Annotated in this window: 45 protein-coding genes and 1 riboswitch (1 of these 46 cut by a window edge); of the genes, 14 read left to right on the top strand and 31 right to left on the bottom strand. The window is 42.1% G+C overall.

The features are described from left to right. Nucleotides 1-413: 413 nt before the first annotated feature. From D4T97_RS08700 to D4T97_RS08690, 3 genes are all read right to left on the bottom strand, one after another. Entirely contained in the window at nucleotides 414-1,277 is an 864-nt protein-coding gene (locus D4T97_RS08700) for an NAD(P)-dependent oxidoreductase (protein WP_126049699.1), read from the bottom strand. 14 nt (nucleotides 1,278-1,291) lie between these two features. Then, nucleotides 1,292-2,077 (bottom strand): SDR family oxidoreductase, encoded by a 786-nt coding sequence (locus D4T97_RS08695; RefSeq protein WP_126050257.1) that lies wholly within the window; start codon nucleotides 2,075-2,077, stop codon nucleotides 1,292-1,294. 386 nt (nucleotides 2,078-2,463) lie between these two features. Next, on the bottom strand, nucleotides 2,464-3,612 hold the full coding sequence (locus D4T97_RS08690) for a YeiH family protein (protein ID WP_126050255.1): 1,149 nt from the start codon (nucleotides 3,610-3,612) through the stop codon (nucleotides 2,464-2,466). 239 nt (nucleotides 3,613-3,851) lie between these two features. Between D4T97_RS08690 and D4T97_RS08685 the strand changes: the two genes are divergently transcribed. From D4T97_RS08685 to D4T97_RS08675, 3 genes are all read left to right on the top strand, one after another. Beyond that, nucleotides 3,852-4,040 (top strand): YkvS family protein, encoded by a 189-nt coding sequence (locus D4T97_RS08685; protein WP_126049697.1) that lies wholly within the window; start codon nucleotides 3,852-3,854, stop codon nucleotides 4,038-4,040. Nucleotides 4,041-4,414: 374 nt separating this feature from the next. Then, a complete protein-coding gene (locus D4T97_RS08680) occupies nucleotides 4,415-5,026 on the top strand; it encodes a CPBP family intramembrane glutamic endopeptidase (RefSeq protein WP_126049695.1) in 612 nt (203 codons plus the stop codon). Between the two features lie 45 nt (nucleotides 5,027-5,071). Beyond that, a complete protein-coding gene (locus D4T97_RS08675; protein WP_126049693.1) occupies nucleotides 5,072-5,761 on the top strand; it encodes a hypothetical protein in 690 nt (229 codons plus the stop codon). A 24-nt stretch (nucleotides 5,762-5,785) separates the two neighbouring features. Here D4T97_RS08675 and D4T97_RS08670 read toward each other — a convergent pair whose 3' ends face one another. Next, nucleotides 5,786-6,823 (bottom strand): YkvI family membrane protein, encoded by a 1,038-nt coding sequence (locus tag D4T97_RS08670; RefSeq protein ID WP_126049691.1) that lies wholly within the window; start codon nucleotides 6,821-6,823, stop codon nucleotides 5,786-5,788. Nucleotides 6,824-7,022: 199 nt separating this feature from the next. Between D4T97_RS08670 and D4T97_RS08665 the strand changes: the two genes are divergently transcribed. Continuing rightward, nucleotides 7,023-9,179, top strand: coding sequence for an ATP-dependent Clp protease ATP-binding subunit (locus tag D4T97_RS08665; RefSeq protein WP_126049689.1), 2,157 nt, complete (start codon nucleotides 7,023-7,025; stop codon nucleotides 9,177-9,179). A 137-nt stretch (nucleotides 9,180-9,316) separates the two neighbouring features. Here the strand turns inward: D4T97_RS08665 and D4T97_RS08660 are convergent, their stop codons facing one another. Both D4T97_RS08660 and D4T97_RS08655 read right to left on the bottom strand, forming a co-directional pair. Continuing rightward, the gene (locus D4T97_RS08660) at nucleotides 9,317-9,637 is read right to left on the bottom strand and encodes an aspartyl-phosphate phosphatase Spo0E family protein (protein ID WP_235872195.1); all 321 of its coding nucleotides are present in this window, start codon (nucleotides 9,635-9,637) and stop codon (nucleotides 9,317-9,319) included. A 65-nt stretch (nucleotides 9,638-9,702) separates the two neighbouring features. Beyond that, on the bottom strand, nucleotides 9,703-10,188 hold the full coding sequence (locus D4T97_RS08655; RefSeq protein ID WP_126049687.1) for a methylated-DNA--[protein]-cysteine S-methyltransferase: 486 nt from the start codon (nucleotides 10,186-10,188) through the stop codon (nucleotides 9,703-9,705). A 120-nt stretch (nucleotides 10,189-10,308) separates the two neighbouring features. Here D4T97_RS08655 and D4T97_RS08650 point away from each other — a divergent pair, with 120 nt between their 5' ends. Further along, nucleotides 10,309-11,331, top strand: coding sequence for an acyltransferase family protein (locus D4T97_RS08650; RefSeq protein WP_126049685.1), 1,023 nt, complete (start codon nucleotides 10,309-10,311; stop codon nucleotides 11,329-11,331). A gap of 163 nt (nucleotides 11,332-11,494) precedes the next feature. Continuing rightward, complete coding sequence (locus D4T97_RS08645) at nucleotides 11,495-13,255, top strand: B12-binding domain-containing radical SAM protein (protein WP_126049683.1); 1,761 nt, start codon at nucleotides 11,495-11,497, stop codon at nucleotides 13,253-13,255. Nucleotides 13,256-13,642: 387 nt separating this feature from the next. On the opposite strand, the gene D4T97_RS08640 is transcribed toward D4T97_RS08645, so the two are convergent. Both D4T97_RS08640 and D4T97_RS08635 read right to left on the bottom strand, forming a co-directional pair. Continuing rightward, a complete protein-coding gene (locus D4T97_RS08640) occupies nucleotides 13,643-14,629 on the bottom strand; it encodes a diaminopimelate dehydrogenase (protein WP_126049680.1) in 987 nt (328 codons plus the stop codon). A 38-nt stretch (nucleotides 14,630-14,667) separates the two neighbouring features. Beyond that, nucleotides 14,668-16,029 (bottom strand): TrkH family potassium uptake protein, encoded by a 1,362-nt coding sequence (locus D4T97_RS08635; protein ID WP_126050251.1) that lies wholly within the window; start codon nucleotides 16,027-16,029, stop codon nucleotides 14,668-14,670. 191 nt (nucleotides 16,030-16,220) lie between these two features. On the opposite strand from D4T97_RS08635, the gene D4T97_RS08630 reads away from it, so the two are divergent. Next, nucleotides 16,221-16,421, top strand: coding sequence for an alpha/beta-type small acid-soluble spore protein (locus tag D4T97_RS08630; protein WP_126049679.1), 201 nt, complete (start codon nucleotides 16,221-16,223; stop codon nucleotides 16,419-16,421). Nucleotides 16,422-16,610: 189 nt separating this feature from the next. Here the strand turns inward: D4T97_RS08630 and D4T97_RS08625 are convergent, their stop codons facing one another. From D4T97_RS08625 to D4T97_RS08585, 9 genes are all read right to left on the bottom strand, one after another. Further along, nucleotides 16,611-17,393 (bottom strand): TerC family protein, encoded by a 783-nt coding sequence (locus D4T97_RS08625; protein ID WP_126049677.1) that lies wholly within the window; start codon nucleotides 17,391-17,393, stop codon nucleotides 16,611-16,613. 97 nt (nucleotides 17,394-17,490) lie between these two features. Continuing rightward, nucleotides 17,491-17,594, bottom strand: a riboswitch (yybP-ykoY riboswitch). 68 nt (nucleotides 17,595-17,662) lie between these two features. Further along, nucleotides 17,663-20,743: an efflux RND transporter permease subunit gene (locus D4T97_RS08620; RefSeq protein WP_126049675.1), complete on the bottom strand. Its 3,081-nt coding sequence runs from the start codon at nucleotides 20,741-20,743 to the stop codon at nucleotides 17,663-17,665. A gap of 528 nt (nucleotides 20,744-21,271) precedes the next feature. Then, the gene (locus D4T97_RS08615; protein WP_126049673.1) at nucleotides 21,272-22,849 is read right to left on the bottom strand and encodes a peptide chain release factor 3; all 1,578 of its coding nucleotides are present in this window, start codon (nucleotides 22,847-22,849) and stop codon (nucleotides 21,272-21,274) included. 797 nt (nucleotides 22,850-23,646) lie between these two features. Beyond that, on the bottom strand, nucleotides 23,647-25,440 hold the full coding sequence (locus D4T97_RS08610) for an L-lactate permease (RefSeq protein ID WP_126049671.1): 1,794 nt from the start codon (nucleotides 25,438-25,440) through the stop codon (nucleotides 23,647-23,649). A gap of 92 nt (nucleotides 25,441-25,532) precedes the next feature. Further along, the gene (locus D4T97_RS08605) at nucleotides 25,533-26,972 is read right to left on the bottom strand and encodes an FAD-binding oxidoreductase (protein WP_206435548.1); all 1,440 of its coding nucleotides are present in this window, start codon (nucleotides 26,970-26,972) and stop codon (nucleotides 25,533-25,535) included. 1 nt (nucleotide 26,973) lies between these two features. After that, the gene (locus tag D4T97_RS08600; RefSeq protein ID WP_126049669.1) at nucleotides 26,974-28,332 is read right to left on the bottom strand and encodes a (Fe-S)-binding protein; all 1,359 of its coding nucleotides are present in this window, start codon (nucleotides 28,330-28,332) and stop codon (nucleotides 26,974-26,976) included. Between the two features lie 2 nt (nucleotides 28,333-28,334). Continuing rightward, nucleotides 28,335-29,654, bottom strand: coding sequence for an FAD-binding oxidoreductase (locus D4T97_RS08595; protein WP_126049667.1), 1,320 nt, complete (start codon nucleotides 29,652-29,654; stop codon nucleotides 28,335-28,337). A 193-nt stretch (nucleotides 29,655-29,847) separates the two neighbouring features. Then, on the bottom strand, nucleotides 29,848-30,702 hold the full coding sequence (locus tag D4T97_RS08590; protein WP_126049665.1) for an MBL fold metallo-hydrolase: 855 nt from the start codon (nucleotides 30,700-30,702) through the stop codon (nucleotides 29,848-29,850). A gap of 489 nt (nucleotides 30,703-31,191) precedes the next feature. Continuing rightward, nucleotides 31,192-32,445 (bottom strand): MFS transporter, encoded by a 1,254-nt coding sequence (locus tag D4T97_RS08585; RefSeq protein WP_126049663.1) that lies wholly within the window; start codon nucleotides 32,443-32,445, stop codon nucleotides 31,192-31,194. Nucleotides 32,446-33,224: 779 nt separating this feature from the next. Between D4T97_RS08585 and D4T97_RS08580 the strand changes: the two genes are divergently transcribed. The 6 genes from D4T97_RS08580 to D4T97_RS08555 all read left to right on the top strand — a co-directional run bounded on the left by D4T97_RS08580 (nucleotide 33,225) and on the right by D4T97_RS08555 (nucleotide 41,114). Then, entirely contained in the window at nucleotides 33,225-34,442 is a 1,218-nt protein-coding gene (locus D4T97_RS08580; RefSeq protein ID WP_126049661.1) for an ROK family protein, read from the top strand. 233 nt (nucleotides 34,443-34,675) lie between these two features. After that, nucleotides 34,676-36,199, top strand: coding sequence for an APC family permease (locus D4T97_RS08575; RefSeq protein WP_126049659.1), 1,524 nt, complete (start codon nucleotides 34,676-34,678; stop codon nucleotides 36,197-36,199). A gap of 428 nt (nucleotides 36,200-36,627) precedes the next feature. Continuing rightward, nucleotides 36,628-37,500, top strand: coding sequence for an ABC transporter permease (locus D4T97_RS08570; protein WP_235872194.1), 873 nt, complete (start codon nucleotides 36,628-36,630; stop codon nucleotides 37,498-37,500). Between the two features lie 19 nt (nucleotides 37,501-37,519). Continuing rightward, nucleotides 37,520-38,545, top strand: coding sequence for a taurine ABC transporter substrate-binding protein (locus D4T97_RS08565; RefSeq protein WP_164525515.1), 1,026 nt, complete (start codon nucleotides 37,520-37,522; stop codon nucleotides 38,543-38,545). A 105-nt stretch (nucleotides 38,546-38,650) separates the two neighbouring features. Continuing rightward, complete coding sequence (locus D4T97_RS08560; RefSeq protein ID WP_206435547.1) at nucleotides 38,651-39,364, top strand: ABC transporter ATP-binding protein; 714 nt, start codon at nucleotides 38,651-38,653, stop codon at nucleotides 39,362-39,364. Between the two features lie 259 nt (nucleotides 39,365-39,623). After that, the gene (locus tag D4T97_RS08555) at nucleotides 39,624-41,114 is read left to right on the top strand and encodes an APC family permease (protein ID WP_126049653.1); all 1,491 of its coding nucleotides are present in this window, start codon (nucleotides 39,624-39,626) and stop codon (nucleotides 41,112-41,114) included. Between the two features lie 83 nt (nucleotides 41,115-41,197). On the opposite strand, the gene D4T97_RS08550 is transcribed toward D4T97_RS08555, so the two are convergent. From D4T97_RS08550 to D4T97_RS08510, 9 genes are all read right to left on the bottom strand, one after another. Then, nucleotides 41,198-42,487, bottom strand: a complete 1,290-nt coding sequence (locus D4T97_RS08550) for an Nramp family divalent metal transporter (RefSeq protein ID WP_126049651.1) — start codon at nucleotides 42,485-42,487, stop codon at nucleotides 41,198-41,200. A gap of 1,219 nt (nucleotides 42,488-43,706) precedes the next feature. After that, on the bottom strand, nucleotides 43,707-45,488 hold the full coding sequence (xsc, locus tag D4T97_RS08545) for a sulfoacetaldehyde acetyltransferase (protein ID WP_126049649.1): 1,782 nt from the start codon (nucleotides 45,486-45,488) through the stop codon (nucleotides 43,707-43,709). A gap of 68 nt (nucleotides 45,489-45,556) precedes the next feature. Beyond that, a complete protein-coding gene (locus D4T97_RS08540; RefSeq protein WP_126049647.1) occupies nucleotides 45,557-46,471 on the bottom strand; it encodes a selenium metabolism-associated LysR family transcriptional regulator in 915 nt (304 codons plus the stop codon). 36 nt (nucleotides 46,472-46,507) lie between these two features. After that, nucleotides 46,508-47,863, bottom strand: coding sequence for an aminotransferase (locus D4T97_RS08535; RefSeq protein WP_126049645.1), 1,356 nt, complete (start codon nucleotides 47,861-47,863; stop codon nucleotides 46,508-46,510). A 197-nt stretch (nucleotides 47,864-48,060) separates the two neighbouring features. After that, nucleotides 48,061-48,783 (bottom strand): GntR family transcriptional regulator, encoded by a 723-nt coding sequence (locus D4T97_RS08530; protein ID WP_164525514.1) that lies wholly within the window; start codon nucleotides 48,781-48,783, stop codon nucleotides 48,061-48,063. Nucleotides 48,784-48,913: 130 nt separating this feature from the next. Then, nucleotides 48,914-49,825, bottom strand: coding sequence for a DMT family transporter (locus tag D4T97_RS08525; RefSeq protein WP_126049641.1), 912 nt, complete (start codon nucleotides 49,823-49,825; stop codon nucleotides 48,914-48,916). A 70-nt stretch (nucleotides 49,826-49,895) separates the two neighbouring features. Then, on the bottom strand, nucleotides 49,896-50,318 hold the full coding sequence (locus D4T97_RS08520; protein ID WP_126049639.1) for an RDD family protein: 423 nt from the start codon (nucleotides 50,316-50,318) through the stop codon (nucleotides 49,896-49,898). 66 nt (nucleotides 50,319-50,384) lie between these two features. Further along, entirely contained in the window at nucleotides 50,385-50,840 is a 456-nt protein-coding gene (locus D4T97_RS20965) for a CBO0543 family protein (protein ID WP_328588766.1), read from the bottom strand. Then, entirely contained in the window at nucleotides 50,782-51,861 is a 1,080-nt protein-coding gene (locus tag D4T97_RS08510; RefSeq protein ID WP_235872193.1) for a DUF2515 family protein, read from the bottom strand. The genes D4T97_RS20965 and D4T97_RS08510 overlap by 59 nt, the downstream gene beginning before the upstream one ends. A 151-nt stretch (nucleotides 51,862-52,012) precedes the next feature. Between D4T97_RS08510 and shc the strand changes: the two genes are divergently transcribed. Further along, nucleotides 52,013-53,893: a squalene--hopene cyclase gene (gene shc, locus D4T97_RS08505; RefSeq protein WP_126049635.1), complete on the top strand. Its 1,881-nt coding sequence runs from the start codon at nucleotides 52,013-52,015 to the stop codon at nucleotides 53,891-53,893. A 66-nt stretch (nucleotides 53,894-53,959) separates the two neighbouring features. Here the strand turns inward: shc and D4T97_RS08500 are convergent, their stop codons facing one another. From D4T97_RS08500 to D4T97_RS08480, 5 genes are all read right to left on the bottom strand, one after another. After that, nucleotides 53,960-54,715, bottom strand: coding sequence for a (S)-benzoin forming benzil reductase (locus tag D4T97_RS08500; protein ID WP_126049633.1), 756 nt, complete (start codon nucleotides 54,713-54,715; stop codon nucleotides 53,960-53,962). A 108-nt stretch (nucleotides 54,716-54,823) separates the two neighbouring features. Further along, nucleotides 54,824-55,336, bottom strand: a complete 513-nt coding sequence (locus D4T97_RS08495; protein ID WP_126049631.1) for a flavin reductase family protein — start codon at nucleotides 55,334-55,336, stop codon at nucleotides 54,824-54,826. A gap of 23 nt (nucleotides 55,337-55,359) precedes the next feature. Further along, nucleotides 55,360-56,430, bottom strand: a complete 1,071-nt coding sequence (locus D4T97_RS08490) for a tartrate dehydrogenase (RefSeq protein ID WP_126049629.1) — start codon at nucleotides 56,428-56,430, stop codon at nucleotides 55,360-55,362. 147 nt (nucleotides 56,431-56,577) lie between these two features. Next, entirely contained in the window at nucleotides 56,578-57,609 is a 1,032-nt protein-coding gene (locus tag D4T97_RS08485; RefSeq protein WP_126049627.1) for a DUF4179 domain-containing protein, read from the bottom strand. Next, nucleotides 57,602-57,671, bottom strand: the end of a protein-coding gene (locus tag D4T97_RS08480; RefSeq protein WP_126050243.1) for a sigma-70 family RNA polymerase sigma factor. The gene runs 470 nt beyond the window's last position; 70 of the gene's 540 nt are visible here — the last part of the coding sequence; its start codon lies beyond the right edge, outside the window — the gene reads right to left on this strand; its stop codon occupies nucleotides 57,602-57,604. The genes D4T97_RS08485 and D4T97_RS08480 overlap by 8 nt, the downstream gene beginning before the upstream one ends.

The raw sequence follows: 57,671 nt of genomic DNA, 5'->3' as shown, positions 1-57,671 counted from the left end.
ATCGTTGCCTGCACTTCATTACGGTAATAGGGGTGGATGCGGTAAAATGGGCACGAATCCGTGACCTTCGCGGAATATACCCCATGATTTCGTCGGTGTCACTCCAGTCTATACGTCGCTTAACGAGCGCTTCCGCTTTTCTTATTGTCCAGCTACAGCGCTCAGCGACTAGTAGACTTCGCGCCTCCTCCTACGATAAGTCAACATCGACTCCTTCGTCGCCGTGTATCCTTTATCTCGTCGAAGTCACTCCAGTCTATACGTCGCTTAACGAGCGCTTCCGCTTTTCTTATTGTCCAGCTGCAGGCGGCAGGAGCTCGAGGTCACTTCGGTTAAGTCAATGAAGTCAAAGGGCGACTTCACTGACTTAACCTCCAGTGCTTGTCGCTCCTAGCAGCCGCCTTCCGCTTTTCTTATTCCCAATATTTTACCAATGCCTGCGTACCGCTGTTTTCCTCGCCCTTTTTTGCCAGTGTTTTGTACATTCGCTCAGCAAGCTCTAGTCCCGGCAGTTCCAATTCCATTCTCTTGGCTTCATCAAGCGCAATTCCCATGTCCTTGATAAAGTGTTTGATAAAAAATCCTGGTGTGTAATCTTCCTTTAAGACCCTTGGGATCAAATTAGACAAAGACCAGCTTCCTGCTGCACCAGTACTGATCGAGGTTAGCATTTTCTCAGGATCAAGCCCCGCCTTTCGGGCATAGACAAGAGCCTCCGTCACTCCGATCATATTAGATGCAATTGCTATTTGATTACACATCTTCGTATGCTGTCCTGCTCCAGCTTCACCTTGGAACACGATGTTGTTTCCAAGCACAGATAATATTGGCTGAACCTTATTAAAATCCTGTTCATTTCCACCGACCATAATCGAGAGAGTTCCATTTTTGGCACCTATATCCCCACCTGATACCGGGGCATCCAAAGCAGCAATTTCAAGCTTTCTCGCTTCCGTAAAGATTTTTTTTGCCAGAGTCGGGGTTGAAGTCGTCATATCAATGACAGTCTTACCTTTGCTCACGCCAGAAAAAATTCCACCCTCGCCAAAATAGACATTCTCTACATCATACGGATATCCTACCATCGTTATAATGATGTCGGCAGATTCCGCTACATCCTTAGGTGAATCTTTCCATCCAGCCCCTTCATTCACCAAATCAGCGGCCTTCTCCTTAGTACGCGTATAAACAACAACGGGAAAACCCTCTTTCATCAAATTGCGGACCATCGATTTCCCCATGACTCCGATTCCAATAAATCCGATCTTTTCCCTCATTTCAGTTCCTCCCCCTAAATGGATCGTAACTTTCCGCCATCTACAACAAACGTACTTCCAGTCATATATGTATTTCCTTCGGAAGCAAGGAAAACAACAATTTTAGCAAACTCTTCAGGCTTGCCGTCCCTTCCAAGCGGTATGCTCTCCGCTGAACGGGCTCTGATCTCTTCTACCGAAATATCCTCTCTTTGTGCCCGCTTTTCATCGAGATGCTCTATTCTTTCGGTGGCAATTCTTCCAGGCCCTACGGTATTAACTAAAATGTTATATTTGGCGAACTCATCGGCAATCGTTTTTGAAAGCCCGACAATTCCTAACCTTAACGTATTTGATAAAATCAATCCCGGAATAGGTTCCCTTATGGAAGATGATGCGATATTAATAATCCTTCCACCTTTTTGCTTCAAAAACGGAAGGGCTGCCCTGATTATCCTGATATACGATAAAAGATTGAGTTCAAATGAACGCTGCCACTCTTCGTCTTCAAAGTCTTCAAATCCTCCCGCGGGCGGACCGCCGGCATTATTTATCAAAATATCAATGCTTCCAAATGAGTCAGCGGTATGTTTTACAGCCTGGCTGATATCATCCGGATCCATGATATCACAACGTATGTATTCAGCTCGTCCGCCTCCTAGACTATTAAGCTCTTCTGCCACCTTTTGCAGCTGCTCTTCATTCCGGCTGGCAAGCATGACATCCGTTCCTTCCAGAACAAACTGTTCAGCGATGGCTCTTCCCAAACCTTGGCTAGAAGCCATGACAAGAGCCTTTTTATTTTTCAGTCCCAAATCCAACCCGATCATCCCCTTTACTCCTCATTTCTCTGCCATAATTATATCACAATTAAGAAAATACAGGCTTACACATCCTCCTTCTGTATGTGCAAGACAAATATTTAAAGTTAATTCCTCAGCATTCTCAACAAAGCCGATGACTGAATGAGTTACCTCACCAAGCTACCTCACACCCAGTATTTGTGAAGCTCCGATATCCTGTCCCTCTTTTTTCCTCCATAAAAAAAGGAAGGCATAACGCCTTCCGAAAAAAGGGGGAAAAATGAGATTGACATGACTACTAGAAATTGCAATCAGTCATGGTTAGTATTCTATTACCCAAAACTTGTTCAAATAACCCACTTTTTTCACATTTTTTTATTTCTTTTTTATTACAAAATATTGACTCATGCCGCAATCAATCCCCCGAATAAAGAAACAAGAATAAGGCTGACAGCGCCAACAGACAATGCCGCAATCAATCCGATTCCAAACGGCTTTAATCCAAGCCCCTTAAATATTTTAAAATTCGTTGAAAGTCCGACACCCGCCATGGCAAGCCCAAGTAAATATGTTGAACCAAAACTGCTCCACTGGTTATGAAATGCTTCCCAACTGACTGGTGAAAACAACCCGAATGCCAACTCGTTCTTTAAGGATGTAAAGTCTCCAATTGTTCTTGTTAAGGCCATTAATAAAAAACCGATGACAAATAGCGGAATAAGTTTGTACCATTTCGGCATTTCATAATTTTCTTCGCCTGCTTCATCGCCCGCATTTTTAAAAAACAAATATGAAACGAGCGGGATGACCGCAATGATGAACAAATTTCTTGTAAGCTTTGTTATGGTGGCAATATCAACAACTTTTTCCATATCGTATATTTGATTGTAAATAAGCGCCGATCCAGCAACTTGCGCGGTATCATGAATGGCAGTTCCCAAAAACAGGCCCGCTTTGACCGGGTCACTTCCAAAAAAAGTATTGGCCAAGTAAGGGTAAAATAGCATTCCAATCAAGCCGAATATGGTTATGTTTGCCACTGCATATGAAATTTCATCATCCTTCGCCTTCAGGACAGGCGATGTCGCCATGATCGCTGTTACTCCGCAAATCCCGGTACCACAGGCAATTAAAGTTCCCAGACGTTTTGATTGATTCATTTTCTTAGTGAAATATAACGTGACAATTAATCCACACGAAATACATGCAATGATGAGCGGTAACCCCCACGCGCCAAGCTTCAATGCCTGAGCAAGACTTAGACGCAATCCAAGCAGAATAATTCCTGCCCTTAATGCATATTTAACAGAAAAGGATATTCCTTGCATAAATACAGAGTGCAGGCCAGCTGTATTTCTAATAAGAATTCCAAGTAGGATAGCCACAAATATTCCTGAGACGGGGCTTGTGCTGCCTGCTGGAAGGAGACGCAAAGCGACGATCAGTTCACCTATCAGATCTGCTGCATATAAGCCAATTATCATCACCGCCAAGCAGATGATAATTCCCGGCAGCACTCCGATGATCTGATTCGCCTCACGGGCTTTGGGCATCTCTTTTGTTTTCAATTTTACAGTATTTATTGCCCTCTCTCCCTTCCATAATTGTTAAATAAATCATAACACGGAATATATTTCTGTGTTATTTATAATTGTTATAATCTATATTTTAAATAGTTATTACTAGCTTCATTGAATGCGTTTGTAAAAGAAAAATGTTTTTATATTTCGATGATTGCACTTTCATTAAAAATAGTGCAAACTAGATAGAAAAAAATAAAGGGGAGAAGCCAATGAAAATTGCAAAAATTGGTGACCTGATAGAATTTAAAGATGGTCTTCGGGGAATAGTTGAAAAGATCAATGAAAACTCAGTAATTGTTGACCTGACATACATGGAAAATTACAGAGAGCTAGAGCTGGAAGAAAAGACTGTAATTAACCATAAAAACTACAAAATAATTAATGAGTCAGTAAGTTAATAAAAAGTTCAATTGTCCGTATGGCGTCCTACAATTTCAATAACGCCAAGCATTGTGCGGGCAAATAATGTTTTTCAAAGTGATTATTTATTAATAAGAGGCTGGTTTGTCTAATGGTCCATTGAGCAAAGCAGGTGAAAGCTATGTTTCACCTGCTTTTGCTGTGCTCCCTATAGTTATGAAACCAGAACACACCCGCATATCCGCATGCTGACTATTTATAATTCATACCCTTTTGAACAACTCCCCTCTTAATTTTCATCAAACATCACGGCTAAAAAGGACTAATAATGGATGAAACTTTTTTTTTCCGTTAGAATGAACACATATTATAAAGATGATTTTTGAAATAAGAAAGGAATTAAGCGTGTTGTATGTATAAAAAAAAGTTAGACCTTAAACTGATTGGTGGAATATTTTTTGCTTTCCTGCTAATTTATGTCACTTTCGACAGCAAAGTTGTATTTTGGTATTTATATACCGCGACGATTTTATTTTTAATCAGCTACACCATTGTTAATGAAAAGCTTGATGATGAAGCTTCGGCAAAAGAATATATCAAGCATGGCCTGTGGTCAGGTATCGCCCTATATTTATTAATTTTAACGGGGAACTGGGTCTTGTCTGTACTACCGGGTTCGTTGAGCAGTCAGGTAGCTGCCATTTTCAAATATTTTTCTTTTGAGTTTATATGGCATTATCTAGTTCTTTTTTTCATCATTATTCCAGGGGAAGAAATTTTTTGGAGGGGTTTCGTTCTAAAAAGGCTGACCAGGTGTTTGAATCCAACGGCTGCCGTCATTGGTGCAGCTTTGTTGAATGGCGCTGGATTTTTCCTTTCAGGATATCCAGTATTGGCCTTAGCCGCCTCAATCACAGGACTTGTTTGGGGAAGCTTGTATATATGGAAGAGAAGTATTGCACTGGTATTCTTTTCGCACTTGATATTTAATCTGTTATTATTAATAATCTTTCCTTTATATTAGAAAGATGAATGATAAATATTTAAAATTATATTGGGGGTTATTATTTTGAAAAAAATGAAGTGCTTATTCATCTTCCTGTTGACAGCAGCAATGCTTGCTGCATGCGGCACTACAAAAAAAGAACAGAATACTGCAAATGAAAAAGATAACAACGGTGCTGTGAGCGAGGAAAACGCACAGAAAGATAGCGGAGAAGAAGCCGAAACAGATTCCGACGATGGGAAGCAACAAAATGACCCCGGCGAAGCTGCTGATAACGGTACAGATAAAATCCGACTTATGGAGAAGAACCTCACTTATCAATTAAATGATGAAACAAAAGAAGAAACGGCATTTTTAAAGGAAAGTGACAATCAGGACTATTCATTGTACGTTTTACCGGACTATGAGCTGACAGGTGAAGAACCAAGAAAGGATGTCCTCTATCTTAAGGAAAATGATACTTTGTTTATGAGGATTGAACTTCTTCCCAAAGATGCGAATTTGGATAATGAAATTGAAACCGTGAAATCGCAGCTTGAGTCAGTAAGCTCCGATATAAAAGAATCCAAGCCTGAAGGACACGAGTGGTTGAAAGATGCAGCTGGTTTTACAGCCGATAATGGAAATGATAGAGTCAGCGCATACCTTATTCCACAAAGCGAATGGTTGCTGAAACTGACGATTTTCACGCCTGTCAAAGAAAGCGCGGAAGATCCTTTCTTGAAAATGGCAGAGACAATTGAAGAAAAGTAAAAGCTTAAAAGCCCGGTGAATCACTCACCGGGCTTTTATCGGTCTTATCAACAGCAATATTAAAAAACCGATGCTGATATAGCCAAACAATGGGTATAAAAGCTCCAGTAAAGTTCCGTATTTGACGAGACTGACCAAATAGACAACCAGAAATATACAAATATGAATCCAAAAACTATGAATCGGTACATAACCGCGGATCTGCCTTTCAAGCCCGTACAGATTTCCAATGAGTGAAGTGAAAATCTCTCCATATATAATAAGAATGTATAAGTAATACAATGCACCAGCCGCTTTCTTTACAATAACCGCCATCGGAATTTCATAGCCAGCCGGATCAGGCAAGGTTCCAAGTGAAACATGACTAGATAATAGGATGACAGTAAGCAACAGGCCTCCAATCACCCCGCCCAATTTGACAGCTGTCCTGTCTTTTATCTCCGCTGCCATGGGTACTAGTACCGCCTGGGCCAAAGCCAGGTTAAATGCTGCATATGAAAAAGCCGATAACACCGCTTCCCCTCCCCTATCCACATCCGAAAATAGCAACAACGGGATAGACCCTGATCCCAGCTTCAATACAGACAGCATTACAAGGAAATTGAAGATAACCATCATGGGGACAACTAAGGCATTGACGGCAAACAATCCCTTTACTCCAGATGCCATGACAAACAAAGTTAAAATAATAGTAAAAATCAACCCTGTACGCGAGGGCAGTCCCAACTGTTCTGTAAACAACGCCTCCGAACCCGAAAGCATAACCGCACACACACCCGTAAGCATAACCATAAGAAATATATTCATAATCAGAGCCAGCCGACGTCCAAATAAGTATTCATTCAATTGCTCAAAGGACTTCGCCTTAATCTCAATCGCAACAAGCATGATTTTTGATCCCATCACAATAAACAGGATTCCCGCAAGAAAAATAGCTATTGTTCCAAGAAAGCCGAAACGCGTGAAAAATTCGACGATCTCCCGCCCGGTTGCAAATCCGGCTCCTACAATTGTTCCAACATAAACCGAAGCGACTTGAAAAGCCTCTGACCATTTTTTCAATGACCGCGCTCCTTTCCCCTCCTTCTATCCATATGAGACATGCTTTAAAAAAATAAATTTTTTGGGCAAATGGGTTGAATGTCAAAAAAGGTCAGTGTATAATAAAAACACAAGGTCAAAGTTGGTCAAACAAAAGACCTGTTTTTTAATAACCAATTAGTCAAATTTGATCAAACATAAAAATGGAGGTTAGATGCATATGCTATGCAGCAAATGTAATCAAAGAAATGCTAACGTTCATCTCCACGAAAATATTAATGGACAAAAACAAACATTGGCACTCTGCTCCACTTGCTACGCCAATGAGAAACAAACTCTAGGTGCTATGGGAGGATCTCCTTTCGGTAATCAATTCGAAGGTCTTAATGACTTCTTCAAAGGATTCCCAGGTGCAGAAGGAAATACATTTCATCCAAACATGAATGGAGATGTCCAGGAAAAAACTGCTGGAGGACAGGGCGGAGGTTTCTTAGATCAGTTCGGCCGGAACTTGAATGATGCAGCCAAAGCAGGATTGATCGACCCTGTCATTGGGCGTGAAGAGGAAATAAACCGGACCATCGAGATATTGAACCGCAGGAACAAAAACAACCCTGTATTGATCGGTGAACCGGGCGTTGGTAAAACTGCCATCGCAGAAGGACTTGCATTAAAAATCATCGAAGGCAATGTGCCTGCGAAATTGAAAAACAAAGAAGTTTATTTACTTGATGTTGCTTCTCTTGTTGCCAATACAGGGATCAGGGGACAATTTGAGGAACGGATGAAACAACTGATCGCCGAACTTCAAAAACGCAAAAACATTTTACTTTTCGTCGACGAAGTCCACTTGCTCGTCGGTGCCGGATCAGCTGAAGGTTCCATGGATGCCGGTAACATTTTGAAACCTGCGCTGGCTAGAGGCGAATTGCAGGTCATCGGTGCCACTACTCTAAAAGAATACCGTCAAATTGAAAAAGACGCAGCATTGGAAAGACGGTTCCAGCCTGTACAAGTCGGCGAACCAAGTAAGGAAAAAGCACTTGAAATCCTAAAAGGCTTGAAAGACAAATATGAAAGCTTCCACGAAGTGACATACACAGATGAGGCAGTCAATGCTTGTGTTGAACTGTCAATCCGCTACATCCAGGATCGTTTCCTGCCGGACAAAGCCATCGACTTGATGGACGAAGCCGGTTCGAAATTGAACTTGATGATTGATGAACCGAACAGAGAAGAGGCACAGCAGCGCTTTACTGAACTGGAAAAAGAAAAACAGGCAGCACTTGCCAAAGAAGATTATGAAACTGCCGCCAAGCTTCGAGATGAAGAAGCGGAGTTGGAGAAAATACTGAATGATGACTCATCTACTCCACGGATAATTGTGGATGTTAAGCATATCCAAGATATCATCGCTGCCAAAACTGGAATTCCAGTCGGAAAACTGGAATCAGATGAGCAAAAGAAAATGAAAAATCTTGTGGAAAACCTTTCCACCAAAGTAATCGGTCAAGATGAAGCAGTCCAAAAGGTGGCTAAGGCTATCCGTCGCAGCCGGGCAGGACTAAAAGCGAAAAGCCGCCCTATCGGATCATTCCTGTTCGTAGGACCGACAGGTGTCGGTAAAACAGAACTGACAAAAGTCTTGGCTGAGGAGCTTTTTGGAACAAAGGATGCTTATATCCGCCTCGACATGAGCGAATATATGGAAAAACACAGTGTTTCCAAATTGATCGGTTCCCCTCCTGGATACGTGGGACACGAGGAAGCCGGGCAACTGACTGAAAGAGTACGCCGCAATCCATATAGCATCATCTTGCTTGATGAGATTGAAAAGGCGCATCCTGATGTACAACATATGTTCCTGCAGATTTTAGAAGACGGCCGTCTGACAGACAGCCAAGGCAGAACGGTGAGCTTCAAGGATACTGTCATCATCGTGACAAGTAATGCCGGAACAGGTGTAAAAGAGATCCAAGTTGGATTTGATAAAAGCGATGCATTAAAAGAGACAAATATCCTTGATTCACTCGGCTCCTTCTTTAAGCCGGAATTCCTTAACCGTTTCGATGGAATCGTGGAGTTCCACAAACTGGAGAAAGAACACCTTTTGAAGATTGTTAATCTTCTCCTCCAAGAATTGTCTGAGAACTTAGCGGAACAAGGTTTGTCCATTGAAGTTACTGACGAGGCAAAAGAAAAATTGACTGACCTTGGATATCACCCTCAATTTGGTGCACGCCCGCTGCGTCGTGCGATTCAGGAAAAGCTTGAAGACCAAATCGCAGATTTCATCTTGGACAATGAGAATGTGAAACAGCTTGAAGCGGTGTTGGAAAACGGAGAAGTTATAGTAAAACAAAAAGAGATTGCCTGATCTGGCAATCTCTTTTTACTTTATCTGCAAGGACCGTGTAGCAGATCTGAAAAGCTGTTGGTGGAAGTAAAAAATCCAAAAAGACTATATTTGTATAATTATGATACACACATTGCGCTATTCTAAAGTTATTAAGCCTAGGAAGACTGAACTTGTCTCATTGGAAAGGGTTTTGAAAATAAAACATATTGTTTTCGGCTTTGGTTGTTAGTCTTAGCAGAGGTGTTGGATTGGTATATGTGATAATAATCGTTCAGTAGTTGGTCAAGTTCATGGCTGCATGCAATCGTTTCCTTCGCAACCAAGCCGTGCTTTTCGCCCAAAATGAACATTTCTTCACGTTTCCTTTGAATTTTTGCCAAAAATGAGACTTGGTCCATACTGCTTTCAAACATGTATTGATTCCCTCCGCCATCAATTGTTTTCAACTTTTCCATTGTCTCAGAAATATTCAGCAATGTAAATAATTATCCATAACTTGACACCATTCAGACAAATATCTTATACATTTTTCTTATATTACTTATAAAACACCTTCCAACTTTAACAAAAGTTCCTTTTTATCGACCTGTTTCCCGGCATAACCTGTTAATTTATTATTTTTACCAATCACACGATGGCACGGGATCAATATAGGTAAACGGTTGGCTCTGTTTGCCTGGCCTACCGCCCTTACTGCTTTTTCATTTTGAATGGAAGCTGCAATTTCAGCATATGTTCGGGTTTCCCCATAAGGTATTTCCAATAACTTCCTCCAAACAGCTTTTTGAAAGTCTGTTCCATCAAAGGACAACGGTACGGTAAATTGCTGTCGTTTGTTGCTAAAATAATCCAATAATTGGCCGACAGCCGCCTGCAGGACCGGATGACTCCTTTCTTCTTCCATCTTGACTTTTACTGTCTCCGGTATGTTTTCCAGGCTAAAATAAATGCCAGTCATTCCAATATCTGTAGCGGTTAGAAACAATTTTCCTATTGAACTGTCCATTTCCGTATAATACACTTTCATTGTAGTAGACTCCTTACTTATTTTCATTATTTTGTGTCAATTGTAAAATAAACGTAATGTTTGTCAAACCATGTATAGGGAAAACAATTGGTAACTGACTAAATTTGTAGGTGAATATTGATGAGAAAAAGAGATTTTTATTTTGATAACGCAAAAATATTGCTGATTTTCTTAGTGGTTTTCGGCCATTTCCTTCAATCATACATTCATTCAAGTCTTTTTATTTCTAGCTTATATAATTTCATATACACGTTCCATATGCCCGCATTCATTTTGATTTCAGGTTTTTTCGCCAAAGGGATATACGAAAAGGGCTATATCACCAAAATTACAAAAAAATTGATTATCCCTTACATCTTATTTCAAATTGTATATGCCGTATTTTACTATTTTTCACACAGCAAAAACACCTTTAAATTCGAGCTCTTTCAACCGCACTGGTCATTATGGTTTTTAATCAGCCTGTTTTGTTGGAATATCATGCTTTTGGTTTTCAACCGCCTAAAACCAAAGTATGCTCTGTCCATTGCCCTTTTAGCCGGACTTGTGGCAGGCTATTTTGATTGGATTTCGACGTACTTCAGTCTGTCCAGGACATTTGTATTCTTTCCGTTTTTCTTAGTCGGTTTCTACTTGAAAAAGGAGCACTTTAAGGCGCTGAGGCAGTCTAGGGCAAAAATTGCCGCTGTGATTGTGATGCTTATCGTAACAATAGGTATCCTTAGTTTCCCTGATTTAAATGAAAAATGGTTCTTCGGTTCGAAAGCATATAGCGAGCTGGAAAATGCTCAATTTTATGGGATGCTGAAGCGGACTGGATTATATATGGTTCAATTTGCGATGGCTGCAAGCTTTTTTGCGTTTGTCCCTCGCCGCCAATTCTTTTTTACAAACTGGGGAAAAAATACATTGTACGTCTATTTGCTGCACGGATTCATTGTACGTACATTTAGGGGAAGTAATCTGGAGGAATACGTTGATCAAGTGCAGGCGTTGCCAGTATTATTGGTAGTCAGCTTGGTATTAACCGCCCTCCTTTCAAGCAAATTCGTAACAAGTATCACACAGCCGATAATAGAAATGAAGTGGTCAAAACTGAAACATGCTGCGAACAGGCTGCGAAATGAATACAGTTCATCCTAAAGAGCGATTGATTCGCTCTTTTTTTTTGGGCTCTGGCTGTATCTCGTTACTCTATTCGTCATTGTTCGAGATATTCCTGCTTCTTTTTTCAAGAATTGTGGTTTTCTATTTTCTTCGTTAAAATAGATGCAGAGTCATAGGAGAAAAAGGAGTTGCGACAAAAATGAAAGTAATCGCAAGTACGCTGAATGCGAAATTTATTCATACAAATCTGGCAATCCGGTATTTAAAAGCATATGCGGCACCAGATCATGACGTTGAGATTGCTGAGTATACGATTAATGATCCCGCGTTAAATATTGTGACGGATCTTTTTTCAAAAAAGCCTGATGTTGTGGGGTTCAGCTGCTATATATGGAATATTGAGCAAACGATCAAAGTAGTCCAGATCATACGTAAAATAATGCCTAATGTAAAGATTGTGTTGGGCGGACCAGAAGTATCATACGATGTTGTATATTGGCTGCAACGCCTCAGCGAAATTGATTTTATCGTAATTGGCGAAGGTGAAGAAACATTTAAAGTGCTGCTTGATGCCCTGAAAAACGGCGAGGAGACTGACAGCATCAATGGCATCGGCTTTATGAGAGACGGAAGACCGGTCATTAATCCAATCAGAGACAAGGTAGATTTAAGGGAACTGCCCTCCCCATTCCGTTTTCCAGAAGACCGTGACCAGCTCTCCAAGCGAGTGACTTATATTGAAACAAGTCGCGGATGCCCCTTCAGCTGTCAATTCTGCCTATCTTCCATAGAAGTGGGAGTAAGATACTTCAACAGGGATAAAATCAAAGACGATATTAGGTATTTGATGGCAAATGGCGCTAAAACAATTAAGTTTGTGGACCGCACTTTTAATATTAGCCGAAGCTATGCCATGGAAATGTTTCAATTCCTAATCGATGAACATGTGCCGGGTGTCGTATTTCAATTCGAAATAACCGGTGATATCATGCGCCCTGAAGTCATTGAGTTTTTAAATAAAAATGCCCCTCCGGGACTTTTCCGTTTTGAAATCGGCGTACAATCAACAAATGATTTGACAAATGAGCTTGTCAAAAGACGGCAAAACTTCGAAAAGCTTAAAAGAACTGTGACAATGGTCAAAGAGGGCGGGAAAATCCTCCAGCATCTCGATTTGATTGCGGGTCTTCCTGAAGAAGACTATAATTCTTTCCGCAAAACATTCAATGATGTCTTTGCGCTAAGACCAGAGGAGCTGCAGCTTGGCTTTTTAAAAATGCTGCGTGGAACGGGACTGAGAATTTCCGCCAAGCAGTATGGATATATATATACGGATCATTCGCCATATGAAATTTTGAGCAACAATGTACTCGATTTTGAAGATATATTAAAGATAAAACAGGTGGAAGATGTTCTTGAGAAATATTGGAATGATCATAGAATGGACAATGCAGTCGATTTCATTACATCGAATTGCTTCGATACTCCATTCGATTTCTTTCAGCAATTCGGTTCTTATTGGGATACACAAGGCTGGTCAAGGATCGGACACCAGCTTGAAGATCTTTATAAAAGATTATTGCAGTATATGAATGAAAAGAAAACACCGAAGCGGGAATTGGCAGAGGGTTTGATGAAATACGATTATTTGCTGAACCATCGCTATAAACCTCGAAAAACCTGGTGGGCTTTAATGGATAAGAAAGAACGCTCAGGTCTTTATTCAGCGATTAGTGAAAATAGCTCTCTTGTCGGCCAAGCCTTTTCCGAACTTGCATTGAATGAACGCGAACTTTATAAGCATACGGTTATTGAAAAATTTCCGTTTCTATTGGGAGAATATATATCTTCAGGAAAAGTGGTTCCACAGGATTCCTACGGGTTAATTTATTTCGATCCGACAAATGGGATATCCTCATTCTATCCTTTAAAAATGGAAAACTTATCAAAGCTCGCGTAATATAAAAAAAGCGCCAGGCACAGAGCCTTGGAGACAAGCACGAGACGAATTACGAGGAGGCAGCTTTTCAGCCACAACTGCAACGCTGCTTACTTAATTACATCGTGAGAAGGTTCTTTGATCCTACTTCATGTAGCTTTGCGACGAGCTAACAAGGCTTCCTAGAGTATGCTATGGCGCATGAGCACGTTCATCCTAATATGCTTCCTTGGAGCTTGTGACCTCGAGCCGATGGCGCCTGGCCATCTCAGGATGCCAAATCCTGTGGCTTCCATTGCCTGTCCGTCGAAGGTAGACAGCACAAATCATAATTTAGGGAAAACATTTCATGTGATGTTATACTTTCTTTTAACAAAAAACCGGCAACCAAATGCCGGTTTTTTCTTTTTACAATAATTCTTTTCGTAGTTGCTCTGGTGATTTTGGCGATAAATGCCCCAGCGGAACATCAAAAACTGTTTTTGCACCTCCTTGACCTTCCTGATTCATCCTATAAGCCGCACGTGCATATGTTACCAATATGCTGGATGTGAATTCAGGATTGCTGTCAAGCTTCAATGAATATTCAACAATTTGGTTCGTATTGTCTCCTGTGATTCCGCTTCTGATAACGAAACCTCCATGAACCATTTTAGAGTGGTTCTTTTTCAATTCTTCTTCCGAAATGAATTTAACCGTTGTGTCATAGTCGGCAAAATAGTTGGGCATTGTTTTGATTTCTTGTTCAATCTTATCCTTGTCCGCCCCTTCTTCCGCAACGATATAACATTCCCGCAAATGCTTTTCTCTGGTGGAAAGTTCAGGATTCTCTCCACTTCTAACACGGTTGACAGCCTCTTCAATAGGAATCGTATATTGAACCCCTGCTTTTACACCTTCCACTCTTCTGACGGCATCCGAATGTCCCTGGCTGAGTCCTTTCCCCCAGAATGTATATGTTTCACCTTCAGGAAGGATGGCTTCTCCGAGCAACCGGTTCATTGAAAACATGCCTGGATCCCAACCAACTGAAATGATGCTTGTTTTATTGCCGGTTTTGGCTGCCTCATCCATCACTGCAAAATATTCAGGGATTTTTGCATGAGTGTCATAGCTGTCAATTGTATTAAAAAGCTTTGCAAAAACTGGTCCTTGCTCAGGAAGGTCTGTTGCAGATCCTCCGCATAAAATCATTACATCGATTTCATCTTTATACTTTTCCGCCTCAGAAATATGTAACACTTTTACAGAAGGATCAAGCGTCTCAACGCTTTTTGGATCCCGGCGCGAAAAAATGGCGATAAGCTCCATGTCTTTATTCTGCTTAATGGCCGACTCTACTCCTCTTCCCAAGTTCCCGTATCCGTTGATACCAATTCTTATTTTTCGGTTCATTTATTCATCCTCCTCGACAAATTTCTGTAATACTGGCACTAACCTATTATGACGCGTTCTTTCGGATATTGGAAGTCTGGAGCCTTTTCATTGCTGGACATAATGAATAAAAATGACAATATACCTATCCTTCCGATAAACATCAATATGATTAGCATCCATTTTCCGAATATGGTCAAATCCGCTGTTATTCCCATGGAAGCTCCACAGGTTCCGAAGGCAGAGGCCACTTCAAAAATGATCGAGATAAGACTTGCGTCTTCGGTAGCCGATAAAATTACAACCGAAGAGCCATACATTATGACGGCAAGCATCAATACAACCAGTGATTTGATCACATCATCATGATGTATCTCCCGTTTAAACACTTTAATCGTCCGGCGTCCTCTCGCATAATGAAACAGGAATAAAATATTCAATGCAAATGTCGTCGTCCTTATTCCGCCCCCAACCGAACTGGGTGATGCCCCAATAAACATGAGTGCCGACATAAACAGAATTGTTGAGGTCGATAGGTCATTAACATCAAGCGTCAATAATCCTGCACTCCTCATCGTAGTTGATTGGAACAGGGCATAAAATAAAGACTCATGCCACGATTTGTCTGAAAAGAACCCATTGAATTCTAAAGCAAATATGACAACCGTCCCGGCAACAAGCAAAATGAAATAGGTTGCAGTAGTTATCTTTGTAAATAAGGAGAAACGAAATCTGGCCTTAGTTCCTTTATATAAAAGAAACTTTTTCACTTCTGTCCAAACAGGAAATCCGATTGCACCAAGAATAATTAAAATCATGGTTACAAACTGAACAAAATAGTCATGTGCAAAAGGGATAAGAGATTCACCAGTAATATCGAAACCGGCATTTGTCGTTGCACTGACAGAAGCAAAAAGCCCTTGGAGAAATGCTTCCTTTGGATCTGAAAAATAATTCAAATAATAAGTTCCCAAAACAAGGGCTCCTATTAATTCAATCAATAAAATTAAATAAAGAATTTGCCTGAGCAGGCTTACAAGTCCAGATAAATTCAACTGATTCTGATCGGTCTGTATCAACTGCCTTTGCTTTAATCCAATCTTCTTGCCAAACAAAAGCCAGAAAAAAGTATTAATTGTCATAATTCCAATGCCTCCGACTTGGAGAGCGAATATTAATATAAAAATCCCTGTCACCGTAAAAGTTTCGGACAGGTCAACCGTTGACAGCCCGGTTACACTGACTGAGCTGGCGGCAACGAATATAGCATCCATAGCAGACCACTCTGCGCCCGGTTGCCTTGCAACCGGAAGGCTGAGAAGTAGTGCCACTATCCCAACAGTTAAGAAATAATAAGAGACCAATACCCTAAAGGGTGTCAGTGACATTTTATAAAGTCTTCGTTTATGAAATGGTTTCATTTTTTTCATTTCCTCTGTAATTATTCACTATTACATATTATGCAAAATGTTTTTGGATGGAAAGGGTTATTTATAGCATAACCTATTTTGCGTATACCAAATGTATCAGAAAACATACAGCATGTTCCAGCATTACTTTCTTCTTTCCGAACATACTATCATTAAGGCTTTAATATTAAGGAGGAAATATAATGGGACAACGAAGCAATCAATTACTCGTTCCTGGAATAGAACAATATTTGGATCAGGTAAAACTTGAAATTGCCCAGGAGTTTGGAGTGGTTTTAGGGTCAGACACTGTTTCAAGAGCAAATGGTTCTGTAGGTGGAGAAATAACAAAACGCCTTGTCAAACAAGCACAGGCGGAACTATCTGGAAATCATCAGCAATAAAAAATAGCGAAAGCGCCCGTTTAGCGACAATAACCGGAGCCCTCTACAGTGAGCTAAAAGAAATATGGCGACGAATGCTGCCTCAAAACGGCACATCCTGTCGCTTCGCTTGCACTAGTTCTTCCTGTGCGTCGGAGCTGGAAACAATAAAATAAACAGTCCCTGCTTTTAAACAGGGACTGTTTTACATTAATATTTACTTGTTGAATGCAAGACAGCTTTTTTGGCTTTTTTCTTTGATGTAATGTAACCTGTAGCTGCAATAAGAATAAGTACAACCCAAAATGTCAGTTTCCATTCAAACGATTCCGGAAAGTGAGGGCTCAATAAACCCACATTTTGATGTGACAATGTCAGAACTGCGAGTTTAACCCCAACCCATCCAACAATTAAAAATGCGGATGTTTCCAGTCCTGGGTATTTTGACAGCAGGCTGACAAATGAGTTTGCGGCAAACCTCATGATAATCACGCCGATCAGTCCACCTAGAAGCATCACTAGAAATTGACCTCCATCAATGCCCCCTACATGAAACCAACCCGTAGGTTTTAATGTAACAGCCAGTACAACAGCAGCAAGCATCGAGTCAATCGCAAAGGCGATATCGGCCACTTCCACTTTTAAAACGGTGAACCAGAAAGACTGGCTCTTACCATCTTTCTTCACTTTTTTCACTTTCTCAATACCTATATATTTCTTCACAAGGTAATGAACGGACAAAAATAATAAATAGGCTGCACCAATCGCTTGAATCTGCCATACATTAACTAAAAACGTAATCAAAAATAATGCTGCGAAGCGGAAAATAAAAGCACCGAACAAACCGTAGAACAAGGCTTTCCTCTGTTTATCATGTGGTAAGTGCTTAACCATTACAGCCATGACAACAGCATTGTCCGCTGCCAAAATCCCCTCCAAGCCGATCAGTACTATCAGAACCCATAAATACTCCAACATCATAGATAATTCCAAATAAATTCCCTCCTAATGAAAATGATCAACATTCCCATCGGCTGCCTTTAATTGGAAAATCAAAAAAGACCTCTGCCCGATGGGCAAAGGTCTTGCTGGACATGTTCATGCCAACAAAGCCGGTGAATTGCTTCACGAAATGACGACTTTGTTTCAAATGAGCGAATGGCTCATTTGATGCTACTCCCCTTTGACTAAAAGTCAAGCTATATGTTGTTGACTTCATTATAAAATACTACTTGATAAAAATCAATGAAAATATGCACCTATTACCTGATTTTCTTTCTCTTCCTGTTCATGCTTCTTGTTTCAGGATCAAACAAGCTGTATACAACAGGGATTACAAACAAAGTAAGGAATGTACTGCTGATCAATCCTCCGATGACTGCAACACCCATCGGCTGGTTCATTTCCGTACCTTCACCCAGACCGAGAGCCAGCGGAACCAATCCCAATATCGTTGTCAATGCTGTCATAAAGATAGGACGAGCCCGGTCCTTGACCGAGACGACGAGGGCTTCATAGCTTGAAAGGCCCGCCGCTTTTCGTTGATTGATATAATCGACAATCACAATGGCATTATTCACTACGATCCCGGCAAGTATAATTACCCCGATAAGAGCAGGGATACTCAGAGGAATACGAGCAATCATCAAGGCAAGTGTTACTCCGATCACCATAAGCGGAACTGTGAACATGATGACAAACGGATATTTAAACGATTCGAATTGTGCAGCCATAACAATGTATACGAGAATAATTGCAAGGACAAAGGCCATGATCATATCATTGATCGAGTCCTCAAGCAACTCAGTTTCGCCGCTGAAAGTGACTTCCGTTTCATCAGGCAAGTTCAGATCAGCAATTGTTTTCTCCACTTTTCTTGACATATCCCCGACATTCGTAGCCGTATCATATTTTAATGTGAATTCAACAGAATCCTGTTGATTAATCCTTTGTATTTCAACTGGACCGCTGCCAGTTTCAATTTTGGCAATATCCTTTAACTCTGCATATCCTCCGTCAGGCTTTTTAATTAATAAGGTTTTGAGTTTATCGATATCCCTCGTAATTTTTTCATCATAGGCTACATAAACTCCATAAACGTCAGAACTGTCGCTTATGACCTGGGTAGCTTGGACTCCTCGAGTCACATCATTCACTGCTGAGGCTATTTGTGCCGGCGCAAGTCCCGCTTCCAGGGCCCTATACCTGTCGACAGTGATCTGGATCTCATCGACTTTATCACTTGTGCTTGTTGACAAGTCCGTCACATGCTTTAATTTTTTAAGGGCGGCGAATATTTTGTCGGAGCTTTCGTCCAGACGGGATTTGTTGGTATCACCGATATTAAATGTCAATGTCTGCGGTGCAATACCTGAAGCAGCATCTACATTAAATCTCATCGACGTTCCCTTTTTAACGCCTTCGACCTTTTCTTCCAGCTTCGGCTTCAGTTCATCAACAAACTCAAACACGGACTGATCCCGTTGATCCAGTGGCTTCAGCTTAATATAAATCTCGGCCGTATTGCTTTTTGAAGTTCCCTGAAATGAAGACTCTTGTGTAGAACCGATAAGGCTGACATACGTATCAACAACACTCTCATCTTTCAAATCACTTTCAATCGCTTCAACGACTTTTCCAGTTTCAGACAGGGCAGAGCCATTTTCTAGTTCCAGTTTTATACTAAAAAAACCTTCATCTGTCGGTGGAAGAAATTGCATCCCGACAGTAAACAAACCTAAACCTCCGCCTACGAATAATAATAGGGATGTGAATAACACGAAAAAACGGTGCCTTAAGGACCAACGAATGGTCTTATCAAGGAAATTCATCGGTTTGGACCTTCGCCTTCTTGCTTCAAAATCACCACCCTGCTCTTTCAGCAGTCTGCTGGCAAGCATCGGTATAACTGTCAGGGCAACAAAAAGAGAAGCAAAAAGACTGAATGAGATTGTATAGGCAAATTCCTTGAACAATTGGCCAAGGAGCCCGCTTATAAAGACCACAGGCAGGAAAACGGCAACGGTTGTCAGTGTTGAAGCTGTGATGGCTCCTGCAACTTCGTTGGCACCCTCCCTTGCAGCAGTTTTCGGGTCTTTCCCCATAGAAAGATGCCTATAAATATTCTCAATCACAACAATGGCATTATCCACAAGCATGCCGATACCTAGAGCAAGTGCCCCAAGGGTCATAATATTTAAGGCAAAGTCCGCAAAAAACATCAGGACGAATGTCACGATTACCGAATAAGGAATGGCAATTCCAATAATTAACGGGCTTTTAATATTTCTTAAAAATAGGAACAGAACCAACATGGCCAGCGCTCCCCCGATTACTAGAGATGACGCGATATTACCTATGGCCATGTGGATATAGTCTCCTTGGTCGAACAATATATCAGATTCAATATCTTTAAATTGATCTTTCTTGAGTAATATTTTTAGCTCTTTCTGAAAATCCTCTGATACGTTTGCCGTGTTGGCATCCGATTCCTGTAAAACACTTAATAGGACGGAAGGAAGCTCGTTCGTTCTCGTGATTATCCCTTCATCCTGCTTCTGCTGTTTTACCTGTCCGACATCCCGGATTCTTATTTTATCGCCGGACAATGGATCGGAAACTATAACCAGCTGCTCAATTTCTTTTACTGAATGAAGCGAACTGATTATTCTTGTAGTTAATTCTTTTCCGCCTGTCAATACTGTTTCACCAGGCATGGAAATATTATTGGCTTGAATTAAGTTAACAATATCGGCTTGCGAAAGACCGTACTTCTTTAATTTATCTTGAGCAAGAGTGATTTTGATTTCTTCTGTCAGTTTTCCCGTCACATTTACGCTTGCGACTCCTTCAACCCTCGTCAGCTCGGTAGTCAATTGATCCGCTAGCTTTCTCAACGATTCTTCGTCGGTGTCGGATTTTAACGATAGCTGAATGACTGGAAACTGTGAAGGATCAAACTTCAACAATCTAGGCTTGGACGCATCGGCAGGCACTGTCGTTTGATCAATTCGCTGTAAAATATCATTTTGCACATCATCAATCAGAGTGGACCACGTAAATTCCAGAACGATTAAGTTCGAGCCTTCCTCTGAAAAAGACTGCACATTTTTAATCCCGGGCAGAGTCGCCAAATTTGCTTCGAGGGGCTTCGACACTTTCTCAACGACTTCAGTCGGACTTGCCCCTTCATAGGATGTCACCACAACTGCAATCGGCGGATTGATTTCCGGAATTAATTTCAAAGGGATTTTTAATAAGGAAACGACTCCAAGTATTATGACTAGAAACATGGTAACAATCGTAAAAACAGGGCGCCTTATGGCGAAGTTGCTTAAATTCACGAACCAATCCCCTTTCGGATAAAGAACCATTTCTAACTGTTAATTATAACAGTTTTGGTGTCCCCATAACCGTATAGCCGCAGGCAATCTTGATTATTCATAAATACGTCAAATTTTATTGAAGAACAAAAGCGCAAGCGCCTTGCTCAGCCCCGACAAGCACAAGACGATTCCCGAGGAGGCAGTTCTTCAGCCAAGCGGCTGACTTCCATCACATCCTGTGAAACTTCTCTGAGTATCCTTCATGCAGCTTTGCGACGAGCTGAACAAGACTTCCTCGAATAAGCTGTGGCGTAGGAGCACATTCTTCGTGGCGGGCTTGTGACCTCGAGGGGCTAGGCGCTGGCCGGCTTAAAGCGCCACGTCCTGTGGCGCCGGCGGCACTAGGACATCCTGTCCGTCGGAGCTGGACGTAGCACAAATAGATAATAAGTTATCAACAAACTTATGATTTATAATTTCCTATACAACAAAAAAAAAGAGAAACCTTTTTAAGGTTCCTCCTTATAAAATGAAATATTATTGCTATCAGTCAATTTCCATTGGATCGCGCAACTGGATTGATGGGTTTTTATCGGTGAACCAGCGCAATGCAAATTCATTCTCGAATAGAAATACCGGGTTATCAAATCTGTCTTTCACTAGCAAACTTCGCTGGCTTGACAGCGATTCATCTATTCGATCATTTTCAATCCACCTGGCGATTTTGGAGCCCATCGGCTCTATGATGACATCGGAATTATATTCATTTTTCATCCGATGGACAAAGACTTCAAATTGAAGCTGGCCTACAGCGCCTAGAATATAATCTTCCATGCGGTAAGTCTTGAATAATTGGACAGCTCCTTCTTGTACAAGCTGATGGATGCCTTTGTGGAAGCTTTTTTGCTTCATGACATTCTTTGCAGTCACTCTAACAAAAAGCTCCGGTGTGAATTGAGGCAGCTTTTCATATTTGATGATTTTCTTGCCTTCTGCAATCGAATCCCCGATTTGATAAGTTCCAGTATCATACAGACCAATAATATCCCCGCTCACTGCTTTATTGACTGTACTACGGTCGTCAGCCAAAAACTGCGTCGACTGCGAAAGTTTGAACTGCTTTTCGGTTCTGGCCAGAGTCACAGACATCCCTCTTTCAAATTCGCCTGAGCAAATCCTGACAAAAGCGATTCGGTCACGGTGTGCAGGATTCATATTAGCCTGGATTTTAAATACAAACCCCGAAAATCCTTGTGAAGCAGGATCGATTTCACCATTGCTGGACTTTCTCGGCTGCGGTGGAGGTGCAAACTCCAAATATGTTTCCAAAAACGTCTGTACTCCGAATGTTGTCAAGGCACTGCCGAAAAAGACGGGCGTCATTGCCCCTTCATTCAATTTTTCAACAGAAAATTCATTGCCTGCCTCATCCAAAAGCAGTACTTCTTCAAGCGCCTGATCATATAGACCCGTTTGCTTAATCGGATGTTCACCGATGACTTCCCCATTATCATCCAATGGAAGAAAACGGCTCTCGTCGTCCGTCCGAAACTGTTCTATTCTATTGTAATGACGATCATAAATACCGTAAAACTCTTTTCCCATCCCGATTGGCCAGTTCATCGGGTACGTCTCTATGTCCAGAACTTCTTCTATTTCCGCAAGGAGTTCTAAGGGCTGTCTTCCTTGGCGGTCCAATTTATTAATAAAAGTGAAGATCGGGATTCCGCGCATTCTGCATACCTTGAAAAGCTTAAGAGTCTGTTCTTCGATACCTTTGGCAGAGTCAATGATCATTACTGCACTGTCAACAGCCATCAATGTCCGATACGTATCTTCACTGAAGTCTTGGTGTCCCGGTGTGTCGAGTATATTAATTCTGAAATCTTCATATTGAAATTGCATCACGGAAGAAGTGACTGAGATTCCGCGTTGCTTTTCTATTTCCATCCAATCCGAAGTTGCATATTTTCCTGTCTTTTTTCCTTTGACCGTCCCCGCATCCCGAATCGCTCCGCCAAATAAAAGTAGCTTTTCAGTCAATGTCGTTTTCCCGGCATCCGGGTGGGAGATTATTGCAAAAGTTCTCCTAGAGTTTACTTCTCGTTCCAAATTATTTGCCATCACATAAATCCTTTCATTTCAATCTCTTTTCAATCTTATTCTTCCAGGAGCTGAATTGCAATGATCGTTTTTTCAGGGAAAAGAACAAAAGCGGAAGCGCCTGTTCATCGACGTACAGACTGAGCCGAAATGTGGAAGACGGCCGTTTAGGGGCGACAAGCGCTGGAGGGCAATCCAGTGAAGTCGTTCTTTGACTTCATTGGATTGACCGAAGCGACCTCGAGCCCCTGCCGTCTGGAGCTAGACTGGAGTGACTCCAACGAGATAAAGGAAACACGGCGACGTAGGCCGCCTCAGACCGCCACATCCTGTGGCTTCGGCAGGCTCAGGACGCGACATCCTGTCGCATCGCTTGCACTAGCACTTCCTGTGCGTCGGTGGCACTATGACGTCCTGTCCGTCGGAGCTAAGCATCTTCCTTCTAAGCATCATGAGTTTCTTCTTCGAAAAAGCTTCGTGTGGCTTTGCGACGAGCTGAACAAGGCTTCCTGAGTAAGCTTTGGCGCAGGAGCAGAGTTTTGTTGACTTATCGTAGGCAAGCTGCTTCCTCGAGAAGCTTCCTGCCCTTTGCGACGAGGTGAGCTTCACCTCATCGAATATGCTGCGCCGCAGGAGCACCAGAGGCGCGAAGTCTGCTAGTCGATAGGCGCTGGAGCTGAACGTAGCGTAACTCAATTAACAAGTGATCCACAAGCATGGAATTTTATAGTACGCTAAACAAAAAAAGCATCCGCCGAGCAATTCCGATGGATGCTTGAGATTAAAAATATTTAAGTGTCTAATTTCGTCCCTGTTTACTATTTTACATCCTTCACTGAATCAGCGGAAACCGGCACCTCCAACATGGCGGCGCGTCTGCTATTCGTTGCAATAATATAAATTGCCGCGAAAACAATCAACAAGGCGATAATGGACCCAAGATTAAATATCCCTTTTTGGGAATACCAGACAATTGAATAACCTATCGATCCTGTGAACAAGGCATAATATGCAAACGGGAACAACGTTTTTCGGATAACTGTCCCTTCTTTTCCAAGCAGGCCTACAACTGCTGATGCTGCAACAACATTATGCACACAGATCATATTTCCAGCCGCCCCGCCGACTGACTGCAATGCGACAATCCATGTCGGATCTACCCCGATTTGAGAGCCGACATCATATTGGAAAAGTGAGAACATCATATTACTTACCGTGTTGCTTCCTGCGATAAACGCTCCAAGTCCGCCGATAAATGTTGCGAAGAATGGCCAAAATTCCCCAGCTAATGCCGCTACCCCATTAGCTAATTCTATCGGCATCCGCTCATAACCTGCAGCACCACCTCCGCTATTTAAAAACACTTGAACCATCGGAACGGTGAAAATCAGTGCTGTTGAAGCGGCCAGGGCTGTTTTCCCAGATTGTGCCCACGCACTTCTGTATGCGCTTCCATTCATCCCGTGAAGGAAAAACGTAATGACAGATACTACAATAAAAATGGTACCAGGTGAATAGAGCGGCTGAAAGCTGGCCGTTATTCCCGAATCAAACATATTTTCAAAAGCAATAGTCCAGGACTGGCTCCACTCTAAAAAGGGGAGTGATTTCAGCCTAGTCAGTATAAGGAAAAGGGCAACAAGTACATAGGGTGACCACGCTTTTAGCATGCTCATCGAACCGCTCTTATGTGTAATATCCTTCAGAATGACTTTTCCGGTCCACTCCGGATCCCACTTTGACTCATCTTCAAAATTCCAAGTATCCTCTTTTGGCGGAAGAAGAAATCCTTTTTTTGCAGCACTGACAACAATGATTAATCCGATTAGCCCTCCGGTCATCGAAGGAAATTCAGGCCCTAGCGTACTGGCCACGATTAAATAAGGAATCGTCATGGCAAATGCCGCAAAAAGGGCAAACTTCCAAACTTTGAGCCCCTCGGTAAAAGATTTGTTTTTTCCGAAAAACCTGGTCATTAATCCGACAACAAAGAGTGGGATCAATGTCCCGGCAATCATGTGCAAAATCGCCGCTTTACCGCCAATCATCGTCACCAATTGAAGAAAATCATTGCTGATGCTTGGATCAGCCGACAGACCCGTTTGAATCCCGACCAAAACAGGTGTACCCACAGCACCGAATGTTACAGGAGTACTTTGAATCACCATCCCTGCCACAACTGCTGCCATAGCAGGGAAGCCCAATCCAACAAGCAATGGGACAGCTACTGCAGCAGGCGTCCCAAACCCTGCAGAACCTTCAATGAATGAACCGAACAGCCAGGCAATAATGATGACCTGGATCCTGCGATCTTCAGAAATATCCGTAAAGCCCTGGCGGATTGTTTTCATACCGCCGCTTTCCTGAAGTGTGTTTAGGAGTAAAATAGCGCCAAAAATAATGTATAAGAGCGTGAAAGCCACTACAACTCCGTTTATGGAAGCGGCAGTGACATTTACTCCCGGAACTTTCCAGACAAAAAGCGCCAGTATAACAGCCAAAATATAGGAAATAGGCATAGCCCTGCTAGCGGGCCACCTGAGACCAACTAAAAATACACCTACGGCAATGATGGGCAAGAGAGACAGAATAGATAGCAAACCTGTACTCATAACGCATTTTCCCCTTTCTTTTTTCAAGGTGCCGTATCTAATGGTGAATAATGTTCAGTTTTTAGGCTCATTTACTGGATCATGGACAAACTTTATGCTTTTTTCAACTCCTGCTTAATTTCAGCACATTTCCCTGGTGTAGGGAATAATTTTCCTCCATTCAGCAAATTATCGTGGTTAAAAACCTTTCGAATATCCGTTTGCGCTAAAATTTCTTCATCTGTAAAAACGAACCGCATCTCTTCTTTCTTCTCAATCCCTACGCCGTGCTCGCCTGTAATCGTTCCACCTGCATCCGCGCAAACTTTTAAACAGGCACTTCCGGCTTCAATGGCCTTTTCTGTTTCACCAGGGATCCGGGAATCAAACAACACAAGCGGGTGAAGATTACCGTCCCCGGCATGAAAGATATTTGCGATTCTCAAGCCGGACTCTTGGCTGATTTCATTGATTTTCCTTAACACTTCCGGAAGCTTGCTCCGTGGTATGACACCGTCCTGTACAAGATAATCATATGAGATGGCCCCCATTGCCCCAAAGCCCGTTTTTCTGTTTGCCCACCACCTTTCTCTTTCTTCCTCACTTTTCGCAGCCCTAACTTCCCTGACATTCCGATTTTTACAAACTTCCAAAATCTGATTGATCTGTTCCTCAATCCCCGCCCGGATGCCATCTACTTCAATTAATAGTAGCGCTTCTATATCTTTCGGGTGACCGACGGGAAATGCTGCAGCTTCCACTCCCTCAATCGCAATTTTGTCCATCATTTCAAGGGCTGCGGGAACAATTCCGGCTGAAATGATGTCTGACACCGCCTGACTGCCATCTTCGATTTTGTCGAAATAAGCAAGTACCGTTTGTTTTGTTTCCGGATTTTTTAAAATCCGTACTGTGATTTTCGTAACAATTCCAAGAGTGCCTTCAGATCCTGTTAAAAGACCCAATAAATCATAACCAGGTGAATCAGGAATTCCATTTTGTCCGATTTCAATCACTTCACCATTTGGGAGCACGACCTCCATACCCAATATATGATTGGTTGTCACTCCATATTTCAAGCAGTGTGCCCCTCCGGCATTTTCAGCCACATTGCCGCCGATTGTACAGCAATACTGGCTGGACGGATCCGGTGCGTAGTAGTATTCCTTATCTGATATCGCATGCGTCAATTTCAAATTGATAAAGCCAGGTTCTACTACAGCCCTTCTATTCTCAAGATCAACGCTCAGCAATCTTTTCATCCGTGTCAAACTGATGATCACTTCCCCGTTGATCGGAATAGCCCCGCCACTGAGCCCTGTGCCTGCCCCACGCGCCAAAAACGGCAAGCCGTTCTGCGAGCAATACTTGACGACAGCCGCCACTTCTTCTGTATTTTGCGGAAAGACAACGGCCTTCGGCATATACTTTTGTATGGTAAAACCGTCACAGTCGTAGGCAGCCAAATCCGCTTTTTTGTAAAGGATGGAGCGAAAACCGGAAACAAGCTTAGCAAGCTCGAGAATATGCCTGTCCTTTGTTTGGATTTTCACTTCACTCCACCTCCCCGTTCTCTTTTTGATAAGCCCAATCCAATAATTGAACTGTATGAACGACTTTTTGATTTCGGCCATGCCTTTGGACACCGAGCGCCATCTGCAGCATACAGCCCGGATTTCCCATCGAAATCATCTCCACTTCCTCCGGCACGTTTTGCATTTTGCTTTCAAGCACCGCGTCGGCCATTTCGGGATTGGTAATATTATAAATCCCTGCACTGCCACAACAGCGGTCTGCATTTGGCATGTGCACCATTTCTACCCCCGGAATATCAAGCAGCAAATCACGCGGCTCCTGGCGTACTCCCTGTCCATGCGCCAGGTGGCAGGCATCATGATAGGTGATCGTCGTTTCAATCGACGCTTTCGGCTTTTCATAACCCGTGTCATGTAGATACTTTGCAATATCTACCACTTTCCTGGAAAACCTCTTCGCTTTCTCTCTCCATTCAGAATCCGTGTCATTGCGAAATAGCTCATAATATTCTTTCATCATGGAACCACAGCCCGCAGCATTGACGATTACAGTGTCCGCATTTTTAAATGCTTCAATATTTTGCTTGGCCAGCTTCCGCCCCATATCGCGATCGCCGGCGTGGACATGTAAGGCTCCACAGCATGTCTGGTTTTTTGGAATGGTAACATTATTACCGTTTCGTGTGAGTACGTTGATAGTGGCATCATTTACATCGCTGAACATCATATCCATCACGCATCCGGTGAGCATGGCAACTTCCGCTTTCTTTTCACCTTTTGCCTTAATGACCTTTTCATTTTTATACTTTTTTCTGACAGGCTTTCCAACCTGCGGCATAATCTCTTCCATTTCTGCCAAGTGGTCAGGCATAATATTGATTAGTCCGGTTTTCCGTGCCACAGTCTGAACTCCGCTTTTTTGATAAAATTTCAACAGGCTTCCGAGCGCATTCATCCTGTCTGGATGGGGAAACAGCTTTTCTAAAAATAGTTTGCTTACCGTGCTTTTCCAGCCTGTTAATGGCATTGCCTGGCGTATCTGCCCTCTTGCCTCCTCAATGAGCCCTCCCACATTTACGTCTGCGGGACAAGCAGTCGTACATGCCCTGCAATCCAGGCATTCAAAGACTGGATTGATCAACTCCTCATTGACTTCCAGCCTTCCTTCAGCAACCGACTGGATCAAATGCACCCTTCCCCTTGGAGAATGCTGCTCTTGGCCTGTAATCTCATATGTCGGGCAGGATTCCAGGCACATGCCGCAGTGAACACAATCGGCCCATTTATTCGGATCTGGCGGATCGTTCCAAAGATAATTTCCTAATTGCACCGTCGTGCATGCCGGGGCCTGATTAATCTCCTTTTCAGTTGTTGCCATTATTAAATCCCTCCCAAAAATCTATGACGATTCAGCGTGTTATTGGGATCAATTGTTTCTTTAATGCCTTCCATCAGGAAAAAGTATGGCGGCTTTTCTCCCCATACATCGATTTGCTTACGGAAATCAAACGGTAAATGAGTGATAATTGCATATCCCCCAAGCTCTTCAGCCTTTTTTCTCAATTGGCGGATAACATCGATCACCAATTCATCTTTCCCTTTTAAGATCACCCGGGACATGCCATGGCCTAATCCACCGTGAGCTTTAATTTCTAGTGGGCCGGCGCTTACAAGTTTTATTGATTCTTCGATTATTGCCAGGACGTCCAAGTTTACTACGCCAATTTTTAGCGAAGCCTGTAAATCATCTGAGGTCTTACCCATTGGATTTCCGTAAAACTTTTTCCAAAAAGCACGGGTGTTTTCTTCTGAAAGCACCGTGATATCAGCATGATCAGGCTTAATACCTTTTAAATAATTCTCTTGGAATAGCACAGAACTTTCCACATCTTCAAAACCAATTGCCAGCGTTTTCCTGCGGATTCCGATCATTTTTTCGGAAAGAGACGGGTTCAAAAGCTCCAATGCAACCGGTTCCAATATTGAGTCAAGAAGGCGGACGGCAAACTCTTTAATTTGATCAAAGCTGCCTTCAGGAAACGATAGCAATACCAGACTCTCACTCTTTGGCAGTGGCCGCAGTTTAAAGGTTACCTCTGACAGAATTCCAAGAGTACCCATGGAACCTATAAATAATTTATTCATATCATATCCAGCCACATTTTTAACGACTTTACCACCCGCGCGGATGACGGTCCCATCCGGGTAAACAACTCTCAATCCAATGACAGAATCCCTTGCTGATCCATAACCGAGTCTTTTGGGACCGCTGTCATTTACGGCAATAATTCCACCGACAGTAGAATGCTCCGGAATGAACGGATCGATGGAAACCTTTTGATTGTACTGTGATAGATACTCCTGCAATTCTCCAAATGGCGTTCCTGCTTTGACAGTGACTGTCATATCCCCCGGAACATGCTCCACAATCCCACTGTAATTTTTCATTGACAGTAAAATATCCGCATTTTCCTTTAAGCCGCCAAACCCTCTTTTCGTCCCCGCCCCCATGATAGAGATAGATTGGCCGGAGCTATTAGCATAAGATACCAGGTCAATAATTTCTTGCTCCGACTGAGGGCATACAGTGACTTCCCCTCCATTGCCAAGGTAATTACCGCCTTCCTCACCGGCGGAAAAACGGTCTTCCGGGATTACTGTCTTTAAATCTGCTAAATTAGTAGTTGCCAAAGGACCCACCCCCTATAAATAGCATCCTAGTTTCTTCATTAAATCATTAAATGTATCCATATTCAAGAGGATTTCAGAATATACTAACTGTTCTATATTAAGAAAAACCTTACACATATAAATTGATGCGCAAGGTTTTTACTAACATATAATTTTTTTAGATAAATAGAAAATTTACGTTTTTATAAATAACTTGCAGAAGCTACACGCTCTCTATTGCAGACGCTTTGGGCTCAATGACAAGCAGATCCTCACCTACAATAACTTCTCCATCAAATACGTTCACGGCTTCATTATACGTTTCATCTTCGTCAATATTTGGAAGAAAATGAGTCATCACAAGTGTTTTCACGCCGGCCTTTTGTGCAATTTCCCCGGCCTGTTCAGGTGAACAATGTTCCTTTTGTAAACTGTTCCATATTTCCTGAAGCTCAGCACTTTTCGTATTCCTGTATACAGCTGTAGGGGCCAAGCATGCGTCCATGACAAGAATATCAGCATTTCTGGATAACTCGATGATATTTGGAGTCGGTGCAGTGTCCCCTGATATGACAACTGTTTGATCGTCCGTTTCAAATCTGAATCCGAAAGTTTTAACATTATGCACCATCTCGGCAGCTGTTATTTTCAATGGCAGATCTGTTCGTACAAGACCCGCCTCTTCAACTTCTATAATCTCTACATCTCTAACGCCGTTTCCAGGTCGTCCAAGAGATGTTCTATAATCAATATCCTCTTTGAACAAATTTATCAGCGTCTCATGGAAGTGCTTCATCCCTTTTGGACCGATGACTGTAAGCTTCCTTCTGCCGAGCCCCCAGCCCCCAAGAAGAAATTGCCCGTAGCCAAAAATATGATCCGAATGAATATGCGTCATAAACAAATATTGAATACTTTGCGGGGCAATTCCCGCTTTCATCAGCTGAGCCGTCGTTCCTTCACCACAATCTACTAAAATATGAGTGTCACCCAATGATATAACCTGTGAAGGACCCGAGCGCTCCAAATCCGGTCTCGGACTTCCTGTTCCAAGTAAAGTCAATTTTAATTCATCCATATTTTCCGTCTCCTTACTTCATGGTGGTCGCCTCTTCCGGAAGCGTTTTCTGTTAATTTCAGAGTAATTATTTAATCATTTTAATACGAAAGATTTTCTCTTATAAAAAATAATCATAAATTTGTTAAGTATCAGGAATCTTATCTCTCATTTGGCAAAGTGATAGTCAACTTCACAATGCACAGCTATTAAAAATGGGCTACAAACTTGCAGCTATTTTTTACTTTGCTTTTATTTAGAAACGGTATTAAAAATCAAGGTGCCATTCCCTTTGAAAAGAATCGAACTATTGGTTGTTTATTCAACATCAATATATCTATAGGAGGCATTCTTGCTTACATCTAAAAAATTAGGTTATTAACGAACCCTCATACTCGGCAGGTGTAGCGAAAAGGAATCATGACAAGAATCTTCTCTCAGGAACGTCATGTCCATCTAAAACCAATGATATTCATAGAAAAAAATGCTTATATTCAATCACCAAATAGCTTAAGCCTGCGCCCTGACAAGATGAGAGACTTTTACTACCTCTTTGTCAGGATTGGTAAAGATCAAAAAGATCAAGCCAAAAACCAACAGGATGGTAGCGGCCAGCATCACTGAGTAATTAAAGCCAAGAACCTCGTTATTTCCCGCCAATTGCACGACGAAACCAGTCGCGAGTGGACCAACTATCCCCGCTAAATTGGCTAACCCAATCAATGTGCCAGACGCCAGTCCTTTCCGTTCAGGCAAAAGATGATTGGCGATTTGGGGAGCAATGGAAAACATAGTGTTGACTAGCGTCAGTCCCAACCCCAATGCAATAATGGCCCCTATTGTCGAATGAATGACGGTAGTTGAAAATAAAGCGGCAGACCCTAAAATTAAAGAAATTCCGGCAACAACCACACGGGATTTTCTATAACTTCCCGTTTTCTTAAGCAAATTATCGGACAGCACAGCAACAAGCACTGAGCCTAGAGCAGTAAATACGCCAATCCCTCCGACAATATACCCCATCTGCATTGGTGAAAGGTGAACCACTTTAGTCAAATAGGTAGGCATCCAAACAAAAGCCCAGGATAAAACCCAAAAAGCCGAAAAGAAAGCCAGCGTAGTGAAAATGAAGTTAGCAGAAAGGAATACCTTAGAAACCTCTTTCCATTTAACTTTTGGCAATGTACCTGAAGGCTCTTCCGAAGAAATTGGAATTTCAGGCTTTTCCCGGCCAAACATCAGCCACAATATGAACCATATAAGACTGAGTGTACCCAGGAAGCCGAACCCGATTCTCCACCCATAGCTATGAACGATTAGGACCAGGAGCGGTGCCATCAACTTGGCTACCATACTCCCACAGTTTACAAGAGAGATTGCAAAAGCTCGCCGCTCCGGGGGAAACCATTTGCTTACATGGCTAATGGCTGTTGCGTAATAAGGCCCTTCAAAAGCTCCAAGAAGTACCCGAGAAAAAATCAGCAATGGCAAACTATAAATGACAAACGCTCCCATCTGAGAGATTGTCCAAACAATCGCCATGATTGCTAACATCTTTTTGGTTCCGATCTTATCAGACAGGGCGGCACCGATAATGCCGGCCACTGAGAATAGCCAATAGAAACTGCTTCCAACCATTCCAAATTGCGCATAGGTGAGATTTAAATCCTCCATGATTGGAACTGCGGCATATCCAATAATCGCTTTATCTGCATAATTGATGATATATAGAAAAAACAAAAAAACAACAATTACCCAACGCATAGCAATCCTCCTTAAACCTTACAATATTAATTTTCCGAGATAACGCTTACACTTGACTTTTTGTTGTAAACTGCAATTCTTACTACAATAACAGTCCGTGACAATTGAATAAAAAAGCTCACGACATGCATTTTGTGTCTACCCCGAAAAGTGATTTTCACATTCCGTATTTTTGTTTTTTCTTTACACAACATTAGTAAAGCACTTATTGTTCCTCAGGTAATAGAGTCCATTAAACTGAAAAAATTCTAGTTCATTATTCAGGTTGCCAGGCTTGCACCGCTTACACAACGGGGAATGAAGAATTTGAAAGAATCTTAAAACGATACCTTTGTTCAGACATTACGAGTCAGTTGTTCATGAATTATATAACGGCAAAATACCCGGCTTCCACCCAGCTCAGTACTTCTCTGAAATTTGAGCTTGACTCTTAGCTCTGTTCAAAGGTAAGTATTTCCTGTCCCTATCTACATCCTTTCATAAATACATCATTTAGAAAGCGTTGTCATAATTGTAATAGTTTTAACCATATTAGTCAAAAGAATTTCATTAGTTTTTTTAAAAAACATTTACACACTTTTTTACACTCCATCCAAATGCTGTTTTCATCCCTTTATGACCAAATTGGTTATAACTATAAAAATCAGGCTTCTTTCAAAAGAACGGTTGTATAAAAAGTAATATACTCAATCTGTTTCATTAGAAGGAAATTCAAAAAAAGAATACAATAAAAAAGAGCTGATTCTTTGCGCTTACTTAATCAAAGTTGAGGGAGACATATGATTAAAAAACAATCTAAAAATTTGACACAAAAGGAAAAAAGTTTAAAAGAATTATATCTACTAATTAAGGAATTTGGCCCTGTCACAAAAGGCTGCCTTGTTCAAAAGACCGGACTTAAACAAACAACCTGCTCCCGTTTTATTGATGAGCTGTTACAGGAAGACGTAATCATTGAAAGCGGATACGCTGAATCGAGCGGAGGACGCAAGCCGCTCATGTATGACATAAACCCGGAACTTTACTTTATGTTTGGAGTTGACATTTCTCATACCGAGGTAAGTGTTCTATTGATTGACCTGTCTTTAACTATAAAAGAGCACACGCAGTTAAAGATGAATGAAAATGTCACGCCAGAAGTTGCTGTCAATTTTATAGAAAAAGAAATCCGCAGTCTGTCAGCCGGTCATCACCTTTCTGAATCAGATGTATTAGGCATAGGCATTGGAGCTGTCGGCCCACTGGACAGGGAAAATGGATTGATATTAAATCCGCTGGGCTTTCCTGCGGGTTGGCAAAATGTACAGATACTTGACATGCTTCACAAACGGTTAAATATGAAATGTATGCTCGACAATAGAGCCAACACCGCTTTATTAGCCGAATATGAAAAGCATACGCAGAGTGATTATTCAAACGTACTGCAAATTTTAAAAGGAGTCAGTACTCAAACAAGTATCATCACAGAAGGACGGCTTGTCAGAGGAACGGATAAGCTGGGGATGTTCGGACAGGGACACATGATTGTGGATATCGACGGCAGGAAGTGCATATGCGGAGGCTACGGATGCCTGCACGCCTATTCGTCCATTCCTGCTATCGAAGAAGATTTCATAAGCCGATTGAAGCGCGGTCACGCTTCCGTACTAAGAGAAAGATTCACCGATTTTGACCAAATCAAGTTTGAAGATATCTGTTGGGCAGTGAATGAAAAAAACGACCCGCTTGCCTGTGAAGTAATAAAGAATGCTGCCATGTACACAGGAATTGGTCTGTCCAACTTTATCAATATTCTCTATCCTGATTTAATCATCCTTGATGGACCCACATATAAGAAAATGGATCTCTTCTATAGTACAGTTACTGAAATTGCTGCAGAAAGGGCCAAGCTGCTTAATCCTGACCACCATATTACTTTCAGCAGAGGGGCACTAGGTGAGAATGCTGTCGCGGTTGGTGCCGGTAAAATGATATTGGAATACTTTCTGTACAACTAAATTTCTTTTTTTAAAAATATTTCTCCCTGAAATCGAAGGGCATTTTTTTGAAAATATGTCCTTCCTTTTCCTGTTTTGAAAAAACATATAGAAATTAGCCATCCCTTCTATTAAATATTCCGATAATGTAAATGTTCCGAAATGATTGATTTTAATCAACTAAATAATTAAAATCGTACATACAACTTTGAAAGTGAAATGAATGCGCTTTCGTACATTTGGGAGGTTATTTGATGGAACAGCGTGAGCAGTTGGCAAAGACGTTAAAACCTCACTGGGTTTGGGCCATTGCTTTTGGCTCCGCTATAGGATGGGGAGCTTTCGTTTTGCCGGTCGACTGGATGGGAATGGCCGGCCCTTTGGGAGTCATTATCGGTTATTTGATAGGCGCCCTATTGATGATTATCATAGGAGCCTGCTACGGATATCTGATTCAAAGATTACCAGTTTCCGGTGGTGAATTCGTCTACTCATATTTCGGATTAGGAAGGTACCATGCTTTTTTTTGCGGTTGGTTTTTAACATTGGGTTATATGTCTATCGTCGCTTTGAATGCCTCAGCACTTGCGCTTCTTGGTAAATTCATCTTTCCTTCCATTGTGGAAGTCGGTCATCTCTATACAATTGCCGGATGGAAAGTTTACGCCGGTGAAATCATTCTCGCATGCTCAGCCCTAGTCATCTTCGCTTTTTTGAATATTCGCGGGACAAGCCTGTCGGGCTTTTCTCAATTCATCTTTTGTATCGGATTGGTTGGCGGGGTTATTTTGCTGTCCATTGCCATGTTTTTGCATCCATCAAGTTCTCCAGCAAACCTGCAGCCGCTGTTTAATCCCGGAAGACCAGCAATTGCTTCTATATTAGCGATCGTCGCCATTGCACCTTGGGCGTATGTCGGCTTCGGCAATATTCCTCAGGCCGCGGAGGAATTCGATTTCCATCCAAGAAAATCGTTTTCTTTGATCGTAATTGCTATGTTATGCGCGGGCTTGACCTATTCCATTGTCATTATTGCCACCGGCATAGGGATGCCATGGATGAGCGCTGTTGATGCCGGATATGTTTGGGGGACAGGTGCCATTGTAGAAAGCGCTTACGGTAAAATGGGTGTCGCGTTGCTTGGCTTTGCATTACTGATGGGAATCTTTACAGGACTCAATGGTTTTTACGTATCAACAAGCCGACTTCTATTTGCTATGGGAAGGGCAAAAATATTGCCTAAGAGTTTTGCCAAGCTGCATCCTAAGCATAAAACTCCTCATATCGGCATCTTTTTCACCATGGCCGCGACGCTTTCAGCCCCTTTCTTCGGCCGAGAAGCTTTGCTCTGGGTTGTTGATATGGCTGCCCTTGGAGTCACGATCGCCTATTTTTACGCATGTTTTGTCGCTTATCGACTTTTTAAATGGTCCGAACATGAGAATAGCCGGACCGACAACCGACTGGTGGCTCCCGGAAAAAAACTGCTGTCATTGTTGGGAGTCATTTGCAGCGCTTCGTTTTTTCTGCTATTGGTGGTTCCAGGCTCACCGGGATTTTTAAGCAAACCGTCGTGGATTGCCCTTCTTGTGTGGATCGGTCTGGGTGCCATTTTCTTCCTCACCAGATTTAAAGGTTATAAAAGCATCCCGGATGATGTGCTGGATGGATATATTCTTGGCGAACATAGAACCCAAGAAAACATTCCGGAGCCATCGAAGCCTGCGGTATCGGCAGCTTCTATTTCCTCATCTTTAGATATTGGGCGTATAAAATGAATAACTGAAAACTTTGGTGCTCCTTCCAATTCAATATTGTAAGGGGCATTTTCATTTTTAGGATGAGAGCAGGCTTTCCAGCGAATCAATTTATTCTATTTTTCCCTGGGTAATTGCTCTCTAATAAAACTTAACGGTACTTCCATTTCATGGTAGTAATCCTTTGTTCCTTAGAAAACTTGATTAAATTTCAATTACCAAAGCGTTATTATCACATGGGTGCGTTACTCATCGTCTTTGAGCAGATGAAAATAAAGTCGAAGAAAACTGTGATTGCCGGTACTACTCTTTGAATATATACATAGATAATAATGTTAGTTTTGTAACCTAAAGGATCATGGGCAGATGGTTTCATTTTATATAGTATCAAAATAACCCTTTATGCCAATTACCACGTTCTTTCAATTATAAAAAGGGAGTGATGTCCTTTGAATGGAGAGGCCAACAAAAAAGTCGAAGATGAAGATTATCAGCTTTACACATCGCCAATATCTCAAAATGGAAAAAGCGAAATAGCAAAAAAAACAAAATGGAAACTCTCACAAGAATCAATCATCATGTGGAGCTCAGTACTTATCATATTTTTAATATGGTATATCATCACGAAATTAAATATCTTTTCAGATGTCTTTATTCCTTCCCCAGCAAAGACCTGGTCCACCTTCACTGATCTACTCGTAAATGGGTATAAGGGCAACAGTCTACTATATCATCTGTTCGATAGCCTTTATAGATTATCATCCGCCCTTTTATTAGCATTAATCACAGCTGTTCCTTTAGGATTACTTAGCGGCTATTCGACAAAAGTTAGAGCAGCATTAGACCCCATCCTAGAATTTTATCGTCCTCTTCCTCCTTTATCCTATTACACATTATTAATCTTATGGTTTGGCATAGGTGACTTATCCAAAGTGGCTTTATTATTTCTTGCTGCATTTGCTCCAATGTACATTGCATCAGTTTCCGGTGTAAAAGGTGTGTTAGAAGACCGTATTCATTCTGCTGCATCACTTGGTGCAAATAAATGGCAAACATTCCGATATGTTATTTTCCCCTCTTGTTTACCGGAAATCTTTACCGGTTTAAGGACTGCGGTTGGCTTTGCTTATACAACCTTGGTCGCCTCTGAAATGGTTGCTGCAGTATCGGGGATTGGTTGGTTAGTCCTTGATGCAAGTAAATATTTACGAAGTGACATCATGTATGTAGGTATCATTTTGATGGGTGTGACAGGCATTTTACTGGACAGAGTATTACGAATCATTGAAGCCAGGGCAATTCCCTGGAAAGGAAAAGATTGAAAAAAATGGGGGTAGTATGATGAAAAGAAGTTATCTAAAGTGGCTTATGAGTTTGTTGATGATCTTTGCACTGGTAGTTACAAGTGCCTGTGGAAAAACTACATCAAAATCAGAGGATGGTAAAGTTAAGTTTCGAATTGGTTACCAAGTGATTCCTAATGCAGAGCTGCTTGCAAAAGCGACCAATATGTTTGAAGAAAAGTTCAATAATGTGGAAGTGGAATTGCTCCAATTCGAAGCTGCGGTGGATGTAAATACAGCAATGGCCGCGGGAGAAATTGACGTAGGACTAATTGGGTCAAGCTCTGTAGCATCAGGAATCGCACAAGGGCTTTCAAACCAAGTCATCTGGCTGCATGATGTAATAGGAGAAAATGAAGCACTTGCAGTGAAAAAAGACAGTGGCATTAAAACTCTTGAAGATTGTGTGGGTAAAAAAATAGCAGTTTCATTTGGATCTACTACACATTACAGTTTATTATCGGCACTTGAATTAAAAGGAATCGATGAAAAAGAGATCACCATTTTAGACATGAAACCTGCGGATATGTTAGCCGCCTGGAAACAAGGCCAAATTGATGGAGGTTATGTCTGGTATCCAACGCTTGGAGAGATGCTTGACGATGGCGATGTGATCTTAACCAGCCGTGAGCTTGCAGAAGAAGGCATAGTAACCGCAGACGTTGGAATTGCAACAAAAGATTTTATTGATAAGCATCCTGATGTACTTAAACAATATATCAAGATCTTGGACGAAGCGGTACGGCTCTACCGCACATCCAAAGATGACTCGGCTGAAAAGCTGACAACAGAGTTAAATGTCTCCAAGGAAGATGCACAATTTTTCATGGAACAGTTAATTTGGTTGGATGCTAAAGAGCAGGCTTCTGAAGATTACTTAGGAACTGAAGATAATAAAGGCGCTTTTGCACAGGCGTTAAAAAATACGGCCGACTTCTTAAAAACGCAAAATGCCATTGAATCTGTACCGGAACTTGAAGCATTTGAAGATGCGATTGCACCTCAATTCCTACAACAGGATTAGGAGGAGATTTCAATAAATAAAAGCCAGGCAGTTTTTAGGCCAAAGACTAAACCTATTGTCATCGAAATGCATAATGTCGGATTAACATATCAGACGGATAAGCAAATGGTTACCGCATTGGAAAACATCAACTTACAGATCGAAGAAGGAAGCTTTGTCTGTGTCCTCGGCCCTTCCGGCTGCGGAAAAACAACACTGCTTCGGATCATAGCCGGTTTTCATCAAGCAACAAACGGTGAGGTCCTTCTTGATAACGAGCCGATTTCCCCTAAACCGGATGAACATAGAGGAGTCGTCTTTCAACAGCAGATGCTTTATCCATGGTTAAATATTGAAAAAAACGTTGAATTTGGTTTAAAAATGAGAAATGTACCGCCAATAGAAAGACGTAGAATAGTTGACCATTACTTGGAAATGGTTGGTCTCTTACAGTTTAAAAAATCGAAATCCTATGAATTATCCGGGGGAATGAAGCAAAGGGCATCCATTGCCCGCGTGTTGGCCAACGATCCGCGTATCGTCCTAATGGATGAACCATTCGGTGCTTTAGATGCAATGACAAAAGAACAGATGCAGGATAATATCCGTAATATATGGAGAGAGACCAATAAAACAATATTTTTCATTACCCATGATGTTGAGGAAGCTCTATTGCTCGGAACCCACATTATTGTTCTTTCTTCCAGACCCGGCCGGATCATTAAAGAATTGCATAGCGAATTGCCTTACGACATTGAAGAAGGCAGAAGTCGAATGTACAGGTCGGAAAAAGACTTTGTAATAAAACGTGAAGAAATCATTAACCTTATTTCATCTTGAAGGATCAGATCAACGGCAAGGTGAGGCAATCTTTCCTCCCCTTGTCTTTTTTATTTGTTGTTAAAAATACATTTGAAAATTTAAAACGCCAAAACTGAGGATACATATAAAAATTTATCATGATCCATATCCGATATTCTGATGATTCTAATTTTCAGATTTTATTGATTTCAATAGTTTTAAATATTAGAATTTTAATAACAACATATGATTATCGACCACTTGAAAGCGCTTTATAAATATAAAGGAGGATTAATTGATGGAGCAACGTCAGCAATTAGCAAAGACATTAAAGCCGCATTGGGTTTGGGCTATTGCCTTTGGATCCTGTATCGGCTGGGGAGCCTTTGTGCTGCCGGTTGACTGGATGTCGATGGCAGGTCCACTGGGAGTAATAATCGGGTATTCAATTGGTGCACTTTTAATGATTATTATCGGTGTAAGCTATGGATTTCTAGTCGAAAAATTACCGGTTTCTGGCGGAGAGTTTGCATACGCCTATTATGGACTTGGAAGATATCATGCTTTCTTCTGTGGTTGGTTCTTGACACTCGGTTATTTGTCCATCGTTGCATTAAATGCATCAGCACTGGCACTTTTAGCGAAATTTACGATGCCGGCTTACTTTACAAAAATGCACCTTTACAGCATTGCTGGATGGGATATTACTTTTGGGGAAATTATCGTCGCCTGTCTTGCATTAATCGTTTTTGCTTACTTAAATCTTCGTGGAGCCAGCTTATCAGGACTTTCACAATTTGTTTTTTGCGTAGGCCTCGTTATAGCTGTTGTCCTGCTGACTATCGGAATGGTTTTCCACCCTTCCAGTTCATTTTCAAACCTGCAGCCGCTTTTTAAGCCGGGAACTTCATCTATAGCTGCAATTGCTGCGATCATAGCCATCGCTCCTTGGGCTTATGTCGGGTTTGATAATATACCTCAAGCGGCTGAAGAATTTGATTTCCATCCAAGCAAGTCATTCAAGCTGATATTTTGGGCGTTGATCTGCGCTGGCCTGACTTATGCGTTTCTTATTATTGCGACCGGAGTTGGCATGCCATGGATGAATGCAGTGGATGCAGGTTATATGTGGGGAACTGGGACAATTGTTGAAAATGCATTTGGGAGATTTGGGGTCCTAGTATTGGCCTTTGCGGTCATGATGGGAATCTTCACGGGTCTAAACGGTTTTTACGTGTCTACCAGCCGGCTCCTGTTTGCTATGGGAAGAGCGAAAGTCATTCCTGATGCTTTTGGAAAATTGCACCCTAAATACGGAACTCCAGGACTTGGGATATGGTTTACAATGGGCGCATGCCTAATTGCACCATTCTTCGGAAGACAAGCACTATTATGGGTTGTTGACATGGCCGCACTTGGGGTGACTATCGCTTATTTCTATACAACGTTTGTTGCCTACCGCCTCTTCAAGTGGTCCGATCAAGACACAGGCAGAGTAAGGGATATCTCGCTTGTTGCTCCCGGCAGAAAGCTCGTTGCTCTCATAGGAGTGATCAGCAGTATCGGTTTCTTCCTATTGTTAGTTGTCCCCGGATCGCCAGGGTTTTTGGGCACTCCGTCATGGATCGCACTTCTAGTCTGGATAGCTCTCGGAGGTATATTCTTCCTCACAAGATATAAGAACTATAAAGAAATTCCTGAAAAAGATTTGGATCACTATATTTTGGGAGATTACAAGGATAAGGAAAGTTCAACAGATTCATTGGCTACCGAACCTGAAGCAAAATAGTAGAGCTGCGGCAATGCCGCAGCTTTTTACTATCAATGAAACTGGGTTAAGGCTGACCTCCAATGTCTTTCGCTGCTGAGTTCTTAGATAAACTTAGTTATCCCAAGTGTTAAGAATATAATGATCACAAATACCAACGCAGCATTATTCCATAGTCTATTTCTGAACTCAGGCCCTACCTCCTTTGAATTCAACAAAAACAACAGCGTTATTGCAAGAAACGGGAGGAACAGTGACCCGAGTGCTGCATACAGTAAAACTAATCCGATTGGCTGGTTGAACATAAGGAGGAGCAAAGAAGGAAAAGTCAGCCAAGCAAGGAACGCCCTATATGCCGGATCTTTTTCATCTATCGGCTTTCTGATTTTTACTTCATCAACTTTCTTTTTAAAATTCCTCATGAAATCTGCAAACAAATAAGGGATTCCATTCCATGAACCTATTAATGAGCTAAATGTTGCTGCCCAAAATCCAATGTTCAAAATTAATTGGGGCACCTTCCCAAACCTTTCCCCATATAAGTTAAGAAAATCCTGCATGCCTTCCACACCGCTGAACGTAATTCCAGATCCATATAAGAACTGAGCACTTAATGTCATTAATGACATGGAAAAGAGTCCGGTGATCACATAAGCGAGCGTCACATCCATCCGCATGACGGGAATCCATGATTTATCAGACCATTCCCTGGCACGAATCCAATACCCATAAGCTGCAAGTGCCATTGTGCCTCCTATTCCGCCTACGAGTCCCAGTATTCTGAAAAACGTGGCGCCATCTGGAATACCTAGAGTTAATGCCTCCCGCGGCAATGTGAACAGATTTGGAAGCAGGAGTACGGCAGACCCTACAACAGCAAGGAACATGATTCCAATCAAAACTGTGATCACTTTTTCAAAGATTTTATATCTGCCAAACCAGATTAAACTAAAGCCGGCAACTGAATGAATAATGGCCCATGCCCACAGCGGCATAATCGGAAACATGATACTCATCATCAGTCCGCAAGCCGTAGCAATGGCAGCCCCATAAATTAAACCGAAAAGCGAGACATAAACAAAGAAATAAGCCATGGTCCACCGTCCTAGGGAACGCCACCCCTCCAGAATTGTCTTCCCTGTTGCCAATGTCCATCTCCCAACCCCTTCAGTAAGGAGCAACTTAAGAGAAACACCGATGACCACCGCCCAAATAAGCGCGATTCCAAATTCCGATCCTGTAACCGTTGACATCACCAGGTCCCCGGATCCAACTCCCGTCGCGGCCAAGACAATACCTGGTCCCAGAATAGAAAACTTCTTCCTTAAACTTGAAGTTTTTCCGCCTTTCTCCGCTTTTTCGGCCTTTTCCGAAGCATACTCTCTTTCAGCCATCCTTATCCTCCTCATAAAATATAATTGCTATGGCAATAGTGACACTGGGTTCTATGTAAAAAAATATGTGTCTAAATAATAAGGAGTAATTCTTATGCTGATAGCGAACCTCTGCGAGCATTCACAGGTAGTAATTCCTAGGAAGGGTTACCTTTCTTTTGGAACGAAAGATATAGCTGTGACTTTACATATGAAATAAAAAAATATAATTTGCCAACGAAATGATTAATTGTAATTGTATGCGCTTTCAAGTGAACTTTCAATCTATTTCAAGCGTTTCCATGATTGCAAAGTTGAATAAGATTCATCTTAATTATTAATAAATGAAAATTAACCCAGGAAAGATCATTAGTCTGTTTAACTTTTCTTTATAAGAGAGTTGGAGTCTTTATAAGAGAGTTGGAGTCTTTATAAGAGAGTTGGAGTCTTTATAAGAGAGTTGGAGTCTTTATAAGAGAGTTGGAGTCTTTATAAGAGAGTTGGAGTCTTTATAAGAGAGTTGGAGTCTTTATAAGAGAGTTGGAGTCTTTATAAGAGAGTTGGAGTCTTTATAAGAGAGTTGGAGTCTTTATAAGAGAGTTGGAGTCTTTATAAGAGAGTTGGAGTCTTTATAAGAGAGTTGGAGTCTTTATAAGAGAGTTGGAGTCTTTATAAGAGAGTTGGAGTCTTTATAAGAGAGTTGGAGTCTTTATAAGAGAGTTGGAGTCTTTATAAGAGAGTTGGAGTCTTTATAAGAGAGTTGGAGTCTTTATAAGAGAGTTGGAGTCTTTATAAGAGAGTTGGAGTCTTTATAAGAGAGTTGGAGTCTTTATAAGAGAGTTGGAGTCTTTATAAGAGAGTTGGAGTCTTTATAAGAGAGTTGGAGTCTTTATAAGAGAGTTGGAGTCTTTATAAGAGAGTTGGAGTCTTTATAAGAGAGTTGGAGTCTTTATAAGAGAGTTGGAGTCTTTATAAGAGAGTTGGAGTCTTTATAAGAGAGTTGGAGTCTTTATAAGAGAGTTGGAGTCTTTATAAGAGAGTTGGAGTCTTTATAAGAGAGTTGGAGTCTTTATAAGAGAGTTGGAGTCTTTATAAGAGAGTTGGAGCGCGCCGTCACCCCTAAGAGGCCGGCGCACTCCAACCCTGGCCAGCATATGCAATCCCCCCTAGTGCCAGCACTCACAACCAGTAAAAAAACCACCCCGTCTGGCTTTTGCCAAAACGGGCTGGTTCCCGATTCTTACTTTTCTTTCCATTCTTCGTAATCAAGGTGTTTGTATTTATCCAAGAAGCGCGTTGGCATCTTCAGAGCATCTTTGCGGAACGGTGGTGCGAGCTGCGTTCCATCAACATAGATGTTGAGAACGGCAGGTTTTCTCTTCTCCAATACCTCTTTCACTACTCCTTCAATATCTTCAGGCTTATCGATTACATATCCGAGCGCACCCATTGATTTTGCCACTTCTGCGAAACATGGTGCTTCGATATCGGACCCAACAAAGCGGTTGTTATAGTAATCTACTTGGTTTTTCTTTTCAGCCGCCCAGGCCTTGTTGTTGAAGACACATGCGATGACTGGAATATTCTGCTCCACCGCTGTGCTCACTTCATGCAAGCTCATTCCCCATGCACCGTCACCAACGATGGCCACTACCGGAGTATCCGGCTCTGCAATCTGAGCACCCATGGCCGCAGGATAAGCGAAACCTGTGTTACCGAATGTCAACGCTGCAATATGTCGTCTCGTCTGATTGAACTTCAAGTAGGCATTGGCTGTGGATGATACGTTCCCGATATCTGTTGAGATAATAGTATTCTCAGGAAGCGCTCTTGTCAGTTCCAGCAATGCCCGGCGCGGGTTGATCGGATTGCCCGGCACCATTGCCAGATCGACAAGTTCTTGCTCCCATGCTTCTTTCTCTTTTGCCACTTCTGCAAGGCGCTCTGCATTTTTAACAGGCTCCGGCTGTACTTTCTTCAATTGCTTCAGAAGTCCTTCACTGGCTGCTCTGGCATCGCCGATGATTCCCACTTCAATCGGATGCGTTCTGGCAATGTTTCTTGGGTTAATATCGATTTGGATGATTTTTGCGTTTTTCGGGAAGTAATCGATATCATAGCAAGGCAGCGTTCCGAATACCGATAAACGTGTACCGATGGCGAGCAATACATCCGCATCTTTCAATGTATTCATAGCCGCTTTCGAGCCCATGTATCCAATCGGTCCTACTGCCAAAGGATGATCTGCAGGGAAAGCATCATTGTGCATGTAGGAAACAGCTGCAGGTGCGGACAAGTGCTCGGCAATTTGTACAACCGTATCTACTCCGTCTGCATCAACTGCGCCGCGGCCGGAAATGATGACAGGGTTTTTAGCGTTTTTCAACAGCTCAACAGCGTTTTGGATCAATGCCGGGTCTCCGCTTCCTCTTGCATCCGTACGGTATTGATGCGGCTCAAGAATCCGATCCTCCAGCTCGCCGTAGAAAAGGTCACGCGGGATATCATACAATACAGGACCGCGCTCCGCGTAAGCGATTCTGAAGGCTGTACGCAAGCAGTCTGCTACACGGCTTGTATGCGTAACTCGCACTGTTTCTTTTGTGATCGACTTAAAGATTGAAACCTGATCGGCTTCCTGGAATCCGTCCCAGCCGATTGTCGGTGTGCCTGCGGAAGGAGAGATGACAACCATCGGTGTATGCGCCTGATATGCGGCTGCTACAGATGTCACCATATTTGTAATTCCTGGACCATTCTGGCCGATTACAACTCCTGCTGTTCCTGATACTCTAGTAAAAGCGTCCGCCATATGCGCTGCGCTCTGTTCGTGACGGACTGGAATGAATTCGATTCCCGCTGTCGGCAACAAATCCAGCATATCCATGAAGGCTGATCCAAGGATCCCATAAATTTCTTTAACATTTTCCTGCACAAGGGTTTCTACGATCGCCTCACTTGGTGTCATTTTCAGCTTTTGACCTGTTGCAATCTTTTGTTTCACAGCTTCCTGTTGAGCCATTATAAAATTCCTCCCTCATTATGATTAAGTAATAATTTATCATCAACAACGTTTGTTGCTAGATGCAGTTAAGAAACTCCCTTTTCATTCTTTACCGTGATGCTTTTCAAATGATCAATGAATAATTCCGTTGTCTCTTTTAACACCTGATCTTTTCTGAATGCTATATAGAAATATCTGTAAAACGATATATCCTTAATCGGGTAAGCTTTCAACAGCTTGAGCTGCAGCTCTTTTTTTATGGCGCTTTTCGATATAATTGAAACTCCCAGCTTGGATGAAACTGCGGATTTAATCGCTTCGGTACTTCCCAGCTCCATAATAATATTCAAATCATCTTCCGATATGCCCGCCTGATTCAAATACTGATTCACAACAGCACGGGTCCCAGACCCCTTTTCCCTCACGATTAACGGAGTTTCCTTTAAGCGCTCTGCCGAAATTGTGATTTCATTATCGGGGAAAAAGCCCGGTGCAGCTATTAAAATCAGTTCATCTTCCATAAAAGGCTCCACAACAATTTGTGTATCTTCAATCGGGGTTTCAATTAAACCCATATCAATAAATTGATCTTTGATGTTGGAAACAATATTGTTTGAATTTGTGATATCTGCGCTCATTTGTACGAGTGGGTAATCTTCCTTGAAAATTTTCAAAAACTCGGGAAGGACATATTCTCCAATTGTGAAACTACAGCCGATTTTCAAGTCACCATACATGCTGTCTTCAAATTTCAAAATTTCTTTATGGGCCGAGTCACTCAGATGGATGATTTTCTTCGCATATTTCAATAAAATTGCTGCAGACTGAGTCATTTCCACCTTTTTTGTTGTCCGTTCAAACAACTTTGTTCCTAGTTCCTCTTCAAGCGCCTTGATTTGCGCCGAGATTGTTGGCTGCGTGACAAACAGTATTTTAGCTGCCTCGGAAAAGCTCTTCTTTTCAGCAACTGCAATAAATGTCTTCAATCTTTCATAGTCCACTTTGATTCCCTCCCGAGCAATAGTAAGGGGATTTTATTAAAGACTGCGAATCACTGATTCTACTGTCTCCACTACAAAATCCAAATCCTCTTCGGTGCTTGTTAACGGCGGCGCGATAATGATCACATTATTCAAGCCTGGGACAGTATCACCATTTCTGCCGATAATCAAGCCTCGCTTCTTGCATTCTGCCAAAATGCTCCCTAACTTTTCATCATCAAGCGGCTCTTTCGTCACTTTATCAGCCACCATTTCAATGCCCATCAGGAAGCCGGCCTGCCTTACTTCTCCTACATATTTATGGTCGCTTAATTGGTGCAGACGGCCCAGTTTGGATTCGCCAAGCTCTTTCACCCGTCCGACAATATTCTCTCTTTCGATTATTTCGATATTTTTCAACGCCACGGCACAGGCAGCCGGATGGCCTCCGTATGTAGATACATGCCGGAAGTGGGAGTCTTTGCCCTGTTCTTTAAATACTTCATAGATTTCCGACTTCACTGCTGTTGCTCCAAGTGGCAAGTAGCCGCTGGTCAATCCTTTCGCCATTGTGACAATGTCGGGCTGAACACCGTCAGCATGCTGGAATCCGAACATTTCTCCGGTTCTTCCGTAACCGGATACAACTTCATCCATTACGAGCAGAACATTGTATTTTTTACATATTTCCTGAACCCGCTGAATGTATTTTACTGATGGGATGATGACACCCCCACCGGAAATGAACGGCTCCATGATGAATGCTGCTACTGACTCTTCCCCTTCATGCTGGATTGTGCTTTCCAAAAGATCAGCTGCCTTTAAATCAGTTTCCTCAGGTGTTCCTTCAAATAAGGACCGGTAGCTATATGGAGGCTGAACATGCAGGAAACCTGGAACTCCTGGATCGTATTTCACACGGCGGTTGGCCTGCGCTGTTGCACTTAAAGCTCCCAATGTGGCACCGTGATATGCCCTGTAACGGGAAATTACTTTATATTTTCCAGGATTGCCCGTCTGATTATGATATTGTCTAATAATTTTAAATGCGGTTTCATTTGCTTCAGAACCGCTGTTTGAAAAGAACACTTGATAGTCGGCACCTAGCAGTTCGCTGATTTTTCCAGCAAGCTGGACTGCGGGCCGATGGTTCATCGTCAACGGAAAATATGAAAGTGTTTTCATTTGTTCCGCCGCTGCATCGACAATCTCCTGCTGCCCATGCCCCAAGTTCAAGCACCACAATCCGGAAACTCCGTCTAGATAACGATTGCCCTTTTCATCAGTAAACCAGGATCCTTCCCCGGAAACCGCCACAGTGGGTTCTGTCTTTGGATTGTAGCGGGTGATCGCATTCCATAAATGACTTTCTTTTGTTTGCGGTCCTTGTTTCATTTCGACTTCAGTTTTCATGATGTACCTCCATTTCATTTATTTTTTTATCTTATTATGACATTATGACGTCCGGACCAGTTATGCCGGAATTGATTTCAGTATAAATGATTAAGTTTTATATTTCAATGTATTTCCTTTATTCAGACATTTGTTATTTCTATTTCATTTATAGGATTCGTTAATGAATGTATAGGAATCATTAATAATTGGCCCTTCTAGCCAAATTTCCTAGATAGGTTCACTTTAAAAGTGTACATATCACTTCGATAAAAGGCGGTTTCCAATTCAATGATCTGGCCTGCTTCATTTTTGATCATCCGTCTTACAGTCATCACACAGGTATCCGTAGGGATGTCCAGAAGCCCTTGGTCCTCTTCCAATAATGGCCCGCAGGAGATTGACTGGTCCGCTTCTGCAAACTGGATTCCCAACTCATTCTGAACAAGGTCGTATAATGTTGCATTGTCAAGATCGTATTTGGCCAATTCCTGTCCGATTTCCATCGGGAAATAATGACGTTCCACACCGATTGCAATATCATCTGCGTAGCGGACTCTTTTAATAAAATAGGCTTCCCTGAATCCTGTCAGCCCTTGAATATAAGGATCTGGTGTTGTCTTATGATGTGTGATCAGTTTGGCACCTGGCTTCATTCCCATATCCCTTATAACTTCAGTCGTGCTGCTCAAATGGCCCAGCCAGTCGTGAATGGGCTTCAAGGAAACGAACGTACCTTTTCCGTGGCGCTTTTCCAGTATTCCTTCCCTAACCAACAGGTTTATCGCTTCCCGAACCGTGCTTCGGCTAACGTTGTACTTTTCCATGAACTGCCGTTCGCTTGGAATTTGTTCCGAAAAAACTCCATCGCCAATTTGCCGCTCAATAAGATCTTTCAATTGGATATGCAGCGGGATTGGGTGGTTATAATCTATTTTCACTTGTATCCCCCTCTCGTTAGTTAATTACTAAAAGAATATCAAATTTTTGCAAAAAGTAAAGGCGATGAGAGCCTAAAATCAGCTTCCTCCGCCTCTTATAAAATAGTTTGATAAATAGGTTGATTTCCAGTCATGCTGATTTTTTCGGACGAATTGCGCTCCGGTGCTCCAAAAATCCCGTCCCCAGCACGACACCAATTACGATAAAGAAAAAACCAAACCACTGAAAAGTATATATTTTTTCCCCCAAAAATAAAAAAGCTCCGACCAGCGAGAAAAAAGGCGATAAGTTCAAAAATAGAGACGCCTGTCCAGCGCCGATTTGCTGAATGGCATGGTTATATATGAGATGGCCAAATGCTGTTGCTATAATTCCGGAAGCGAAAAACACAAGCCAGGCTGTCAGATTGCCGGTTTTTAATGTGGCCAACCCTGAAGGCTCCATAGCAAGGCTTACCGTAAAAAGCATTCCCGATCCCATCATGAGGGAAAGGCCTGTCACTGCCTGTGTTCCTGCAGTATTGGACATTTTGTTGATCAAAATAAAGCTGATGGCCTGTGATAAAACGGCACAAAACATGAAAATATCACCGATTGCAAAGCTGAAGGAAGCACCCGGTTGCATCAGCATGATCAATGCGACACCCGAGAACCCAAAAACTAGTCCCATTACACGGAAAGCAGTCAACCGGTCCCCAAGAAAAAGAGCCGCCGCGACAGTTGTAACGATAGGGACTGAGCCGAGAATCAAGCCGCCATTGGCGGCACTCGTAAGACTAAGTCCTACGGAAAGAAAAAAATGGTGGCCCAGGACGCCGAACAAGGCCACCAACCCAATGAACAATATATCCTTTCTTGCCAGTTTTTTAATCTCACTTCGATAAAAAAGCATTGGTGCAAGCATAAGGAACGCAACGAATATTCGCAAAGATGTAATCGTTACTGGCGCAAAATTGCTTACGATTATTTTAATGGCAGTGACATTGAAGCCCCAAACCACCATTACCATGATAATCAGAAAATATAAATGCCACTTTTTCATCAGATCCCCCGCCCGTTATCCACTTCTATATTCTTTTCATTGTATCACAGGAAAGGGCTTTTGAATGCGTTTACGTTTCCAAGCTCTGTTCCGGTTTGTCCGTTGTTACGTATGTGCCGGCGATCAAATCATGAATAGCTCTTTTGTCCTCGCGTAGGCCAACCATAAATGCACTGACAATCAAAGCAATCCCAATTGTAACTGCATAAACAATTCCTGCTACAAAAGTTCTGAGAAACATCGTTCCAATTCCAACCTTCTCTCCATTCACTTTCACAATGCGGACGCCGACAATTCTTTTTCCAACCGTATAACCCATCCATGCCACAGGAAGTATTAAATAATATAAAAAGCTTAGGAGATTTGTAAATGCGTTTCCTTCCGTTTCACCTGTAAGGATATAAGCTATTATACCCAGCGGAATACCAATAACAATTGCATCCAACAGAATTCCAAGCAGTCTCCTCCAGAATCCCCCGGGATTTTGAATCATCTGCCCCACTCCCTTTACTTTTGATTTTCCTTGGGTGATAACAACGAAGATTCACAAAGCCGATTTTTAAATCGTGCTCTTACTTCGCTGCCCATTCGTCCGTTTAAATACTAACCACACAGCTAATAAAAAAAAGAAATAACCAAAAAATGAGTACCAATGCCTCCATTCAGCAGAATGAACAAAAAAGCCTTGCGACTCGGAGATAATTTCAAGCAGCGGTCCTGCCATACTAAGGAATAGAACAAACAATAATCTTTCTTGGCGGGCCATCAGCCGTGCCGTGTACAAAAATATCCAGGTGAAAATAGGAAGTGCAACAAGATTAAAAATGATATGAATCGAGAAAACATCCCCAAAAGGCCGGTTCGGAAAAGAATACATGCCTATTCCCGTAAAATAAAGATCCAAATACGTCCCTAGAAGCGTAGCAAAAATGATAGCGGGAAAATACAGCGGTTGTTCATATGAACACCGTTTTTTTTGCAAGTGCTGCGAGCTCAAGGTTTTGAAGTGTTTCACAGTAATCACCTGTTATCTTTCCATCAACCGGTTCATCATTTTCTATTAAATAACGCACAACACTGCAGTCATCAAACCAATCTCCGGGTTCTGCTGGTCTGTGTTTCATATTAGGCCAGGCATATTCAAGCCTCGGACTGTACAATCTAGGAGAATTCCTGATCAAGCGGCAGTTCCTTAGTCTCCGAATTTGCAACGGTCCGGGTAATCCTTCGTTGACATCGTTAAATATTTGCGGCCAATAATCTTTCCTGGACCCTGAATGCGGCTGGATCATGCACCAAATCAAAATATCCTGATGCCGCTGTCGATCACTGAACAATAAATGGTACAATCTCCTGCCCAGAATGATGCGCTCATGTAGAGAACCAAATTGATGAATCGTCATACCTGTCAGGACAGTTTTCCTACCTTTTTTTAATGAGGGAAATAATATTTGATTGAATGAAAGCAAATCTTGTAAAACGAATTCAAGAGTATGAAGAACCTTCTCCATATAAAAAGGGTTCTGAATCATTCTTGCTTCCAGGTAGCTTTGTTCATTGACAACTTGGGCCATAGCCAATATATATGAATCCCTTCTATACCAAAAATCTTCCCATATCACCTCCATAAACTTTGATATACCAAAATGCGGCAGCAAGTGAAACAAGCCGCGTTTACGTCTTATACTCTCCCCATAAAGCAAAAACTGAGGATATGCATCCTGAAAAATCAACCAATTGCCCCGCTCCAGAAATTCAAAAAACTCCTCCTGCTTCTTTTCATTCATCAGTCTCGATAACAGATCCCCTTTTAAGTCAGTCATATTCCAACCACCGTTTCTTGACACGGCATGCCCTAAAAATGCCCAGTGGATTTCCGGGTACTGCCGGTAAAAATCAAGATACGCTTTTGTCCTGGATACATTGTTCACGTTTAACAGTCCCGTTGTTTGCTTGATATGTCCTACAATGGTTCTCTCCTCACATGACAAATCATCAAAATCATAAGTCTGGGCACTGTATAGACTTTTCGTCAATTTTCCTTTGATATCAAGAAGTCGGCGGGAAAGCGGTACTGTTTTTTTCTTCTTAGTGCAAAAGAAAATCTTTCCTCACCCCCGCCAAGAATTCTTTCATTTTTTCTGAATAAACATGAGAGGTAACTAGTTGTCAGGGAGATGATTAGGTATGTCATATAATACCGGAGAACCGGCCAGCAAAATCATCGAGACATTGAAAGGCGATCAGAGCGCTGATGGATCATGGGATTACCCCTTTGATACAGGCGTCAAAACGGATGCCTATATGATCATTTTATTAAGATCATTGGAAATAAATGATGAACATTTAATCCGAGGACTAACTGAACGAATTTTAAGCAAGCAGGAGAAAAATGGTGCCTGGAAGCTTTATTACGATGAAAGCAACGGCAATCTGTCTTATACGGTGGAGGCTTACTATGCACTTCTTTATTCGGGCCTTTATTCAAAGTCTGACTCTCGGATGCGCTTGGCTAAAAGTTTTATTTTAAAAAAAGGCGGAATTGAAAAAGCAGAACTATTCACAAAGGTCATGCTTGCATTGACAGGCCAATACAAGTGGCCACACTTTTTCCCGCTTCCAGTGGAACTGATACTTCTTCCCCTTTCATTCCCTTTCAATTTTTACGACTTTTCCGTATTTGGCAGGGCTAATCTCACGCCGATCATGATTTTGGCAGCAAAAAAGTATCAATTAAAAACTAAGAACAGTCCGGATCTTTCCAATCTCTTCCTTTCAAGGACGCATGAGTTTTTTTCGGCAAATGAAAAACGTGAATTCGACAATATCTTCAACACTATTCAACATGGGATCAAAAGCATCCTGATGGCGCCACAGCAAATACGTTCACTTGCCATCGAGCGCGCTAAGCGCTACATGCTCAACCATTTGGAACCGGACGGAACATTTTACAACTATTTCAGCGCCACCTTCCTCATGATTTTTGCACTGATGTCCCTAGGGCACAAGAAAGACGATCCGATTATTCTAAAAGCAGTTGATGGCCTTAAAGCAATGGAATGTACTATCAAGGGGCACCCCCATATACAATATACGACAGCAAATGTGTGGAATACGGCCTTAATATCGTTTACCTTGCAAAATGCCGGCGTTCAACCAACAGACCCAACGATCCTTGCAGCGAACGAATACTTGTTGGAAAGGCAGCATTTTAAATACGGTGACTGGGTCATACACAATCCCAGTGCCTTACCTGGCGGCTGGGGATTCTCTGATGTGAATACGTTCAATCCAGACGTTGATGATACAACAGCGGCGTTACGGGCCTTTTCCCCATTGGTCACGGAGGATTCTGCATTGCGCTCATCCTGGGACAGGGGTGCAAATTGGGTTCTTTCCATGCAGAATAATGATGGCGGCTGGCCGGCCTTTGAAAAAAATGTCGATAAAAAGATCATGAATCTATTCCCAATGGACCGGGCAAGATTTTTGGTTTCGGACGCAAGCAGCGCCGACTTGACCGGCAGGACACTTGAATTCCTGGGAAACTATACGAACATGCCGAAAAAGAACGGGAAAATAAAAGACGGGATTAATTGGCTCATTTCAAATCAGAAAAAGGATGGCTCATGGTATGGTCGCTGGGGAATTTGTTTTATATACGGAACGTGGGCAGCAGTCACCGGGTTAATGGCGGCAGGAATGGATCGTGAACAAAATTGCATCCGCAAGGCCGTCACCTGGCTGAAAACAATCCAAAACAAAGATGGCGGTTGGGGAGAATCATGCAGAAGCGACATTGAAAATAAGTACGTTCCACTCGGAAAAAGCCACGTGACCCAAACAGCCTGGGCATTGGATGCACTGATCGCTGCGGAAAAGCAGCCGACATCAGAAATCAAAGCGGGCGTCGAATATTTGCTTCAATTATACGATAAAGAGGATTGGACGAAGGACTATCCCGTCGGTCAAGGGATGGGAGGATCATTTTACATCCATTACCATAGTTACCGCTATATTTTTCCATTGCTTGCAATCTCCAATTATGAGAAAAAGTTTAGTCAATAAAAAATCGCCTGCATGTAAAAATGCGGCGATTTTTTCTATAACCATTAGGGTGATCACAATAAAAGGTTATTCAACGTTGCGCAAATCCAGCAAAACATCCATTGCGCTAAAGCTGTCACTCTGTATCAGGCGTGCAAGCTTACCAGCTGTTTCTTCAGGAGTGCTGAGCAGTCCCTTATCCTTATATTCGATAAACTGGTCTACCAGGTCAAATTTCTGTTTTTCGGTGGCCCGTATTTCCTTTTGCATATCAGTGTCAATAATACCCGGTGCAACCGAAACTATTTTTACACCAAAAGGCTCTTTTTTCTGCTCTAAAGCGACTGCAGTTGAATAATGGTCAAGCCCTGCCTTTCCCGCACAATAACTGCTCCATCCAGGATAGGCATGGCGGCCCGCACCGGAAGAAATATTGACAACTCGTTTTGGCACATGCTTATCCTTCAGTTTTTTGATAAAAGCAGACGTCAAGATCATCGGTGCCGTTAAGTTGATTGCTATGCTTTTTTCAATAGCAGCCGGAGAATTGTCTTCCGTATGGCCAATCGGCTCAATGACACCAGCATTGTTGACAAGCGTAATCGAGCTTGGAAAGTCCGGAATCAATGAAATCATGGCATCCATCAGTTCTTCCAGCCTGGAAGTTTCGAATAAATCAAATTCAAGGAACACAAGCTTGCACTCATTTTTCTTTGCAAGCTCCACAAGCTCCTCATTCTTTAAACGTGCTGTACAAACAAGGAGGTTATTTTCCTTAATAAGCTCCTTGCTCATAGCCAAACCGATCCCTCTTGAAGCCCCTGTAATAAAAAAGACGTCCATATGGTTTCATCCTTTCTTTAAATGGATCAGCGTTCCTACAATAGAGACTGACATTAATCACACTATTGTTCTTAATTGTTTAACCCAGGAATTATCTAATAAAACCCGTCAGCTTTTGTCATCGATATCTGTGTAAAATTGCGCTGGAATCGAACCGAAGTTTCTACGGTGATATAACATTGGATCGCGCTTCTCGATATCAATATCAAGAACTTCTCCAATTAAAATTGTATGGTCACCAGCCTCAACCGCTTGATGCAATTTGCATTGAAGGACGGCAAAAGCTCCATCGATAATTGGAATATTGTGCTCTGACATGTTCCAGTTGCACTTACTGAACCGGTCGACATTTGGAGTGGCAAATGTTTTGCAAAGCTCCACTTGATCGGCAGCCAAAATATGTACTGCAAACTTTTCACCATTTATAAAAGCTTCTTTTGAAGACACACGGTGATCAATGGACCAAAGAATGAGCAAGGGATCAAGTGATACCGAAGCAAATGAATTCACAGTAAGACCTACTGGTGTACCATCTTCTGTAGTCGCTGTCACAATCGTAACCCCTGTTGGATAATTCCCAAGCGCCTCTTTAAATAGTTGTTGTTTCTCTGCTTTTGACATGAAAATCCTCTCTCCTTTTTCTCTTAAAAAAGATCATTTAGTATTTCTGTAATCCTATCCCCTACTTCTGAAGTGGAAGCAGTACCGCCCAAGTCGGGGGTAAGTACTTCATTCTCTTCAAGAAGTCTTTCAATCGCTTGCAGAAGTTTTTCACCAATATCACTATAGCCGAAAAAGTCAAACATTTGACTGGCTGACCAGACTGTTGCCAATGGATTGGCAATGCCTTTACCTGCAATGTCCGGAGCCGAGCCGTGGACCGGTTCGAACATGGAGGGATATTCCCTTTCCGGATTGATATTCGCACCTGCTGCAAGCCCAATCCCGCCTGCTAGCGCTGCCCCTACATCAGTTAAAATATCCCCGAATAAATTGGACGTGACTACCACTTCAAATCGCTCCGGATCCGTGATCATATGCATGGCAGCCGCATCTACGAGATATGAATGAGTCTCGATCTCTGGATACTCTTTGCTGACTTTTTCAAACACTTCATCCCAAAAGACCATGGAATAGTTAAGCGCGTTTGCTTTACTTATGCTTGTCACCGATTTTCCGGCTTCCTTTGCTGTTTCAAATGCGTAACGGATGATCCGTTCTGTTCCCTTTCTGGAAAAAACACCTGTCTGCAGGACGACTTCTTCGGGCTTTCCTTTAAAAAGCCAGTCTCCGGCACCGGAATATTCCCCTTCGCTGTTCTCGCGGATAAATAACATATCTATTTTTTCTTTGCTTCCATCTATTAAAGGACATGGCGCTCCATTTAAAAGTTGAATGGGTCTGATATTCACATATTGATCAAACTCTTTTCGGATACGCAACAGTAAATCCCAAAGGGAAATATGGTCCGGAACTCCAGGATAACCGACAGCACCCAAATAAATTGCATCAAACTTCCTTAATTGGTCAATGCCGTCTTCGTCCATCATCCTGCCATGCTCAAGATAATACTCACAGCCCCATGGAAAGTGGGTAAATTCGAATTGAATCCTTCCGCTCAACTTTGCGGCTTTTTCCAAGACTTTGATTCCCTCGTCGATAACCTCTGGTCCAATTCCATCTCCGGGAATGACAGCTATCTTCAGTGTCTCCATCCTCTTCAACTCTTTCATCTATTTATTTGAGTTAAGCAATCAAATCTATTTTATCAAAAGAATGAAAGAAAGACTTGCTTTTTGCAGCAAGCCTTTCATACTCTTTGATAAAAGGATCTGATTTTTCTGCCTCTCCGGATCCCAAATTCATTTTGGAATTAACGGAACGAACAATTCCAACCCCTCTATTTCATCTCTATTCTCTACATCATCTGTTAAGGTGTTATCAATGGTCTTGATTGTTAGGGATTTCGGCACTTTATCCATAGGTGGAAGGACCAGAACAACCTTGCGGCCATATTCCCCTGCTATTCCTACCTGAAGTTTCAATCTATCGTATATATTTCCTTTGTCATCAATAACAATGTAATCGAACCAGGGCCATGTATCATTTTTATCCATCTCTACCGGGTAATCCAATGTTAAGTCGATTCTCGTAGAAAGCTCAGAAAAAGTTATCTTATCCGTTGCCAAGGTATATTTGTTGTCTTTGGTCTGCCCTTTTACCTCTGGATAAAACTCATGAATATCGCCCTTAATTTTTTCAAGCGGAAAATCCACTTTCCATTTGCCTTTAAGCCCGAATAAATTTTCTCCCTGGACAGATACATCAATATGATCCCCAAATTCATCGTAATTTGTTAAAGTAAATTGATGGTGCTCAATAATCATGGAAGGGGTGATCATATCCTGTCCTGATGAACCGATGGCCGCTTCGACTTCCCTTCCATTGATAGTGATATTTGTAAAGCCTACTGTCTCTTCCTCTAGCGACACCTGTTTTTCACCCTCATAGGCAACCGTTACGATTAATCTTCCTCCATCATATGCCGCATCCTTCACTGTCATAGTTAACCCATTACGGCTATCCTGTTTGTCAATTACCGAAGCCAATTGATCATTTTGAATTTTTTCCGAGGCAATGTCGCTAAACTGCTCGTAAATAGGACCAATAACTGGAACCTTGGATAGAGCTTTAGCTGCCCCGCTCGAAAAAAATCCAGATCCTAATATGGTCAGACATAAACCGCAAGCCGCTAATAAAGAGCGTTTTACTGTCCTGTCCGTAATTCTCCTTCTCTTGGCTTGGAGCATAGCTGCCTTTTCCCTTGCCATCAGTTTATCCACTGGGACATCTATTTCATCGATGATATATTCGTGAAGCTCTTTATTATTCATAAATATATCCCTCCTTCAAAATGGGCCTAAGCTGTTTTTTTGCTCTGCTTAAATTTGAACTG

This window comes from Siminovitchia acidinfaciens (assembly GCF_003605385.1).
GTDB lineage: Bacteria > Bacillota > Bacilli > Bacillales > Bacillaceae_C > Siminovitchia > Siminovitchia acidinfaciens.
Note: the sequence above shows the minus strand (reverse complement) of the source record. Positions and strands in the feature narration are given on the sequence as shown.

Excerpts from the sequence above, each read along its gene's own strand:
- D4T97_RS08700 (WP_126049699.1), bottom strand. The coding sequence starts at position 1,277 with ATGAGGGAAAAGATCGGATTTATTGGAATCGGAGTCATGGGGAAATCG.
- D4T97_RS08690 (WP_126050255.1), bottom strand. The coding sequence starts at position 3,612 with ATGCCCAAAGCCCGTGAGGCGAATCAGATCATCGGAGTGCTGCCGGGA.
- D4T97_RS08685 (WP_126049697.1), top strand. The coding sequence starts at position 3,852 with ATGAAAATTGCAAAAATTGGTGACCTGATAGAATTTAAAGATGGTCTT.
- D4T97_RS08680 (WP_126049695.1), top strand. The coding sequence starts at position 4,415 with ATGTATAAAAAAAAGTTAGACCTTAAACTGATTGGTGGAATATTTTTT.
- D4T97_RS08665 (WP_126049689.1), top strand. The coding sequence starts at position 7,023 with ATGCTATGCAGCAAATGTAATCAAAGAAATGCTAACGTTCATCTCCAC.
- D4T97_RS08655 (WP_126049687.1), bottom strand. The coding sequence starts at position 10,188 with ATGAAAGTGTATTATACGGAAATGGACAGTTCAATAGGAAAATTGTTT.
- D4T97_RS08650 (WP_126049685.1), top strand. The coding sequence starts at position 10,309 with ATGAGAAAAAGAGATTTTTATTTTGATAACGCAAAAATATTGCTGATT.
- D4T97_RS08645 (WP_126049683.1), top strand. The coding sequence starts at position 11,495 with ATGAAAGTAATCGCAAGTACGCTGAATGCGAAATTTATTCATACAAAT.
- D4T97_RS08640 (WP_126049680.1), bottom strand. The coding sequence starts at position 14,629 with ATGAACCGAAAAATAAGAATTGGTATCAACGGATACGGGAACTTGGGA.
- D4T97_RS08635 (WP_126050251.1), bottom strand. The coding sequence starts at position 16,029 with ATGAAACCATTTCATAAACGAAGACTTTATAAAATGTCACTGACACCC.
- D4T97_RS08630 (WP_126049679.1), top strand. The coding sequence starts at position 16,221 with ATGGGACAACGAAGCAATCAATTACTCGTTCCTGGAATAGAACAATAT.
- D4T97_RS08615 (WP_126049673.1), bottom strand. The coding sequence starts at position 22,849 with ATGGCAAATAATTTGGAACGAGAAGTAAACTCTAGGAGAACTTTTGCA.
- D4T97_RS08610 (WP_126049671.1), bottom strand. The coding sequence starts at position 25,440 with ATGAGTACAGGTTTGCTATCTATTCTGTCTCTCTTGCCCATCATTGCC.
- D4T97_RS08600 (WP_126049669.1), bottom strand. The coding sequence starts at position 28,332 with ATGGCAACAACTGAAAAGGAGATTAATCAGGCCCCGGCATGCACGACG.
- D4T97_RS08590 (WP_126049665.1), bottom strand. The coding sequence starts at position 30,702 with ATGGATGAATTAAAATTGACTTTACTTGGAACAGGAAGTCCGAGACCG.
- D4T97_RS08585 (WP_126049663.1), bottom strand. The coding sequence starts at position 32,445 with ATGCGTTGGGTAATTGTTGTTTTTTTGTTTTTTCTATATATCATCAAT.
- D4T97_RS08580 (WP_126049661.1), top strand. The coding sequence starts at position 33,225 with ATGATTAAAAAACAATCTAAAAATTTGACACAAAAGGAAAAAAGTTTA.
- D4T97_RS08575 (WP_126049659.1), top strand. The coding sequence starts at position 34,676 with ATGGAACAGCGTGAGCAGTTGGCAAAGACGTTAAAACCTCACTGGGTT.
- D4T97_RS08565 (WP_164525515.1), top strand. The coding sequence starts at position 37,520 with ATGAAAAGAAGTTATCTAAAGTGGCTTATGAGTTTGTTGATGATCTTT.
- D4T97_RS08560 (WP_206435547.1), top strand. The coding sequence starts at position 38,651 with ATGGTTACCGCATTGGAAAACATCAACTTACAGATCGAAGAAGGAAGC.
- D4T97_RS08555 (WP_126049653.1), top strand. The coding sequence starts at position 39,624 with ATGGAGCAACGTCAGCAATTAGCAAAGACATTAAAGCCGCATTGGGTT.
- D4T97_RS08550 (WP_126049651.1), bottom strand. The coding sequence starts at position 42,487 with ATGGCTGAAAGAGAGTATGCTTCGGAAAAGGCCGAAAAAGCGGAGAAA.
- xsc (WP_126049649.1), bottom strand. The coding sequence starts at position 45,488 with ATGGCTCAACAGGAAGCTGTGAAACAAAAGATTGCAACAGGTCAAAAG.
- D4T97_RS08535 (WP_126049645.1), bottom strand. The coding sequence starts at position 47,863 with ATGAAAACTGAAGTCGAAATGAAACAAGGACCGCAAACAAAAGAAAGT.
- D4T97_RS08525 (WP_126049641.1), bottom strand. The coding sequence starts at position 49,825 with ATGAAAAAGTGGCATTTATATTTTCTGATTATCATGGTAATGGTGGTT.
- D4T97_RS08520 (WP_126049639.1), bottom strand. The coding sequence starts at position 50,318 with ATGATTCAAAATCCCGGGGGATTCTGGAGGAGACTGCTTGGAATTCTG.
- shc (WP_126049635.1), top strand. The coding sequence starts at position 52,013 with ATGTCATATAATACCGGAGAACCGGCCAGCAAAATCATCGAGACATTG.
- D4T97_RS08500 (WP_126049633.1), bottom strand. The coding sequence starts at position 54,715 with ATGGACGTCTTTTTTATTACAGGGGCTTCAAGAGGGATCGGTTTGGCT.
- D4T97_RS08495 (WP_126049631.1), bottom strand. The coding sequence starts at position 55,336 with ATGTCAAAAGCAGAGAAACAACAACTATTTAAAGAGGCGCTTGGGAAT.
- D4T97_RS08490 (WP_126049629.1), bottom strand. The coding sequence starts at position 56,430 with ATGGAGACACTGAAGATAGCTGTCATTCCCGGAGATGGAATTGGACCA.
- D4T97_RS08485 (WP_126049627.1), bottom strand. The coding sequence starts at position 57,609 with ATGAATAATAAAGAGCTTCACGAATATATCATCGATGAAATAGATGTC.